The organism is Novosphingobium aeonii, assembly GCF_052279045.1.
Classification (GTDB): domain Bacteria; phylum Pseudomonadota; class Alphaproteobacteria; order Sphingomonadales; family Sphingomonadaceae; genus Novosphingobium.
In genome coordinates, this window is record NZ_CP176833.1 from 2047430 (window position 1) to 2104873 (window position 57444).

Here is a 57444-nt window from a genome sequence, read left to right on the forward strand (position 1 = left end):
CGTGGGCATTACCCGCGTCACCGATCACGACGGCCAGACCCGCATCGTCGGGGACTGCGCCACCCACGAACTGGAACACGCCCGCGCCGTCACCCCGGTGCCGGGCGGGGTCGGGCCGATGACCATCGCCTGCCTGCTCGCCAATACCGTCAAGGCCGCAAGGGACACACTCCATGGATGACATTGCCACGATCGACCGTGTTTCCGCCCGAACCGCCACCACCGAAACGGCAGTGCTCACCACCGTGCGCGTGCGCGATCTGCCGCTGCTGGCGGACGTGGGCATCAATCCCGACGAGGTCGGCCGCCGCCAGCCGCTGGTCATCACCGTCGAACTCGCGCTGGACGCGGGCGCGGTGGACGGCATCGGCGAGACGGTGGACTATCGCCGCATCGCCGCCGCCGCCGAAACGCTGGCCGAAGTGCACATTCCGCTGATCGAGACGTTCGCCCGCCGCCTGGGCGAGCAGTGCCTGGGCTGGGCGCCGGTGCGCGAGGCGCGGGTGAGCATCGACAAGCCCTTCGCCCTCACGCGCGGTCTCGCCGGGGTGGAAGTGACCGTGCGCCGCGCCCCATGAACGCAGGAGAGGAAACCATGCCCGCGATTACCGACGTCAACGCCTATCTGGCGCAGTTCGACGACATTCCCGGCACCCGGGTCTTCACCGCCAGCCGCGCGCGGCGGGGCTATCATCTCAACCAGTTCGCGATGAGCCTGATGAAGCCGGGAAACCGGGAACGCTTCAAGGCAGACGAGCGCGCCTATCTGGACGAATGGCCGATGACCGAGGCCCAGAAACAGGGCGTGCTCGACCGTGACTACAACCGCCTGCTGGACCTTGGCGGCAACGTTTATTTCCTCGCCAAGGTCTTCTCGACCGACGGGCTGAGCTTCGTCCAGGCGGTCAGCACGATGACCGGGATGAGCGTGGAGGATTACCAGGCGATGATGCTGGCGGGCGGCCGTTCGCCGCTCGGCGTCCGCTCGATCAGGGAGAACACATGATGGCCCGCATTACTGCCGGCATCGGTTGCAGCCATATTCCCGTGCTCGGCTTCGCGCACGATCACGGCCGCACCGCCGATGCGATCTTCAAGCCCGCCTTCGACGGCTTCGACTGGACGCGCCGCTGGATGCGCGAGGAGGCCCGGCCCGATGTGGTGATCCTGGTCTACAACGATCATGCCTCCGCCTTCGACATGAAGGTGATCCCGACGTTCGCGATCGGCTGCGGCGAAAGCTACCAGCCGGCCGACGAAGGCTTCGGCCCGCGGCCGGTGCCGGTGGTGGAAGGGCACCCGGACCTGGCCTGGCACATCGCCCAGAGCCTGATCCTCGACGAATTCGACATGACCATCATCAACGAGATGGACGTGGACCACGGCCTCACCGTACCGCTGACGATGATGTTCGGCGCAGTGGACAAGTGGCCCTGCAAGGTCATCCCGCTGGCGGTCAACGTCGTCACTTATCCGCCGCCCTCGGGCAACCGCTGCTGGGCGCTGGGCGAGGCGATCGCGCGCGCCGTGGCGAGCTTCCCGGAGGATCTCGACGTACAGGTCTGGGGCACCGGCGGCATGAGCCATCAGCTTCAGGGGCCGCGCGCGGGGCTCATCAACCGCGAATGGGACAACATGTTCCTCGACGGGCTGGTGGGCGAAAGCCAGCACCTGCGGCATGTTCCCCACATCGAATACTTGCGCGAGACCGGCAGCGAGGGGATCGAGATGGTCATGTGGCTCATCATGCGCGGCGCGCTCGGCCGGGGCACCGGCGTGCTGCACCGGCACTACCACGTTCCGGTCAGCAACACCGCGCTCGGCCATATCGTGCTGGAACCGCGCCGTGCCGATGTCGCCGCCGAAGCACCCGAGGCAGAGGGCGCCCTCACCGGCTGAACCGGCCCGGGGGCCCCGCTAGGCGGCGTGGGCGCCGCCTAGCGGGGCGGCTGCGGGTGGTTCATCCGGTACTCGACTTCCAGCGCGTCCCGGTCGATCCGGGGGCCGGTGAGCGGAACCACGTTGCCCGGCTCCTCCACCTTGCGCGTCGCGATCAGTTGCAGCCGCTCGACGATCCAGCGCAGCGCGCGGTCGTTGCTGTTCGAGAGGTGCCATTGCAGCGCCTCGCGGATCGGCGGAAAGTCGAACGGGATCTCGCGCATGATGAGCGGCATGTTCTGCACCACCTGTTCGGCGAGGCGGCGGTGCATCGTGGCGATGCGGTTGGTGTTCACCACGAGGCCGGGGAGCGACAGGAACGTCGGCGCCACCACCTCGACCCGCCGCTGCTGCTTCTGGCGGCGCACGAACCAGTCGTCGAAAGCGGGGACGCGAGCCTTGCCGAAGCGGGCGGTGACATGGCCCAGCTCGAAATAGGTCTCCTTCGTCATCGCCCCCTGCATCGCCGGATTGCCGTCCCAGCCGACCACGACATAGTCGTCCTCGAACAGGATCAGGCTGGGGTGATCGGCCGAGATCGCGTAATCGATCGTCAGCAGCAGGTCGATGTAGCCGCGTTCCAGCGCCTCGATCGGGAAATCGTTCATCGGCTGGATCTCGAAGCGCATCTGCGGCGCATCGCGTTCCAGTTCCGCCAGCGCCTCGGTCAACAGGACCTGCGTGGAATAGTCCGAGGCCATGATCCGCACCTGCCGGTCGGCGGTGGAGGGATCGAAGGCCGGGGCCACCGAAATGGTGGTGCGGATCTGCTCCAGCACGGCGCGGACCGGTTCGATCAGTTCCTCGGCACGGGTGGTGAGGATCATGTTTCGCCCCTTGACCACCAGCAGGTCGTCGGCGAAATATTCGCGCAGGCGGCCCAGCGCGCTGGACGTCGCCGACTGCGAGAGGCAGAGCCGGTCCGCAGCAAGCGATACGCTCTTCTCGGTCAGCAGCGCGTCGAGCGCGACCAGCAGGTTGAGGTCAAGTCTTCCAAAACGCATCGCCATCTCCCGCACCCTCTTCGCTTGTGGTTATTCCAAAGTCGCGAGGGCACTGGCGACCAGTCTAGCAGGATCGCCATCATGCGCAAAACCCGCATGTTCCGCTGCCGGCGTCGCCAGCCTTGGCTGCGCGGCGAAGGCCGCCTCCAGCGCCGCATCGGGTGCGTAAGTCACGAGATCGGGCGAAACCCCGCACTGGCGCGCCGCTTCTTCGGCAAGCGCGCCCATCGTCAGGCGCAGCGCCGGCAGGGTCACGGCGCGGGTCGGCGGCAGCAGCGCGCTGTCCAGCGTCAGGGCGTGGACGAAATTGTCCGCACAACGCGCGACCGACTGCGCCCAGATCGTGCCCTGGGCCGAGACCGGGCAAACGAAGGCCTCACCCGCCTTCAGCGCATGGAACAGGTTGGACATGAATGCCGATTTCATGCCTGACGGCCCCTTGGGCCGCGCGAGGATGCCGGGCAGGCGCACTGTTACCGCATCGATCAGGCCGCGGTTGGAGAACATGGCCGCCGCATGTTCCATCATCGCCTTGTGCCCGCCATAGATCATCTTCGGCGACAAGGGCGTGGCATCGTCCACATGGGCAGGCAGCGGATCGCCCAGCACCGCGATGGAACTGGCATAGACCACCCGCAACCCCGGCGAGAGCGCCGCCGCTTCCTGCAGCAGGTCGTACATCGCATCGATATTGATCCGGCGGGAGGCGCCCGGGTCCGCCTCGGCCGCGCCGCCCGGCACCGTTGCCAGATGGACGAGCGCGTCGCAGCCCCGCCCCAGCGCTTCGGCGCGGACCCCGGCATCGCCAAGGTCGCCTTCCACCGGCCGGACGCCCGGCGGGATGCCGCCGGCGTGGCTGTCTATTCCGGAGACCTCGTGCCCGGCCTCCAGCAGGCGGCGGGCAAGTTCCCGGCCCACGAACCCGCCTGCCCCGGTGACGACGACTTTCACTGCATTCTCCTTGAGTAACGGCAAGCACAGGCCCCGCGCAGCATCCCGGCCTCAGAACGTTCCCGAAAGGCGCAGGCCATAAGTGCGCGGCGCGGTGTAGCGCGCCACCGCGAAGCCGATGGGCGAGGACTGCGGCGTGGCGACGCGGCGCTTGTTCTCGATGTTCTGGACGAAGGCGCCGATCGAAAGCCCGCCGTCCGACAGGCGCAGCGTCAGGTTGGCGTCGGTCAGCCAGTAACCGCGGATCTTCTCGAAATCGAGATACTCGAATGCGCCGTATTGCGAGGACCGCCACGAAGTGTTGACGCTGCCGACCAGTTCGTAATCGTCGCCCAGCGGCACGACCTGTTCGGCGCCGAGGTTGACCGTCCACTTGGGCGAGAACAGCAGCGGGCGGCCCGAACAGTTGAACGCCAGGATCGGCGTTACCCCGTCGCTCAGGTAATCCCCGGTGGCGGAGGAAGGACAGTTGATGTTGTTGCGCGGCGAGGCGGTGGTAAGCGTCAGCTCCTTGTATTCGGTATCGAGATACTGGACCTTGGCCGAAAGCGTGGTGTTGCGCATCGGCTTGACCATCAGGTCCACGTCGAAGCCCTTGATGTCGGCGCGCCCGGCATTGTCGATGGTGTTGATCAGCACGGAATCCGGCGAGACCGTGAAGTAGTTGATCTGCTGGTCCTTGTACTTCCAGTAGAAGGCTTCGACGTTGAGCTGGACGTGGTCGTTGAGGAAACGGTTCTTCGAACCGATGGTATAGGCGGTGATGAATTCCGGGTTGTAGGTCGGATTGCCTTCGGAAAGCTGGAAGCCGCCCGCGCGGTAGCCTGTTTCGACCGAACCATAGAGCAGCGAATCCTTCGCCAGGTCGAACTCGGCTCCCACCTTCCACGTCCCGCGGCTGAAGTTGCCGGAATCGACCACCGGATAGTAGGTCTTGAGGATCAGGCCCGCGCCGCTGAGCAGCGGATAGACCTGATCGCTCGCCGCATCGGTGCTGCCCGGCGCGATATAGCCGTTCGCGATCAGCCAGTTCACGGTATCGCCGGTAGAGGTGAAATTCGGGAAGTTCGGGATATTGCCCGGCACCGCGCAACCCTGCCCGAAGGAATCGGGCGGCGTCACTGCCGGAATGCCGCCGCAGAAGGCGATGAAATTGTTGATGATCCCGTCGATCGACTTGTGATCGCGCGTATAGCGCAGGCCGCCGATCAGGCGGAAACTGTCGGTCAGGTTGGCGGTAAGCTGGCCGAAGCCCGCCAGGCTCCGGGTCTTGTGCGTGTAGTGCTGGATCGGCAGCACGAATTCCTGGTTGTATTCTCCGGTATTGCGGATCTTCTCGTCGAAGAAGAAGCCGCCGACCACGTAATCGAACATGCCGACCGTGCCCGCCAGCCGCGTTTCGAGGCTGAACTGGCGGTCCTTCTCATTCGTGTAGGCGGTGTTGAATGCGGGACCGTAGAAGAAGCTCTCGGCCTTGGTGTTGCGGTACGCAGGCAGGACGGTGAGCGTTCCGATGCCGGTGTCCAGCGTGACTTCGGCGTTGAGCCCCCAATAGGTCGCGTCGTTCATCTGCTGGCGGTTCATCGCCGTGAGGAACCCGAAGCCCGGAGCGCCGAGCTGGGTCTGCCGGTAGGCATTGGCGGCATCGGTGTTCAGCCCTTCCGAACTGTCGAACCCGGCAGGCGTGAAGGTGAATCCGGTCGCCCCCGGGGTGAACGAGCCGATGTAGCTCGATCCCGCGCCCACGCCGCCCACATGCGTGTAATCGCCGCCAAGACGGATGCTGAACCGGTCCGTCGGTTCGAACAGGAATTGCGCGCGCAGGCCGCTGCGATCGAGATCGTCGCTGCCGTCGCGGTTGTAGCCGTCATGGTACTGATGCGTCGCCGCCACGCGCAGCGCGGCATTTTCACCCAGCGCGAGATTGGCGAAACCCTCGGCGCCGACGGCGTCGTAATTACCCACAGTCAGGGTGAAGCCGCCGGAACTGCGGCCGAGTTCGGGCCGGTTGGGTATGATGTTCACCGCACCGCCGGTGGCATTGCGGCCATAGAGGATGCCCTGCGGCCCCTTCAGCACCTCCACGCGGGCAAGGTCGTAGAATGCCGAACCGAACGCCCCCGCCGCGCGGCCCAGCACAACGCCGTCATAACTGGGCGTGACGGCCGGATCGTTGTAGCTCGAATTGGTGATGTTGCCGACGCCGCGCAGGAATATCGAGGTGTTCGAACCGCCGCCGTTGGTCACCGTAAGCGCAGGCACCGCCTTGTTCAGCGCGTCCGCCTGGGTGATGCCCTGCTGCAGCAATCGATCTCCGCCCACGGCATCGATGGCGATGCCCGCATCCTGGAGCGTTTCGGCGCGGCGCTGGGCGGTGACGATGATGTCGCCAAGGCCGGAACTGTCCTGCGCCGGTGCAGCTTCCTGCGCGAGCGCGGGCATGGCGCCGCCGAAGACGGCGAGCATCATCACGGCCAGACTCGAGGAATGGAAAAGTCGATTGCGCATGGCGCTCCTCCCGATGTGTTTGTTCTTGCCGTCGGGGCTAGCCAAGCGGCCGGCGTTGGTCACACCGATTGTATCGATGGGCAGGCATTCACAGTTCGGATTTGTGTGACGACGCGGCCTCGCTACCTCTCGGGGCATGACACGGGAGAGCATCAGCAGCATCGCCACGGCACTTGTCGTGGGCGGGGGAATCGGCGGTATGGCCACAGCCATCAGCCTTGCGGAACGGGGCGTTCGGGTGGACCTGATCGACCTCGATCCGGAATGGCGGGTCTATGGCGCCGGCATCACGATAACCGGGCCGACCTTGCGCGCCTATCGGCGGCTCGGCCTGCTAGAGCAGATCAAGAAGGCAGGCGCCATCACCAACCGGACGCGGCTGTTCCGCCATGACGGAACCCACCTGCACGATCTCGACGAACCGGTGATCGAGGAAGGCCTGCCCGCAACCGGCGGGATCATGCGCCCCGTGCTCCACCGGATCATGCAGGCACGGGTCCGCGAACTGGAGATTCCCGTCCGTCTGGGCCTGACGGTCAACCATCTGGCAAGCGACGCCAGCGGTGTCGACGTGACGTTTTCCGATGGCACGAACGGCCGCTACGACCTCGTGGCGGGGGCCGACAGTGTCTATTCGACCGTGCGCGAACTCGCCTTCCCGCACATGGGCCCCGCCCAGCCGACCGGGCAGGGCTGCTGGCGCATCTCCATCCGCAAGCCGCCCGGCCTCGACGCCGGCGAATTCTTCCTCGGCCACGACAACCCCTGCGGCATCACCGCCTGCAGCCCGGACAACGTCTACATGTGGATGCTGACCCGGCACGAACCGCGCGAGAGCTTCATGGACGAGGAGGAACTCCACGCCGCGCTCAAGGCCCTGCTTGCAGACTTCGGCGGCAATGCCGGATGGATTCGCGACAACATGACCCGCGAGGACTGGATCAATTACCGCCCCCTCGCCGCGGCCCTGCAACCGCGCCCCTGGAGCCGGGGCCGGATCGTGCTGGTGGGCGATGCCGTTCATGCCACCACGCCGCACCTCGCCTCGGGCGCCGGGATGGCGGTGGAAAGCGGCATCGTCCTGGCCGAGGAACTGGCCAATGCCGACACGGTGGAAGCAGGTCTCGCCGCCTATGAGGAGCGTCGCTTCGACAGGTGCCGCGACGTGATCGAAAGCAGCATCGCCATCGGCAGGCTGCAACTGGAGCACGGGCCGCCCGAAGAACACAAGGCGCTGCTGGAAGGCGCGCTGACCCGGCTCAACGCCCCGTTCTGACGATCTATCGGGAACGCCCTGCACTGCTGCCTCGCGCGTGTCCGGCGGCGGCAGGGCAGCGCGTCGATCCCCCGGCAGCCGCGAATTCCCGCGCTTCGCGGGGCCGCGGAAAGGCACGTCTGCAACAAAGATGCGGCGGCAGCGATCCAAGGTGCTGCAAATCCCGCCATATCTTGATACCCTCTGCCCACGGCCGAACGCCCCCGAGATCAACCGGAAGGAGCAGAGGATGCCTCGCAAGCGCAACATCGCCCCCAGATGGCTCATGCCCCTGCTGCTCGCCGGTTCGATGGTGGCAGCGGGACTTGCGGCAACTCTCGTGTCATCCTTCCAGTAGGTGGGCGGCGAGCCGGCCATACCCCGCCACGCCGCCGGAGCGAGGAGCAGTGCTTGCCGCATCATACGCCCTTGATCGGAACCATCGTCGCCGGGCTGGTGGCGGCTTTCGCAATGGGGGCGCTGGCACACCGGCTGCGGATATCCCCGGTAGCAGGATACCTGTTCGCCGGAGTCCTCGTCGGCCCGTTCACCCCGGGCTTCGTCGCCAATTCCGCCCTCGCCAACGAACTGGCCGAAATCGGCGTCATCCTGCTGATGTTCGGCGTCGGCCTGCATTTTTCCTTGCGCGACCTGATGTCCGTGAAGGCCATCGCCGTTCCCGGCGCGGTGCTCCAGATCGCCGTGGCGACCGCGCTTGGCGCGGGCCTCGCGGTCCATCTCGGGTGGAGCCTTGCCGCGGGCCTGGTATTCGGACTGGCATTGTCGGTGGCGAGCACGGTCGTCCTGCTGCGCGCGTTGCAGGCCGGAAATCTGGTCGATACGGAAAGGGGGCGGATCGCCATCGGCTGGCTGATCGTCGAAGACCTCGCCATGGTGCTGGTGCTCGTCCTGCTGCCGGTGCTCGCCGGCATCCTGAACGGGGCGGCGGCGGATACCGCCAATCTCGCGAAGATCGTCGGCATCACCATCGCCAAGGTGGGCGGCTTCATTGCCCTGATGCTGATCGTCGGCAAGCGGGCGATCCCGGCCGCATTGCACTGGGCGGCCCATACCGGATCGCGCGAACTTTTCCGTCTGGCCGTTCTCGCCATCGCGCTCGGCGTGGCGTTCGGCGCGGCCTATGTCTTCGACGTTTCCTTCGCGCTGGGCGCCTTCTTCGCCGGCATGGTCATGGGCGAGCGGCAGTTGAGCCGCCGCGCGGCGGAAGAAACCCTGCCCCTGCGGGACGCCTTCGCCGTGCTGTTCTTCGTCTCGGTGGGGATGCTGTTCGACCCGGCGGTGCTGATCGAACGCACCGGCGCCCTGGCCGCGACCGTCCTTATCATCGTCATCGGCAAATCGGCCGTGGCGCTCGCGATCGTGCGCGCATTCGGCCACCCGCTCCAGACCGGGTTCGCAGTGGCTGCGGGCCTGGCGCAGATCGGCGAATTCTCCTTCATGCTGGCAGCCCTCGGCGTCCGCCTCGATCTCCTGCCCGAGGAAGGCCGCGACCTGATCCTCGCCGGGGCCATCCTGTCCATCCTGGCCAATCCGCTGATCTTCCGCCTGCTGGCAAGCCGTCACGCCATCGTGAAAGCCGCCGTGCCCACCGGCGCTTCCCCCACCGGCAACGGCGACCAGGCGCGTCGCGGCCATGTTATCCTCGTGGGCTACGGGAGGGTCGGAAAACTGGTTGCCGACGGCATGGGCTCCGGCAACCGGTCACTGGTGATCGTCGAGGAGCAGGACGATCTGGCGAAGGCGGCGCGGGAAACGGGGCTCGATCTGATCACCGGCAACGCGGCAACCGCAGACATACTCGACCAGGCCGGGATAAGGGACGCCAGCAAGCTGATCATCGCCATTCCCGAAGGCTTCGAAGGCGGCGTGATCGCGCAGCGCGCACGCCAGATCAATCCCGAGATCGAGATTCTCGCCCGCGCCCATTCGGATGAGGAAGTCGAGCATCTCAAGCAGGTCGGCGCGGATCACGTCGTCATGGGAGAGCGCGAAATCGCCCGAAGCCTGCTGACGCTGGCCTCGATCCGCAGGCCTCGGCCGGCTTGAACAACCGGGCGCCGGGATATCGGTGCTCAGGGCAACGCTTCCCGCGCCGCCTGGCGAATCTCGCGCGGCGAGGCGGCGAGGCTGCTCCGCGCAAAGCGCGACATGACCGACTGCTCGGCGAAGCCCAGCTTCTCCGATATGCGGCTGAGCGGCAGGTCGGTCTGCTGGAGGTAATAGAGCATGAAGTCCCGGCGGACCTCGTCCTTGATCGATTGGAAGCTGATGCTTTCTTCGTGAAGACGCCGGTGCAGGGTGCGCGGATGAAGGTTGAGATGGCGGGCGACATCGTCGTTCCCGCAGCGACCGGTCCAGAGCAGTTGCATCACCACGCCGCGTACTTGCGCATGGACCGGCGGGCGCTGTTGCCGGAACCGGCGGGAAACATGCTCGGTCACGTCGCGCAGGCCCTGCCGGTCGGCATCGGCGACCGGACTTTCAAGATCGCCCACCGTGAAGACCACGCCGTCCTCGTTCTGGCAGAAACGCACTTCGCAGCCGAAATGCTCGCGGTAGACTTTCGCGGGGGACAAAGCCTGGTGGCGAAAGTGGACGCGGCGCGCGCCAACGCGCTGCCCGGTGATCGCGCGGGCGCCCAGGTGTCCGGCCAATAGCACCTGCTCGATCGCCTGGCTGCGCGCCGGCAAATCCTCGGCCAGCAGTTCGTGGCCCATGAAGACATGCTGCCCACCGGCGGATCGCCCCATCCAAACCCGCGCGGCAAGACTGTGCGCGGCATTGTGCGTGGCGGCATAGGACAGCGCGTCACCGAACCGCAGGACGCTGCGCATGGCTGCACCGAGCGGCCCGAACACATCCACGCCGCCCTGCCGCTGCGCAAGACGCAGGCCGAAATCCGGCCGGTCCAGCACGTCCGCCGCCCGGCCCACGACTTTCAGCCATTGCCCGCACGTTATCGCCCCGGCCCGGTCGCAGGCTTCCTCGTCCAGCCCGACCGCGCACAAGAGGGACTGCGGATCGCCGCCCAGATCGCGCACGACCTGCGGAAAATGGCGCAGCAGCCGCGCCTGGATCACCTGCGTTCCCGCATCCGGCGTGCCATCGACGAAAGGCTCCCGCATCTTCTTCGCCGCTCCCGACCGACTCAGCGCAGGGCCGCACCCCGCCGCTTATGGCTGCAAGAGATGCTCCTGCCTGCAAGGCAGGGTCAACGCGGAGGGCAACGCCTTGGCGATGGCGTCAGCCCCGCCGTATCACGAGCGCGTGGGAATGCGGAACCGCTCCACGTAATCGGCGAATTCCCGCCTCACCCCGGCGGCATCGAGGCCGTAGTCCTCCAGCCGATATTCATGCCGGCCGTGCTTGCCCTTGGGATTGTCGGCGAGGAAAGCGGTCATCGCCGCTTCCGCCCGCGCCGTCAGCGGTTCGCCGAAATGATCGTAAAGCCGCTTCATCTGGCCCACCGGATCGCGCATCTGCGCATCGTACTGGATATCGAAGATCGCGTCCGCGCCGTGTTTCGCGCGGTATGCATCCTGCCGGGCGATCATGAGGTGGAATATCTCCACCATCTGCGCGCCGATGGCATGGGCGTCCACCGTGTCGCTGTACATTCGCCGCACCGCGTGGATGAGGCTGCATGCCGAGCCCACCACTTCCACCGGATCGCGGTGAGTCATGACAAGCTGCGCATCGGGATAGACTTCGGTCAGCTCGTCCAGAAACAGCGGATGCCAGGGATTCTTCAACGTCCAGCGCCCGGGCGCCTCGGCCTGAAGGCATTGCAGCAGACGCTTGTGATAACGGAAGGCCGGGCGATAGTCGGCCTCGTGCAGGAACCACTGCCGATAGCCGGGAACATGGGCCTGCGCCTCGTAGACTTGCGCGCAGAACGAAGGCGCCATGGCGAACTGACACTCGGTCGGGCTGTCGGAATCTTCATGGTGGATCGCGGCGATATGGGGGGCGGCGCCGATCGCGCGCGCCATCTGCGCCTGCATCCGCTCGAAACGCGGGCCGGCGGACAGTTCGTCGCTGCGCGGCGGCGGCACCGGGTCGAACGCTTCCCAGCGCAGGAAACAACGGCGGTCCGGGTCGGCGGCCAGCAGGTTGATGGTCAGTGTCGTGCCGGTGCGGGGCAGGCCGAAGACGAACATCGGCTTTTCGACCGGACGCTCCAGCAGTTCGGGATGACGCGCCAGCCAGTCTTCCACTTTCATCCGGCCCGCCAGCGCCGAGACCAGCGAGCCGATGGAGCGCTGCCGGCCCGCTTCGGTAAGCGCAGCCTCGTTCTGGTAATCCTCCAGCAGGATCGCGAGGCCCGACAGGACCGCCTCGTCGCCAAAGTCGTTAAGGCCCGTCTCCGCGCTTGCCGCCGCAATGATGTCCTCGACCTTCACCCGCTTGTCCCCTCACCTTCCTCTGCCGCGTCGTGCGCGCGGTTCGAAGGCCGGGTCTAGCCGCAGCAGCCGGCACTTTTCTTGACCGATAAGGACATCGCACCAGAACGCGCAGGCGCGATACCCCCGCCTCCCGGAAGAGGCGGGGGCAAGGAAGCGCCGTCAGGAAACCGGCAGCACCACCGGCGCGCCCGGCGCGTCGCGCAGACGCAGGTAGAACTTGCCGTCGCGCGCCGCGGGCACCTGAAGCGCAGAGCCCGTGAAGCCCTGCGCCACGTTCACCGCCGGATCGAGGGCAGGCGAAAGCCCCACCGCATCGATCAGGAACAGGTCGCTGCCCCTGATCGTGCAGTTCGCGTCCCGCTCCGCCCCGCCGCACGATACACCGTCGATATGCGGAAGCCGCGCCAGCGTGACCAGCGGCTGCCAGTCGCCGGCATCGCCGCCGCGCACCAGCCGGAAGCGAAGCGGACCGAACGTGGAAGGCGGCAGCGTTTCGGGGTCGAACGAGGCAACCAGGACTTGCGGCCCTGCAACTTTCAATCCCTTGCCTGCCGAAAGCCGCACCGGCTCGCCGCCGCTCGCGGGCGCCACCTCGATCACGTCGGCAGGGGTCAGCGGCGCTGCATCGCTGCGAACCGAGAACACCATGCGGCCGTTGTCCGGCAGCAGGTCTTCTCCGGGAAGGCCCAGCACCCTGCCCCCCGCCGCTACCGGCCCGGGTTCGATGGTCTTGCTGAGCAGGTTCACGCGCGGCCGCGCCTCGGCCAGCGTAATCGGGACCGAAACGGTGCGCCCGCCGCGCAGCCTGATGCGCGCGGCCGCATCCCCGGGTATCTCGGGCACGGTTTGGGAGGCGCCCTCCGGCAACTTCTGCCCTTTGGACCTCGCCAGCCTGAGGCGGTCTACCGTCCCGTCGCGGGTCAGGCCGTCAGGCTTGAGCGTGAGACCGGCAAGTTCGGCGCTGTCCACCTGGTCGAGCCGCTGGCCGGTCAGCACGCCCCAGTCATCCCCGGCATGGATCACCAGACCGTCGACCCGGCTCGCCTGGACATCGGCCCGCAGCGCGATCGTCGAAGGCTGGGCAGTGCCGCGCACCTTCACTTCCACGCTCATCTCGCCCGGCTTGCGGCCCGCCAGCGGCAGGGTGAGCGCCAGACCGTCCTTGCCCTGCACTTTCCACTCGACCGACTGCGCGCTGCCACCTTGCCGCAAAGTCACCGATTCCACGCAGGACGGCGCGGCGCCCGTCAGTACCAGCGGATTATCCCGTCCGACGACCAGCGTGGGCATCTCGGCGTTCTTGTCGCCGCCCGCCACCTGCCAGCCGCCGCCATCGGGCTTCTGGAGGAGGAAGTCCGGCCCTTCGAAGCGATCGAAGCCCCAGTAGCCGTAGACGTGGGCGCGCAAGGTTCCGGTAAAGGCGGCAGGCAGTTCCCCGCCCGCAAGGACATAGCCGCCTCGGTCCGCCCGTGCTTCGAGGGGGACGTCCACCGTCTGCCCCGAAGGCGCGGTGAGGGTAACTTTCATCTCCCGCGCATAAGCGGTCGAATAGATCAGCGGCGCCCCTTCCACCGGCAGCAGCGTGCCCTGCGCGCCGCCGGCCTGAACCGCGCAGACCGGATCGTTGGCGCTCGTGCGCAGGCGGGGCGGGCTACCGGATTCGATGGCCGGCATGGCGATCACCATGACCGATTTGGGCTTTTCAAACGAAGGCGCGGTGTTCAGCAGCAGGCCTGTACGGTCGCCCTTGCGCACGCTCAGCGTCGGCAGGTAGCTGAACTGCGGATTGGAAAAGGCGCCGAATATCTTCGCGATATCCCGCGCCACCCCGATATAGGCGCTGTAATAGCCATAGCCCGCTTCGCGCGTGGCGCTCAACTGCAGGGCAAGGTCCGTCGGTGCGCCGGTCAGCGTTTCCGCCACCGAACTGGTGTGGACGTCCGCCAACACCAGCGTTTCCCGGTTTTCGAGCAGGCATGACGCCTGAAGCTCGATCACTTTCGAGAGGCATTCCTCGTTCAGCTTCATCGACAGGCTGCGCGCCAGCGTCGGTGCCACGCTGCGCAGGAACTCGGGGTGATAATTGTCCTGCGCCCGGATCGCCGCCATGAAGGCATCGAGGCGGGAATGGTCGAGCGAGGCCTGGTTGAGGTCCTGCGTGGCGCGGACGAATTCGCCCGGCTTGCCGCGCACGGCATCCACCAGCGTCCCTTCCGCGCCGCCTGTATCGGGGACCAGGAACATGACCATCTGGCGCGCATTCTTCGGCACCGTCAGCGCCAGCGCCTTGTTCTTTTCCTTGTCCCTCCAGGTCTCGGCGATCTTGATCCAGTCCTTGGGCGGCGGATTGGTCGCGCCGCGCAGGAAAGCGGACACCATCAGGAATTTCGCGCCCTGATCCTCCGGCAGGTCCGCATGGATCGACAGCATGTCCCCCTCGGCAAGGCTGGGCACTTGCGCAATGGGCAGCGTTTCCTTGCCGCGCGTCACCTGGATACGCAGGCCGGGGCCGTTCAGTTCGAACGGCGCGGGATCGGCGGCGACCGCCGTGGACGAGGCCAGCATCGCGGCCATCGGCAGGGCCAGAGCCCCCGCATTGAGAGCCCATGAAGTGAGACGCGAAGGGCGTGCGCGGTTCTTCCCGGCAATGGGCAATGGCATTTTCCTGTTATCCGGCATCAAATTACGTCGCCCTTCCCCGCCTTTCCCACAACAGCGCCCTCCCGCCAAGCACGCGAAGGCCCATCGCCTCGTCGCAAAAACGAACATAAAGGGAACATTTCGTTTGAAAAGCCCTTCGGCATGGGACAGGCTCCGGCTGCAAGAGCTGCGCTTACGCTTAGCTGAACGCATGAGGAAAAGGTCTGGTTCAATGCCCCCGCTCGATATCGCCGAAAAGCTGACGATCCTCGCGGATGCGGCGAAATACGATGCGTCGTGCTCCTCTTCGGGCGTCAGGAAGCGGGATTCGCGTGGCGGCAAGGGGATCGGCTCCACGCTGGAAGGCGGCGGCATCTGCCATGCCTATGCGCCGGACGGGCGCTGCATCAGCCTGCTCAAGATACTGCTGACCAACAGCTGCATCTTCGATTGCCACTACTGCATCAACCGCAAGTCCTCCAACGTGCGCCGCGCCCGCTTCACCGCGAAGGAAGTGGTGGACCTCACGCTCGACTTCTACCGCCGCAACTATATCGAGGGGCTGTTCCTATCCTCGGGCATCATCCACACGCCCGACTATACGATGGAGCAGATCGTCGAAGTGGCCCGCTCCCTGCGGGAAGACCACGATTTTCGCGGCTACATCCACCTCAAGACCATTCCCGACGCCGACCCCGAACTCGTGGCGCGGGCCGGGCTCCATGCCGATCGGGTATCGATCAACGTGGAACTGCCGACCGCCGGCGGCCTCCAGCGCCTCGCACCCGAAAAGTCGCAGGCGCGGATCGAAGGTGCGATGGGGACCATGCGCTCGGCGATCGAGGAGGGAGCCGACGCCAGTCGGCGGTTCCGCTCCGCCCCCACCTTTGCGCCCGCCGGACAATCGACCCAGATGATCGTCGGCGCCGACGCCGCGACCGACCGCGACATCGTGTCCCGCGCCGCCGCGCTCTACGACCGTTTCGATCTCAGGCGCGTCTATTACTCCGCCTTCAGCCCGATCCCGGACGCCAGCGTCGTCCTGCCGCTCCAGCGCCCGCCGCTGATGCGCGAACACCGGCTCTACCAGTCGGACTGGCTCATGCGGTTCTACCAGTACACGCCGCAGGAAGTCGGCGCGGCGGTCGATCCGGCCACGGGGATGCTCCCGCTGGACATCGATCCCAAGCTGGCCTGGGCGCTACGCTTTCGCGATCGTTTCCCGGTGGACGTCAACCGCGCCCCGCGCGAACTGCTGCTGCGCATCCCCGGCCTCGGGGTGAAGGCGGTGGATGCCATCGTCTCGGCGCGCCGCTGGCGGACCCTGCGACTGGACGACGTGGCGCGCATGACCGTTTCGGTGAAGAAGCTGCGGCCGTTCATCGTCACGGCAGACTGGCGGCCCACCGGGCTGATCGACAGGGCCGACCTTCGCGCGCTCGTCGCTCCGCCCGCCACGCAGCTGGAACTGTTCGCGGCCTGACCATGCGGATGGTACGCCTTGATGCCGAAGATGACTTCGATGGCTGGCGCGCCGCCGCCCGCATGCTCGCGGCAGAGCGCATAGCCGCGAACGAGGTACTCTGGCAGATCGGCGACCGGCCGGTGGACCTGTTCGGGGGAGAGCCGATTGCCGTGGACGCCGCGCAGGCGCCGCCGATGCGGGTTTCCAGGGCGTTCTTCGATCTTGCGCGTGATGCGGCGCTTCACAGCGAGCCCGAGCGTTTCGCGCTGCTCTATGCCCTGTTGCTGCGCCTGCTGGACCAGCCGCACCTGCTGCAGGACCGTGCCGACCGGCCCCTGCGCCGCCTGGAGGGTCTCGCGCAGAACGTGCGGCGCGACATCCACAAGATGCATGCCTTCCTCCGCTTCCGCGAACTGCCGGATGGAGACGGCACGCGGTTCGTCGCCTGGTACGAGCCCGAGCACCACATATTGCGTCGCAATGCCGCCTTTTTCGTGGAACGCTTCACCAACATGCGCTGGTCGATCCTGACCCCGCGGGGTGCGCTCCACTGGGATGGCGCCCTGCTGACCGAGGGACCTCCTGCACAGCGCGGCGACGCACCTGGCGACGATCCGGTGGAAGGGGTCTGGAAGGCCTATTACAGCGCCATCTTCAATCCGGCGCGGGTCATGCCGCGCGCCATGCTCAAGGAAATGCCGCGCAAGTACTGGCGAAACATGCCCGAGACCGCGCTGGTCCCGCAACTGATCGCCGGTGCCCGCAAGCGCGAACTGGCGATGATCGAGCAGGATCGGGCCGGGCCGCCGCGCCAGCTGGATACTCCGACCATACGATCAAGGGGGGCAGGCGGAGATGATGCGCTCGAGCTGCTGCGTCAGGAGGCGACCGCCTGTCGCCGCTGCCCGCTCTGGCAACCGGCGACCCAGACCGTATTCGGCGAAGGACCGCACGATGCCGAGATCATGATCGTGGGCGAACAGCCCGGCGACCGGGAAGATATCGTGGGCCGCCCGTTCATGGGCCCGGCCGGCGAAGTCTTCGACCGGGCCATGGCGGCGGCGGGGATCGACCGTGCCCGCGCCTACGTCACCAATGCGGTAAAGCACTTCAAGTTCGAGCCGCGCGGCAAGCGCCGCCTTCATGCCCGTCCCCATGCGGGCGAAGTCGAGGCCTGCCGCTGGTGGATCGATCAGGAACGCGCCATCGTGCGCCCCAGACTGGTGATCGCGATGGGGGCCACGGCGGCCCGGTCGCTCACCGGCAAGGCGATGACGATCGGACAGGAGCGCGGCCGGGCAGTGCCGCTGGCGGACGGTACGCCTTGCTGGATCACCGTCCACCCCAGCTATCTGCTGCGCCTTCCTCCCGAGGCCGACGCCGATGCCGAATTCGCCCGCTACGTCGCCGATTTGCGTAAAGCCGCCAGCAGCCTCGTCCAGGCAGCCTGACGCCGCGCGGCACCGAAGGTGGTCCGCTGCCACCCTTGGGGAACTGGCCCGGCCGCCAGGCCAGACCCGCGCGCGCACGGACTAGGAGGTATCATAAGCCTTGTGCCTTCGCATATAAGGGCACTCTTCAGAGACAGCGTTCGGATGCAGACGGCCGCAGCGCCCCACACCAACTCCTCCAGACTCATCGAGCCCGCGCTGAATTTCTAAGCATTATCGCGCAATTCCGGCGAACGCCGCCATAAATCTCGCTAGAATCATGGGACCCACTAGCCCTAGGCAGAGAACGGCAGGGCGATTAAACAGTGCCCTTTTCCGTTAGACTCATTCGCGGCAATCACGCACAACGCCTTGCACAAGATGTCGCAGCAAGCGGCGCTTATGAAATGGGAGAGCTGGATTGGAACAGCTTGAAACGGCAGGCGCGGAGTGGCGCCGCCATTGGCCGATGGTCCTTGCGGCCTGCATCGGCTTTTCGTTCATGTCGTTCATGACGGCCGCTGCCGGCGTGTTCATGGACCCGCTCGCGGCGGAATTTCACTGGGGGCGAACCGAACTCTCCGCCGGCATGGCGATCGCCTCGCTGCTGTCCATCCTCTGCTCTCCCTTCATCGGCATTCTGATAGACCGGCACGGCTCGCGCCGCCTTGCGCTGCCCGGCCTTGTGTTGACGAGCCTGGCAATCGCGGCGTTTTCGCAGGTCAACGGCTCCATCCCCCAATGGCTTGCACTGTGGGTGATATGGGGCGTTGTCGCGCTTCTGGTGCAATCCACCCTCTGGTCCGCCGCAATCGCCAGCGTGTTCAGGGTGGGGCGCGGGCTGGCGCTTGGCGTAACGATGTCGGGCACGGCGCTGGCGCAAGTCGTCGCCCCGCCGCTTTCCAACGCGCTAATCGAGGCATTCGGCTGGCGCACCGCCTATATCGCCCTCGGCCTGGGCTGGGGCGGACTGGCGCTGGTCCTCTCGGCCCTGTTCCTTTTCGACGTGCGCGATCAGGCGCGGCGCAGGCAGTCGCAGGGCAAAGGGCCGCCCGAGGCCGCTCCGGACCTGCCCGGCCTCGGCATCGGGCAGGCATGGCGCGACATATCGCTCTGGAAAGTCGCCGTAGCGACGTTCCTCGTCCTGACCGTGACCATTGCCGTCGTCGTCCACCAGTTCCCCATTCTGGTCGAGGCGGGCATGAGCCGCTCGCAGGCAGCCTGGCTCGTCAGCCTTTCCGGGGTTGCGGGCGTGATGGGCAAGCTGGTCTCCGGCACGCTCATCGACCGGTTCCATGCGCGCACCGTGGGCGGCATCACCCTGGCATCGACCGCCGTGGGATGGCCTTTGCTCATGCAGGGCATCGCAACGCCTGTCACCATCGTCATCGGCATCATGATCAGCGGCTATGCGGCAGGCACCAAGATCCAGCTCTGCAGTTACCTGACCGCCCGGTACGCCGGGATGCGGCACTATGGAACGATCTTCGGCTTCATGACCAGCGTGATCGCGCTCGCCTCCGCCATCGGGCCGCTCGCTGCGGGCCTCTCCTACGATCGCTACGGCAGCTACACCCCGTTGCTGCTCGCCGGTGTCGCGATCTCGCTCATCTCCGGGGGGCTGGTCTTCAGCCTGCGGCCCTATCCTGAATGGCGCGCGGCGACGGCAGCGCCCGCCTGAAGCCTGGCCTTACGGCGGCCCGATCAGTCGCCAGCCGCTTCTTCCGCCTTCATCTGAAAGCGCGCGCGAATGCGGCGGGCCCAGACCTTGCGGCTATACTGGCTGGCGATGCCTGCGAGTTCCGCGTCACCCTGCATCAGGGCCCCGAACTCCATCAGCCGGGCATTGCGCCAGCTTTGCACGAAACGGCGATGCTCGGGCGAAACATCGTCGACTGCCGGGCCTTGATAAGTCCTGCGCGAGAAAGCCACGTTGATGTCGAAGACAAGCTTTATATAAGCGCTGTCGGCAAGCTCGAAGACGACATCCTGGGTTTCGCGTTCCAGTTCGCGCACGTCGTCGAAACTTGCATCGTCGCGAAGCGCGTGCGTCCGTTCGACCAGCGACGCGATACCGGCGGCGATCCTGTCGTGAGGAGCGCGGGCCGCCTTGCGCATGGCTTCCACCCATAACGCAGTGGCGATTGCCGTGACATCCTCCGGCGGCACATCCATCATCGACAGGTACATCGAAACGATGGATTCGATCGTCGTCGCGTCGGGCCGGGACGCGAAATAGCCGCCGTTGTTGCCCCGGCGCACGGCCAGAAACCCTTCGCGCTCCACCAGCCGTGCGGCCTGCCGCACGGTGGCGCGGGCGAAGCCCAGCTCGGAAATCAGCGCCTCTTCGCGCCCGATATAGGCTCCCGGCTCACGGGCGAGGACGATCTCCCTGAGCTTGTCGGCGGCAGCGTCGAGCGCCGTTCTGCTTTTGCGCATGTTCATTCCACCATCTCACAACACGAAAGCCATGAGCGCGTCCAGCCTGTTCGTGGCGGCGATGGCAAGGAAGCATAGGCTGCTTGACAGCCTTTGAGTATCCTATTTAAGACTTATCGCAATAAGAGTCGGGGTGCAAAAAGGCATCTGGCAATCATTCAGGACTCATTTTGGAGAGAGGCATGTCACGTCTTCCTTGGGACATGAGCGGCCGCGTCGTCGTCATATCGGGCGGCAACGCCGGCATCGGTCTGGGCTTCGCACGCGGCATCGCGCGAGCGGGCGGCGATCTGGTCATCTGGGGCCGCCGCCAGGACAGGAATGAAGAGGCGGCACGCGAACTCGCCGAGTTCGGGGGGCGCATCTTCACCCAGGAAGTCGACGTTGCCGACGAAGCCCGCGTGGTGGAGGCCTTTGCCGAAGCCACTGCGCAAATGGGCCGGGTGGACGGCGCCATCGCCAATGCGGGCCTGATGAAGAACCAGGGCTGCTTCACCAACATGACAGGCGAGGCCTGGCATGACCTGCTTTCGGTCAACCAGCACGGCGCGTTCTATCTCGCCCGCGAAGCCGCCCGCCACATGCGCACCCGCGCCGAAGCCGGCGACCCGGGCGGTTCGATCCTGTTCTGCGCCAGCCTTTCCGCCGTGACCGGCTCGATCGGAATGCAGCACTACAACGCCTCGAAGGGTGCCATGGCCGCGCTCGCACGCGGAATCGCGGTCGATATGGGCAAGTACGGCATTCGCGCCAACACCGTCTGCCCCGGCTATACCGAAAGCGAGACAGTGAAGGATCAGGGGCCGGACTCACCGCTGGGCAGCCAGGTGCGCGAACGCTGCCCGATCCCGCGCTTCGGCAACCCGTCCGATTTCGAAGGCATCGGCGTCTACTTCATGAGCGACGCATCGCGCTATCACACCGGCGACCTTGTCCGCGTCGACGGGGGCTGGATGGCCAATGCCGGCAAGCTCAACACTTCGGCGGAGCGCAGGGCATGAGCACCGACGTCAAAAAGGATACTGAAACGGTGCGGACCAGTGTCTTCCGCGTAGAGCAGTTCCGCGATCCGCAGATTTCGCCCGAACGCCGCGCAGAACTCGAAGCGGCCGAAGCCGAACCTCTCGACATGACGGTAGAAGGCGTACTGGCAGAAGCCGCCGCGCAGACCGGCCTTTCCGACTTCGGCCCGATGGACTTCACCGAGCGCCTCGGCGCGCTTCTTGGCGAAGTCTCCGCAAACGGGAACCTGTGGCGCTTCGCCAAGGCGCAGTTCCGCGCCGCCTGCGTGAAGCAGGCCGCAAACCGCCTCAAGAACAAGGCCTTCCTCGACAGCCATCCGGGCGTCGAGGACGAGGTGATCGATCGTCCGATCATCATCGTCGGCCTGCCGCGTTCGGGAACGACTCACCTCGAGAACCTGATCGCGGCCGACCGCCGGCTGCGGCACCTTCCGGTCTATCTCGGCTCCGAAGCGGTCCTGGCACCCGGCGAGACGGCCGGCCCCGATGGGCTGGACCCGCGCTGGACCCGTTCGGCCGCGCACTGGGACCGGATGAAGCAGAACGCCATCATGGCCGCCATGCATGAACACTCACCCGACCATGCCTGCGGCGAGAACGAGCTGCAGATGCCGGACTTCACCACATACCAGTGGGAATGGATGGCCGAAGTCCCCGCCTGGCGCGACTACCTGCTGCGCCACGACCAGACGCAGCACTATGCCTATGGCAAGCGGATGCTGAAGGCGATCGCGCATCAGTTCCCGTCCGACCGGCGCTGGATCCTCAAGGGTAACCAGCATAGCGAGCAACTCCCCGCACTCGTCGCGAATTATCCGGATGCCTATGTCGTCCAGATCCACCGCGATCCGCTGGCCTTGCTGCAATCGGTGCTGACGATGCGGGGGCTGTCCGTGCTCGTCCACCAGAAGCACCCGCAAATCCAGGCTCACGTCGCCTACTGGGTGGACCGCATAGAACAGATGCTGCGCGCCTACCTGCGCGACATGGACCGGGTCCCCGAAGGCCGGCGGCTCGACATCCTGTTCGCAGACGTGATCGCGGACGATATCGGCACCGCGCAAAAGGTGCTGGAATTCGCCGGGCTGCCTTCCAGCGCCGAAAGCGTCGGGGACATGCGCGGCTACATGGACAGCCACCCGCGCGGAAAGGACGGCCGGGTGGTCTACGACCTGGCGGGAGACTTCAACCTCGATATCCCGAGCCTGCGCCAGCGCTTCGCGTTCTACACGGACCGCTTCCCGGTAAAACAGGAAGTGAAATGACCCGCAAGCTCAGCCGGTGGGATGCGAATTCGCACAGCGAGCTCGCGTACATCGCGCTGCTGACGATGCCGACTCAGACAGGAAGCCAAGCCATGCAACCCATCATCCGCGATGCGAACCAGCCGCTCAATGCCCAGATCATCAATGACGGCGCGGGCAGACAGGATGCCGTCGATCTCGGCAACGGCATCTTCATGTCGAGGGACGTCTCGAACCTCTACCTGGTGACGACCGCCGAGGGCAGTGTCCTTGTCAACACCGGCATCGTCTACAGCGCCGCCGAGAACAAGCGCCGCTTCGATGCGGCCAGCGACCAGCCGATCCGCAAGATCGTGTTCACCCAGAGCCATGAAGATCACATTGGCGGATGGCCCACCTTCAACGCCCCCGGAATCGAGACGATCGGACAGGCCAACCAGCCTTTCGTGCGCACCCAGTTCCGCGACCTCGGCCCGGCCATGGCTGCCCGTTCGCGGCGCTTGTGGAGCCGCGACCAGAAGCGGGAACTGACAGAACGGCCCGAACCCACGCTGACGACCACGTTCCATGACAGCCACGCCTTCGAACTGGGTGGGCGGCGGTTCGAACTCTACGCGGTCCCCGGCGGCGAAACGGTAGACTCGCTGGTGATCTGGCTGCCGGACGACAGGATCGTCTTCACCGGCAACATGACCGGCCCGATGTTCGGCCATGTTCCCAACCTCTATACCCTGCGCGGCGACCGCTACCGCTATGTCCAGTGGTACATCGACAGCGTCCAGCGCGTGATCGACCTCGGCGCCGAAGTGCTGATAACCGGCCACGGCGAGCCGGTTCGCGGGGCCGACAAGGTGCGCACGAGCCTCAGCAGGATGCGCGATGCGGCCCAGTATCTGCGCGATGCGACCTTCAAGGGCATGAACGCCGGCAAGCCTCTCTGGGAACTGATGGAAACCATCCGGCTGCCCGAGAACCTTGCCATCCCGCAGGGTCACGGCAAGGTTTCGTGGATCGTCCGTTCGATCTGGGAGGAGCATCTCGGCTGGTTCCGCTACGATTCCTCGACCGAACTCTATGCCGTGCCGCCGCAGGCCGTGCTCGGCGATCTCATCGAACTTGCCGGTGGACCCGCGGCCGCGCTCGACCTTGCCGCGCGCTATCTCGGCGGAAACCAGCCGCTCAAGGCTCTCCATGTCGCAGAAGCCGTCACCGCGGCAGCGCCTGAAGATCGCCGGGCACTGGAAATCCAGCTCGCCGCACAGCACGCCATACTCGAGGCCGCCGGACGCGAGAATTTCAGCGAAGTACGCTGGCTCGAAAGCGAAATCCGCCGCCTCGAAGCGGCACTGGCAGGGGGCGAATAATGGTGCACCCTCGCCTTTCGGTCGATGCGATGTGTTCGTTCCAGTGGCCGTTCGCGCGCGAACTGGCACTGTGGAAGGACATGGGCCTGCGTCATGCCGGGCTGCTGATGAACAAGATCGCCGACGATCCCGATCGCGATCTCAAGGCTCTCGGCGATGCCGGTATCCGCGTCAGCACGTTGATCACCGCCGGCTTCCAGCTCGGCGATCCCTCGTCCTGGAGCGCGACGCGGGCCATACACCGCGCGATGATCGACCTCGTGGCGGCTCACCGCGGACACTCGATCTACTTCACGACCGGACGGACGGTCAGTTGCGACTGGGATGAAGATTTCGCGCTTTTTGCCGAAGCGGTCGCGCCGACCGTGGCCCATGCCCGCGAACGCGGCGTCATCGCAGCATTCGAGCCGAGCCTCAGAACCAGCGCCTCGTTCTGCACGACGCTGTCGGATGCCGTGGAGATCGCCGAGGCGACAGGGCTGGGCATCGTTTCCGACTTCAGCAACAACTGGATGGAACGCGGCCTTCGGGGAACCCTGAAACGGGCGATGCCTCATATCGCACTCGTCCAGATCGGCGACATCGCGATTTCCGGCACAGGCGGCCGTTCCCATATCGGCCAGGGCGACCTGCCGCTGGAACGCATGATGGGCGACGTGCTGGACGCGGGCTACGAAGGCGTCTTCGACCTCGAGGTCGTGCCTGCAGACTACACGGCGAATACGAACGAGGACGAATTGCGCGCCGGAATCTCCGCCGCTTCGGACCTGCTCCATGCCATGAACATCTGAAAACCCACGCATCTGAACGAAATGGCCCGAAAGCGGGCAGGGAGAGATTGGAATGTCCGAGACTTTCGCAGGCAAGGCCGCGCTCATCATCGGTGCAGGCCAGAACATCGGTCGCCGCATCGCGCAGGAATGGGCGGCGCGCGGGGCCCGTGTCGCCGTGGCCGACATCAGCCGAGAGGGCGCGGAAGAAACCGCCGAGATCCTCCGGCGGGCAGGCGGCGAGGCGATCGGGCTGCATTGCAACGTGCTGGACGATGCCTCGGTAGAGGCGACCATCGACGCCGCCGAACAGGCGCTCGGGCCGCTCGACATTCACATGAACAATGCCGGCATCCTTTCAGGCGGAAACCCGCAGGACATTCCGATGGCGGAATGGCAGCGGATGTTCGACGTGAACCTCTTCGGCATGGTGCGGGCCAACAATGTGATCGTCCCGCGCATGATCGCGCGCGGGTCCGGCCATATCGTCAACACCGGCAGCTTCGCAGGGCTCTATCCCTTCGCGGCGAGCCGTGTCCATTATGCCGCTTCCAAGGCGGCGGTCGTGTCGATGTCGCAGAATCTCGCGCTCTACCTCAAGCAGTACGGCATCCGGGTAAGCTGCCTCTGTCCAGGCCCCGTCATGACGACTTCTCCCGATGCCATGAAGCACTTCAGCGAGAATTACGTGATGCGCGCGCCGGGCAGCCCTCTTTCGGTCAAGACCCAGCAGGAAACCGCAACGGTCCTATCCGATGCGATGGAAGCCGGCTGCATTCTCATACCGACGCACGAGGAGGCATGGGAAACGCTGGTGGAGGTTGCCGCCGATCCGGATGCCTTCGTCGAAAAGAAACACCGCGAATTCCTCGCAGGCGATCCGGGCCGCCCCGGCATCACGCAGGACGTGATCGATTCGATCAAGGTCTGAACAGGGAAACCGCGAGGAATTCGATGGAATTGCTGGTTCCCCACGCGCGAACCGAGCGCGGAAAGGCCATTGGCCGGGCAGTGACCGCGCGTGAGATTTGCCAGCCGGCAAGTCCGGTCGAAGCGAGTTTACGGGACTTCATCTTTGCGGAAGTCTGGAACCGACCTGGCCTTGACCGGCGTACGCGCTATCTCATCGCGGTAGCCAGCGCGGCGTGCAGCAACGGCCCCAAGGCAGCACATGCCGGCAGCCCGATATCCGCTCACGGTAGGGGCAAGGCGCCGCGTTTGCCGCCTCGGGTGCTTCCGCAAACCCTTGCGGGAGCACCCGGCCAATTCCTTGAGGATGCCATCCCGCGCCGGGCGGAGATGAGCCGCCAGCCATAGAAAATGCCTATGCCGTTCCAAGGTCTGCGTATTTGACCACCGCCCTGCGCACATGTCATTCCCGTGCCAAAGCATGACGAACGGGGAGGTTGGAACATGACGGGCAGGACAGGATATCTCACACTGGCGATGGCGTGCATCCTGGCATCGGCAGCCGCGAATGCGCAGCCTTCCGATTACCCTGCACCATCGCCGGCCAGCGCCCCGCAGGAAGCCGGTGCCATCCCGCTCTACGGCGCCCGCACGCCGGGCTCAGCGGATAGCGAGGTGTGGGCGAAGTACTTCGGCAAGGACTACGCCGTCCGCAACGTCACCCGGCCGACCTTGACTCCGGTTCTACCCGATCCGGCCAAGGCCACCGGCGCGGCCGTGATCGTGGCGCCCGGCGGCGCGTTCATGGCGCTGTCGATGTCGCACGAGGGCTGGGATGTCGCCCAGGCCCTTGCCGATCGCGGCATCGCCGCCTTCGTCCTCAAGTATCGGTTGCTGCCCACTCCGAAGGATGAAAAGGAAGCGGGAAAATACGTCTGGGCCAAGATGATGGAGGGCATGCCCGATCCAAGCCGGCCGCCGGTGCTAGGCAACCCGCAGGCGACCGAGGATGGTCTGGCCGCCCTTGCCATGGTGCGGGAAAATGCCGCGAAGTGGGGCATCGATCGCGCGCGGGTGGGCATGATCGGGTTTTCGGCCGGAGCGATGACTTCGCTCCAGACGGTACTCGCCGCAAAACCCGGAGAGCGTCCCGCATTCTTCGGCTACATCTATGGCCCGCAGGCAAAGATCGACGTTCCGGCCGATGCCTCCCCGATGTTCGATGCCATCGCGCTAGACGATCCCCTGTTCCCCTCGATGGGCTTCCCCATCGCGCAGGCCTGGCAAGCCGCGAAACGCCCGGTCGAAATCCACGGCTACCAGCAGGGCAGCCATGGTTTCGGCCTCGGCAAGCCGAACACGACGACCACGCTCCTCATCGACGAGTTCACCGCGTGGCTCGCGATGCAGGGCTTCCTGACGCGAAAGTCAGCCCCTTAGGCGCGGAGATCACCGCATCCCGTCACCCGCCCCGCACGAGCTGGAAACTGCGCGCCATGTGCTCGGAAAAGCCGTTTTCTGCGGGATGGAACGTCCACAGACGGTTCGTGTCGCGGATTTCGCCGATGCTTTCGGCCACGGTGTCGATCGTCCAGTCGGGCCGGTAAAGGCCCTCGGTCTCGGTGATGAAGGCACGGGCCACCCGCCCCCCCATCGAGACGTACATTTCACCCGTGACCGAGCAGCTCTCGTGCGCGAGCCAGCCGACCACGGGCGCAACGAGGTCCGGTCCCATGGGCGGATATTGCGAGATGTCGAGCCCCTCTGCCATGCGCGTCACGGCTCCGGGAAGGATGATGTTCGATTTCACCCCGCGCGCCGCGCCCTCGATGGCGACGATGTTGTTGAGACCGATCATGCCCGACTTCGAAACCGCGTAATTCACCACGCTGGGCATCGAATAGAGGCCGCCGATCGAGCCCGTCAGCACGATGCGCCCATAGCCGTCCCCGACCATGCGTTCGAACGCCGGGCGCACGACGTGGAAGGCTCCGAGCAGGTGGACATCCACCACCGCGCGGAAATCCTCGTAGCTGATCTCCTCCAGCATCGCGAACCGGTTGTTCCCGGCGTTGTGGATCAGGACGTCGATCCGGCCGAAGGCATCCAGCGCCGCCTCGACGATCGCCTTTCCGCCTTCCGGTGTCGCTACACTGTCGGAGCAGGCAACCGCTTCATATCCGGCATCGCGCAAGGCGCGGGCGGCCTCTTCGGCAGGCCCGGCGTCCGAACCGCTGCCCGACAAGGCACTGCCGTTGTCGTTGATGACGACTCTCGCCCCCAGCGAGCCGAGCAGCTCGGCATAAGCCCGGCCGAGGCCCCGGGCCCCGCCGGTGATGACGACGACCCGTCCATCGAAGCGGCGATCAGTCATGTGTTTCTCCAGGTTGTTTCACCCGCTGGCCATGGCGTGTGCATGCTGCGTGTGTGGGGGGATATGCGATGGGGGCGCGCTCCCGGCGCTTCATGGTCCTGCGCTTCATATCTCCAGGCAGACCTTGCCGACCTGACAGCCCGACCGCATGTGCGCCATTGCCTCGGCAAATTCCGCAAGCGGGAAGACACGGTCGACCACCGGATGGAGGTCATGCGCCTCGATGCAGCGAACCATGTCGATCTGGTCGCGGCGACTGCCGACGGTCACGGCTTGCAGGCAAAGGCGCTTGGCCTGCACGGCCGCGAAGGGCATCGAGTCCGTCTCGAAACCGGCGGTCGCCCCGATGATGGCGATGTGGGCGCCCGTTCTTGCCGCGCGCACGCTTTGCGGCAACGTGTTCGGACCGCCCACTTCGATGACATGTTCCACGCCGAGCCCTCCTGTAAGCTCAAGCGCGGCCTCGGCCCATTGCGGCGTTTCATGGCGGCCGATCACATGATCCGCGCCAAGACGGCGCAGATGCGCCAGTTTAGCAGGCGACGAACTGACGGCGATGACGGTGGCGCCCGCCGCCTTGGCGAACTGGAGGGCGAACAGGGAAACCCCGCCGGTTCCCAGAACGAGCACGCGGGCGCCGGGCTTCACGGCGCCGTCGGCCACCACCGCGCGCCAGGCTGTCACCCCCGCGCAGGGCAGGCAAGCCGCCTCCACGAACGAGAGATTTCGCGGCGCCGGCGTGAAATGCGAGGCAGGCCGCACGACCTCCCCGCAAGCGAAACCGTCGGCCGGGCCTCCCGGCGAATTGTCCAGGTCGGCGCGGTCGATATGGCCATCGCCCCAATTGGGGTGGAACAGGCTGATGACCCTGTCGCCAACCGCATACCGGGTGACGCCTTCTCCCACTTCCACCACTTCACCCGCGCCATCGGAGAGGGGGATCAGGCCGGGCGGCGAGGGAAACAGGCCCGAGAACACCAGCCCGTCACGAAAGTTAAGCGATACGGCACGGATACGAACGCGGATTTCGCCCGGCCCTGCCGAAAGGGATGGCAAATCAAGAAGAGAGAAACTGTCCTGGCCTGCCTGTAGACGCAGCGCTTTCATCGATAATCCGCCCCTTGCGCGTTCGATGCAACGCCGCGTTCGGTCATTCCGGCCGGGCCGAATTCGCCAAGGTCGGTTGCGGGCAAAGGCACAGATTGCGGACCGAACCGACCAGTCATTTTCCAAGCTCTCCCGGCTGCGGTGCAGGGCACTGCTCGCAGTCGTTCCCTGTGCCGGGCAGCACGCTCGCAAACTTGACCGATCGCGACAATCACCTGTTTCCCGCAAGAATTTCGCCCCCGCGATTGTCCGCGCCGAAGCTGTCCAGTTCAGGCTCGAGGTGTCGCCGGTCTGGAAAAAATGGGGCGGCCGGTCAGTTCCAGAGCCGATCACGCCTTCACCCAGCTTGATGCGCGCCAACCCTCTTTCCCCGTGGCTCGCAGGCGCGGGCGACGGCCCCGGCCGAACAGCCTCAGCCAGGTTCGTTCGCCAGCCAGTTTGCCGCAAGCGCGCGCAGTTCGGAGGTCTTGATCTTTGCCGATCCGGTCAAGCCCATCTGCGCTTCGTCGAGGCCGATGATCCGGCGCGGCACCTTGTAGCTTGCCAGCACGGTGCGCAGTTTTTCGCGCAGCACATCCTCGCCTGCTTCGGCGCCGGCATGGAAAACCACGCAGGCGACCACGATCTCGCCCAGCGTCTCATGCGGCACCCCGACCGTCTGGCTCATCTTGATGCCCGGAAGCGCGCGGATCGCCTCGTCGATCTCCAGCGGAGAGACGTTCGCGCCGCCGGTCTTGATGATGTCGTTGAGCCTGCCCTGCCAGTGCAGCCTGCCCTCTTCGTCGAGCCTGCCACCGTCCCCCGTGCGGAAATAGCCTGTCTCGTCCAGTGTCTCGAACAGCGGCGTGCCGAGATAGCCGAGCATCAGCGTCGGTCCCTTCACCGCGATCTCCCCGTTCTGCCCCAGCGCAACTGCATGGCCCGTCAGCGGATCGACGATCTTGAGGAGGTTCCCCGGCAGCGGAATTCCGTGGCTTTCGCCTGCGGTATCGGCCGTCGTCATGGCCGGGAACGCCGCGCTCAGCGTGAACGTCTCGGTATTGCCGTAGCAGTGCCGCGGTTCGATCCAGCTGGTGGTGACAGTCGGATGAGAGGCGAGCGGGCATGCCATGTCCACGAAGGTCACGGAGGACAGGTCCACCGATTGCCAGTTCGGAGCAGCGGTAAGCTGTTCCCACTGATGCGGCCAGGCGAAGGGAAACGTCACCCGCTCCGACTGGAAAAGGTCCAGCGCCTCCACCGGATGGAACGTGCGCTGAAGGATCAGCGAGCCGCCCATCGACAGGGTTCCGCCGATGATCATCGAAAAGTTGCCGGACCAGAAGAACCCGTTGGCAGTCCAGCTGCGCACCCCGTCGCCAAGGCCTTGCTGGCGGCCCATCCGCCACATCTGCAACGATACGCCCTGATGAGCGGAAAGAATGCCCTTCGGCCGCGCGGTAGAGCCGGACGAGAAGAACAGCGCCCCCGGATCGGCCGGGACCACGCTTCGCGAACGCGCCTCCAGCCTGGCCTCGCCGATCGCCTGCCCCAGTTCGAGGAACTCGCGCCAGGAACGAACGGCACCGCGCCTTTCCCCGCCCAGCACAACCAGTTCCCTGAGGAACGGAAACCGGCTGGAACCATAGCCTCCCGGAACGCCCGTCCCGATCTGCGGGTCGAGATCGCAAAGGATTTCGAGGAAATCCTTCTTCAGCACGCCCCGTTCGAACAGCAGGCACGACACCGCCGAATGCGCGATCAGGTATTCGAGTTCGGCGGGTGTCGAAAATGTGCTGAGCGGAGTGGCGACGCCGCCCGCCAGTGCCGCACCGAACACCGCCGAGAGGAACTCCGCGCGGTTGGTCATGAGGATGCCGACACGCTCCCCCTTGCCCAGCCCCGACGCAATGAGCGATCGGGCCACCTCGCAGGAACGATCCCACAAGTCGCAATAGCTCCACCGCTCCCGCGAACCGTCGTCCAGCCGGTGGACCAGCGCTTCGCGGCCTCCATGGCGAGACGTCACGTCCCGAAGGAAGCCGCCAAGCGTCAGGGGGCCAATTCCCGTCTCCTCGCTCAGCGGAATCCCGCGCGCGATGGAGACGGAGCGATCAGCGACAAAGCGGTGCGAAGACGCATCGTGTACAGGCAATGTCCGTCCCTCAGTACGGAAGCTGGACTTCGTTGACCGCGGTGACCACGATCTTGCCGTCCTGGTTGGTCATGCGCACCTCGATGCGAACCACCGGGAAGCCCCATTCCGAGTTCTCGATCTTCTCGATCACCTCGCCCTCGATGTACGTGACATCGCCCTCGAAGGCAGGACCGCGGAACTCGGTCTTGGCGTGGCGCACCATGCCGTCATGCCCCGCCCAGAAGGCCAGATAATCGGTGTTCCAGGCGGCCATCGTCGCGCCGTAGCCATAAGCGCGGTGCATGCCGATCTCGCTGGCGCGGCCATCATCGATATGTCCGCGCGATGGGCCGAGGTAGAGCCCGTCGCGCAGGCGCGGATCGGTCAGCGCGCCTTCCTCGTCGAAGGAAAAGCCGTCTATCCAGCCCATGTCCTGATTGACCCAGCAATCGGGAACACCCTCCACACCCTGCCAGTAGAAACTGCCCCAGATGTTGAAGATGAAGGCGCGATACTCGGTGGTGAAGCTGGCGATGGAGTGCGGACCGATCACGCGGCGGGGCAACTTGTCTCCCACCGACACTTCCTCGAAATGCGGCGACTTGCCTTCGCGGTTCGAGAGGAACCAGTCGCGGCGGATCTTGTCGATCTCGTCCAGTTCGGCTGCCGTCCACTTGTGCGGGGTACCGGCGGTGGAAGCATACATGCCGCGCTTTTCGGCTTCCTTCGCCAGATAGCGGATCACCGTGGGGCAGGATTTCGCAATCAGATCGCCGCGCTGGTTGCGGTGGATCGTATCGCCGCGCTGGAACAGGGTGGGCCCGGCAAACTTGGTATCGGTCAGCTTGTAGCCGGTGAAGATGCGCTCATGGCTGAGATGGTCTCCGGGGCGGACATGGGTGCCGTACCACCACCATTCCTCACCGCCGAAGATCATGTGCTGGCCGTCGATCCGGCCGACGCAGGCCTGGTTGTTGCCGTGGCCATAGTCGAGCGCGACGCAGATCGATTGCGGCGCGATGATATCGCCGAACTTCGTCTGCGCGGCGAACCGCTGGTCCCAGTGGAGCGGGTTCACATAGTCCATCGCCATGACCCAGCGGCGAATGTCGGTCTTGTTGCACGGCTCCCACAGTTCGCCGCCGCCAACCTTGTGCCCAAGGCGCCACTCTACGTCGCTGATGTCCATCCGGACCGGGGTTTCGCTTGCGCTCACGCCATATCTCCCAATTGCCGGCTCGATCTGCTTGCCGGCGAATGCCGTCCAACGGGAGGCTTCGGGATGACAATTGCCGCGATTTCCCATCGCGACTTGACCGATCACGACAATCCATGCCGCGCACGCCCCGAGGTCTGGCGCTCCCGCCTCGCGGCGGTAATCTTGCCGCCAAAGCGTATCAGGGAATGACGCGCGGGAAGGAGTTGGGGATGGGGATCGCGGGAATCGACCATGTTAACATCAGGACCATGGATCCTGAGAGTTCGGCTCAATTCTACGAACGTGCGCTTGGCCTGGTCTACAGGCCCGGGCCGGCCGTCATGGGAAACCGGTCCCACTGGCTCTACGATGACGAAGGCAATGCGGTGATCCACTTCCGGGAGAAAGCCGCAGACACCGCAAGCACCGGCGCGATCGATCACGTTGCCCTTCGTTGCAGCAACCGGCCGGCGATGAAGGCCCGGCTTGATGGTGCCGGCATCCAGTATGCGGAAGCCGATCACATCACGCCCGGCCTTGCCCAGATCTTTCTCATGGACCCGCATGGCGTTGCACTGGAACTGAACTTCGCCGAGCCCCGACACCCGGACTGAGGCGCATGTTCAGGCGACTGCGTACCAAAACCTAAGGCGTCGTTAGACAATAAAGTGTGTTTTCGGGCCATCATCGGAGGCTCGTTACCGGAGCGCGGGCGCCCCGGGGAGGAGCCGGACGCCGCACGAATGCAGGCTGTGATTTTTTCCGTTCCATATGAGCCGGCCGCAACGGTTCCCGATAACGCGGCCCGCAGCATCCGGGAGCCCTGAATGACGCCTGTGCCGCCAAGGGAAAACCTGTTCGCCCGCCATGCCACGGCCATTGCGATCGGCGTGATCACCGCCGCCTTCCTGTTCGCGGCGCTGATGTTCGTAAGCCAGGACGCGACCCTCAGTCGCGCGCGAAACTGGGTGGACCATACTTATACGGTTCGCCGCCATATCTCACTCTTGCGGGATCTTTACGAAAACGCCGAGACCGGGCAGCCCGGCTATCTCCTGACCGGCAATCCCGACTTCCTCCAGACCTACCATGATGCCCTGCGAGACGCCAGGAACGCACCGCTCGATGACGCCCGCACGCCGATACGCCGCTCCATCCGGCAGGAACTCGCCCTGCTGCGCCACCTGACGGCCGACAATCCCTCCCAACAGGCCAATCTCGACGAGCTGGACCTGCGAAGCCAGGCCCTGCTCGACTATCTGGCCTCGACAATAAGGGCGCGCACCCTCCGGAACGGCCAGCAGGCCGGCGCTGCGGAAGTGGCCGAAGCCACGCTGGCGCACGGCAAGTACCTGATGGAGCGGGTACGCGAACAGCTCAGCATCATGACCACTGAGGAAGAGCACCTGCTGAGGCAGCGGCAGGAGGTCGATGCCACCAGCCTTGGTCACAACAAATGGCTGATGGGCATCATCACGCTGATTTCCTACGTCGCCATTGTCCTGGCGGTATGGCTCTATCAGCGCAGCCGCGCCCGGTCGCTGGCACAGCAGCGGCTTTACACGCGCGAGCTCGAACAGCGCGAGGAAGAGCTCAAGATGCAGCAGGAGGAGCTCAAGGCCTCGAACGAGGAGATTGAAGCGTCCAACGAGGAGCTTGAGGAAAAGACAGGGGCGCTGGAAGAGCAGAACGAGCGTATACGGGCACAGGCGCGCGATCTGGAGGAAGCCAAGCGACTGATCGAGGAAAAGGCACGCGAGGTCGAACAATCCTCGAAATACAAGTCCGAGTTCCTCGCCAACATGAGCCATGAGCTGCGCACGCCGCTCAATTCCCTGCTGATCCTCTCACGCGGGCTCGCCGCCAACGAAACCGGCAACCTGACCGCCGAACAGGTTGAAGAGGCGCGGGTCATCCACAATGGCGGCCTGGAACTGCTCAACCTCATCAACGATATCCTCGATTTGTCCAAGGTCGAGGCAGGCAAGATCCATATCATTGCCGAAGACACGCCCATCGATGCCATCGTCAGCCATCTGAGCCAGAGCTTCGAGCCTGTCGCGCGGGACAAGGGCGTGGCCTTCCACATCGCGTGCGACCCCGCCCTGCCCGCACGCCTCCATACCGATGCCCAGCGCGTCGAACAGATCATGAAGAACCTGCTGTCCAACGCGTTCAAGTTCACGCAGCAAGGCTCGGTCACACTGGCCCTGGAACGTGCCGCCAAAGGCGTGGCCCTGCAGCGGGCCGATCTCGATCCGGCCCGGACCATCGGGCTTTCGGTGACGGATACCGGAATCGGCATCGGCGAGAGCAAGCTCAAGGATATCTTCGAGGCCTTCCAGCAGGAAGATGGCTCCACCGATCGCCACTATGGCGGCACGGGGCTGGGCCTGACCATCGCCCGCAAATTCGCACAGGTGCTGGGCGGGGAGATCCACGTGCGGAGCATCAAGGGGCAGGGATCGACCTTCACCCTGTTCCTTCCGCTCGGCGAGGCAGGCACATCCATGGCCACGGCTGACCGGCACTCGAAACCCGCACAACCCGAGACCGTCCTGCCCGAAGGCACGGAACGCGGCCCCGCGAGACGGTTTCTCGACGACGACCGCCAGTCGCTGAAACCGGGAGATCGGGTCCTTCTCATCATCGAGGACGATCCCGAATTCGCCATGACCCTGATGAAGACGGCGCGCAAACGGGGTTACAAGGTGCTTGCCGCCGGAGACGGCAAGAGCGGGCTCATCCTGGCCGCCGACTATCCCGTCAGAGCCATCCTGCTCGACCTGCGGCTGCCCGATATCGATGGCCTGAACGTCCTCGACCAGTTGAAGCACGCGCTGAACACTCGCCATATCCCGGTGCACATCATTTCCGGCGCAGACGACGCCGAGCCGTTCACGCCCATGCGCAAGGGGGCGGTGGGTTTCCTTGCCAAGCCTGTGGCCGAGGAAGAGATCGACACCGCCTTCACCCGGATCGAGGCCATGCTGCGCGCCGAGATCAAGCATGTCCTGCTGATCGAGGACGACCGCGTGACGCAAACAGCCATCCGCCGTCTGCTGGGCCAAAAGAATATCGAGATCACCGTAGCGGAAACCGGTTCCAGCGCGTTCGAACAGATGAAGCTGCAAGCGTTCGACTGCGTGATCCTCGACCTCAGCCTGCCGGACATGACCGGGTTCGAATGGCTGAAACTCGCGGAAGGCGTGATTGGCGAAGATGGGCGGCCGCCGGTTATCGTCCACACCGCGCGCGACCTTACCGAAGAGGAAAACCGCAATCTCGCCCGATATACCGGGAGCATCGTGATAAAGGGCGCCTCTTCATCGGAACGCCTGCTGGATGAGGTCACGCTGTTCCTGCACAGCATCGAGGCAAGCCTCTCGCGCGACCAGCAGGCCCTGATCCGCATGCACCACGATCCCGACCAGTCACTCAAGAACCGCACCGTGCTGCTTGTCGATGACGACATGCGCAACACTTTCGCGCTGTCGAGAGCGCTGAAGAAGCACAGCCTCAACCTGGTCATCGCCGACAATGGGCAAATGGCGCTGGAGAAGCTGAAGGAAAACGATCAGATCGAACTCGTCATCATGGACATCATGATGCCCGTGATGGACGGCTATCAGACCATGCGGGAAATTCGCGGCAATCGCGAGTGGGCGCAATTGCCGATCATCGCGTTGACCGCGCGCGCCATGCCCGAAGAAGTCGATCGCTGCATGGAAGCCGGTGCCAACGACTACATGATGAAGCCCGTGGACATTGACCGGCTCCTGACGCTCTTGCGGGTCTGGCTGTTCCGTCAGGAGAAGGCGGCATGACGCTGGCCGCCGCCCCCTTCGGATCACCCGCAGACGCCGCGCCGGAACCCGGTAGCGCGGCAAACGCATCCGCGCCCGTCCCGCGCGAGGATATCGAATCCATCGAGATTTCCCTGCTGCTCGAAGCCATCCGCCGCCGCTGGAGCTATGACTTCACGCATTATTCCCACGCCTCGCTTCGCCGCCGGCTCGATCAGGCGCGGCGTTCCGCCGGGCTTGCGAACTTCAGCGAGCTTCTCGCCCGCGTCCTGCATGACGATGGCTTCTTCGACCGGTTGCTGCGCTACATGTCAGTCACGGTCACGGAGATGTTTCGGGATCCGCCATGCTACCGGGCCATGCGCGAGCGTCTGATCCCGGTGTTCAAGACCTTTCCCTTCATCAAGATCTGGTGCGCGGGCTGCGCCACCGGCGAGGAGGTCTACTCGCTCGCCATCTTGCTGCACGAGGAAGGCTATCTCGAACGCACCCGCCTTTACGCCACGGACTTCAACAAGAACTCCCTCGATATCGCGGAAAAGGGTATCTACCCAGAACGTGTCATGGCCGGCTATGCCGCCAATTACCAACAATCGGGCGGACGCGCCGATTTCTCGGACTACTACAGTTCGAGCTACGATTTTGTGCGAATGAAGGGCTTCCTCCGCGACCGGATCACCTTCTCATACCATAACCTGGTGACTGACGGCATCTTCGGCGAGATGAACCTGATCACCTGCCGCAACGTACTGATATATTTCGACAAGACGCTTCAGGAACAGGTTCTGCGGCTGTTTACGAAATCGCTGCGCCACGGAGCCTACTTGTGCCTCGGTTCCAAGGAGAGCCTCAACTTCTCGGAGGTCAAACCTCTCTATGAGGCCCTGGACGGGCGCCAGAAGATCTACAAGAAACGCGGGCTGGTCACGCATGGCTGAACCACGTTACGAAGCTGTGGTCATGGGCGCGTCCGCCGGGGGGCTTCAGGCGCTGAAACTGCTGCTGTCGGCACTGCCGGAGCAGTTCGACCTGCGCATCGCGGTGGTCCAGCATATCGACGCCAGTTCGAAAGGCTATCTCGCCGATATCCTGGCAAGGGACTGCAGGCTTGCCATTATCGAGGCGGAAGACAAATCGGATTTCCGGCGCGGCACCGTGCATCTGGCTCCCGCCGGCTATCATTTGCTGATCGAATCCGATCGCAGCCTGAGCCTCTCCGTCGACGAGAAGGTCAATTACTGCCGTCCGGCGATCGATCCCCTTTTCGAAACGGCGGCCGATGCCTTCGGAGCGGGCCTGATCGGCGTATTGCTCACGGGCGCCAACAAGGACGGCGCGCGCGGTTTGCAATATATCCGCTCCAAGGGCGGGCACACCATCGTTCAGGACCCGGCGACAGCCGCCTCCCCCTTCATGCCGCGCGCCGCGCTGGATGCGGGGCCTGTGGACGACATTACCCCTTTGTCCGACATCGCCGCGCTGCTCGGCAGGCTTGTCGGCCAGCGGACGAACAGCCCCTCATAACAATAAAGACCAAGACGACGGGAGCCCGACATGACAACCGCGATCCTCAAGAGCGCACCGCAGCAGACCGGGCCGGTTGCCATTGCGGAGGCCCGCCCGAAGATCCTGCTGGTTGACGACCGCTGGGAGAACCTACTGGCCACAGAGAAGGTGCTGAAACCCCTTGAAGCGGAAATCTTCAAGGCGACATCGGGCAACGAGGCGCTTTCGCTGGTTCTGCGGCATGATTTTGCGATTGTCCTGCTCGACGTGCAGATGCCCGAGATGGACGGGTTCGAAACCGCCATGCTGATGCAGGAGCACGAAAGCATGGCGGGTGTGCCGATCATTTTCGTGACGGCGATCTCCAAGGAGGACAAGTACGCCTCGAAAGCCGCCGAGATCGGCGCGGTCGATTATATTTTCAAGCCGATCAATCCCGATATCCTGAAGAGCAAGGTCAAGGTCTACCTCGACCTTTATGTGCAACGCGAACAGATCATGCATCTGAACGCGGTCCTGTCCCAGTCTAACGAGGAACTGGAACGCTTCGCCTATATCTGCTCGCACGACATGCAGGAACCGGTGCGCATGATGAACGCCTTTGCCGGGTTGCTGGCCGACAGTTCGGAACATACCCTTGATGAAGGCGGCAAGCGGTATCTGAACTTCATTCTCGACAATGCGCGCCGCATGCAGAAGATGATAAGCGATATCCTGACGTTTTCACGCGTCGGCCGCGAGGACATTCTTCTGGAGACCGTGGATTTCGAAGCGATCGTGGATGAAATCCTGTCAGAGTTCGAAGACACCATCCAGCAGAGCGGCGCCAGCGTAACATATGGATCCCTGCCGAGAGTGGAAACCAGTTCCACGCTCGCCCGGGTTCTGCTCCAGAACCTTATCGGCAATGCCCTCAAGTTCCAGAATGGAAGCCACCCGCCGGAAATCGCCATCGCCGCCGCCAGGCAGGGCAATCTCTGGCGTTTCTCGGTCAGGGACAATGGCATCGGCATCGATGAGAACTTCCGCACGCGCATCTTCACCATCTTCCAGCGCCTGCATCGCAAGGAGGATTATCCCGGCACCGGCATCGGGCTGTCCACGTGCCGCAAGTTCATCCAGCTTTGCGGCGGCGATATCGATTTCAGCTCGGTGCCGGGCCAGGGCAGTACCTTTTACTTCACGCTCCCATGCAAGGAGGTCCGCAATCATGAAGCCGTTTAAGATCCTGATCGTGGAAGACAATGAGGGTGACGTGGAAATGACGCAGCGCGCACTGTCGACCGCGCAGCCCCCCTGCTCGCTCACCATCGCCCATGATGGCCTGCAAGCGCTAGACCTGCTTCGTCACGAGCCGGGCACGCCGGCCCCGCCGATCCCGCAGTTGATCCTGCTGGATATCAACATGCCCCGGATGGACGGCAAGGAACTGCTCGCCGCAGTCAAGGCGGACGATCGGCTGCGCCATATTCCCGTGGTGATGTTCACTTCTTCGGAATCCCCCACGGACATCCGCGAATGCTATGAACGCCACGCGAGCTGTTACGTGGTCAAGCCCTTCAACGGCCGCAAATATGCCGAGGCCCTGCACGACGTGGTGACGTTCTGGAGCACGACCAGCCGTCTGCCGAACTAGGTCGCAAGTTTCGTCCATTTCGTATCGGATGCGTCGTTCGAGATGACGGTCTCTACGAAGGCCATTGTCCGCAAGCCGGCCTCGATCGAAGGGAACGCGTCTGGCCCGTCGGGCTCGTCGGCCCCGTCCGAAATCCGGTTGGCGAAGGCGCGATAGAGGTTGGCGAAGGCTTCGATATAGCCTTCCGGATGTCCTGCGGGGGTGCGCAGCCGGTGCAGGGTTGAAGCCGCCAGTCCCGGACCGGCGGCGCGGACGGTTTCGGCCGGGCGGTCCAGCCAGCGCAAGGTCAGTGTATTGGGTTCCATCTGGTTCCATTCCAGACCGCCGAGTTCCCCATGGATGCGCAGGCTCAGCCCGTTCTCGTCGCCGGCGGCCACCTGGGTCGCCCTGAGTATGCCGCGCGCCCCGCCGTCCAGCCGCAACAGCACGCTGACGTCGTCGTCCAGCCGCCTTCCGGGAACGTGGGTGGCAAGATCGGCGCAGAGTTCCTGCACCCGCAGCCCCGAAACATGTTCAGCCAGATGGAATGCGTGCGTGCCGATATCGCCGAGGCACCCGCCAAGCCCGGCCCGTGCGGGATCGGTCCGCCATTCCGCCTGCTTGTTGCCCTCCCGGTCGACCGGACGGCTGAGCCAGCCTTGCGAGTATTCGACCTGCACCAGCCGGATCTTGCCGAAATCGCCGCGCGCCACGCGGGCACGCGCCTCTTCGACCAGGGGATAGCCGCTGTACGTGAAGGCGAGGCCAAACTGGCGACCCGATCGCGCCGCCGCCTGCGCGATCAGACGCGCCTCGTCCAGATTGAGCGCCATCGGCTTTTCACAGAAGACATGGAAGCCCGCATCGAGCGCGGCGATCGCCATGGGGGCGTGCAGATGGTTGGGCGTAACGACCGCCACCGCATCCACGCGCACGCCGACAGGCAGCGCCGCTTCCGCCAGAAGCATTGCTTCGAGCGAGGCATATGTACGGTCCGGCGCGATCGCCAGCATTTCGCCGGAGCGGCGGTTGCGATCCGCATCGCTGCTGAACGCACCGGCCACAAGCCGCCAGTCTCCGTCGAGTGCGGCGGCGGCCCGGTGGATGGCGCCGATGAAAGCACCTTCGCCGCCTCCGACCATCGCGAGACGCAGGGGTCTTGTCGTCATCTCCTCTCCTCCTTTTCCGTGCTTGTAGCAGGGCCATGATTTCAGGCCTTGATCTGGTATGATTTACCGGTAAACGTATGGCAATAAGAATAAGATGGAGAGTCGAGGATGCGCATGACAGCAAACCTCAGCCTGGCAGCTATCGCCATGGCGGCGGCAATTCCGGCCACGCCGGGCATGGCGCAGTCGGTGCCTGCCGCGTTCAACACATGCCGTGCCTGCCACAGCGTGGACAAAGGCGGCAAGAACGGCGTCGGCCCCAATCTGAACGGCGTTGCGGGCAGACCTGCGGCATCGGTGGCCGGGTTCAACTACTCGCCCGCACTCAAGGGTTCGAAGCTGCGTTGGGACGATCAAAGCCTCGATGCCTTCCTGACAGCACCGACCAAGAAAGTGCCCGGCACGCGCATGCCGATCGCCACTCCCGATCCGGCCAAGCGGGCCGCGATCATCGCTTATCTCAAAACCCTGAAATGATCGGAAAATCTGAAGTGGCAAGGCAAAAGCCCATGCGGGGTCCGGCGGTTTTCCTGGCGCAGTTCATGGGCGATGCCCCTTTCGACACTTTGGACAATGCGGCGCGGTGGATGGCCGAGGCCGGTTACAAGGGCATTCAGGTGCCCAGCAACGATCCCCGCTGCATGGATCTCGTCCTGGCTGCGGAAAGCCAGGATTATTGCGACGAACTGACCGGGCGCTGCCGGGAGACAGGGGTCGAGATCACGGAACTGTCCACCCATCTGCAGGGCCAGCTGGTGGCCGTTCACCCCGCTTACGATGCGGCGTTCGACAATTTCGCTCCGGCCGAATTGCGCGGCCGGCCGGCCGAGCGGCAGGCCTGGGCTGTGGATCAACTGAAGCTGGCGGCCAAGGCCAGCCGCCGTCTGGGGCTGACTTCGCATGCGACCTTTTCCGGGGCGCTGGCCTGGCCCTTCGTCTATCCCTGGCCCCAGCGCCCTGCCGGACTGGTGGAGGAAGCCTTCGCGGAACTGGGCCGACGCTGGCGGCCGATCCTGGATGCCTTCGACGCGGAAGGTGTCGATCTCTGCTACGAACTGCATCCCGGCGAAGACCTGCACGACGGCCTGACCTTCGAGCGGTTCCTGGACGCGGTCGGCGATCATCCTCGCGCCAATATTCTCTACGACCCGAGCCATTTCGTGCTTCAGGCGATGGACTACCTCCAGTTCATCGACATCTATCATGACCGCATCAAGATGTTCCATGTGAAGGATGCGGAGTTCAATCCCACCGGACGGGCGGGCGTGTACGGGGGCTATGCCGACTGGGTCGATCGCCCCGGCCGCTTCCGTTCGCTGGGCGACGGCCAGGTCGACTTTACCGGCATTTTCTCGCGCCTGACCCAGTATGGATACGAAGGCTGGGCCGTGCTGGAATGGGAATGCTGCCTCAAGCATCCCGAAGACGGCGCGCGCGAAGGCGCGCCTTTCATCGAGGCGCACATGATCCGCAGGCCGGAACGGGCATTCGACGATTTCGCAGGAGGCGGAGACCCCGCCAACAATCGCCGCTGGTTGGGCCTGACCTGACGGAGCGGCAAGCACGAACCCGATAACAGAAATCAGACGGGGACAGGGAAGAGGAGCGGGCATGACGGGCATAAACCGGCAAAGGCTATTCTGGCTGAGCGTTCTGGCGCTCTTCACCGCGTCGATGAGCGCATCCCTGCGCGCCGCGGTGGCGAGCAGCCTGAAAGGGGAGTGGATCGATCCCATCGCGCCGATCGCGGCGGGAGAAATGATCGGTGCGGCGCTCGGCTCCGCTTTCCTCGGCTTTTCCATCACCGTGTTCGTCGTCAGCGCCGTGCTGGACAGGGTGGGCATCCGCCGCGTCCTGATCGGCTGCGGGGTGGCCTTCCTGATCGGCACCTCGCTGATCGTAAGCGCGGGCCTGTTCGCCACCGGCATGGCCATCTATCATCTGGTCTGGCTGGGCATGTTGCTGAGCGGCATCGGCTGGGGCTTTGCCGAAGCCTCGATCAATCCGCTGACGGCGCGGCTCTATCCCGAAGACACGACCCATCGCCTGAACGTACTGCACGCGTGGTATCCGGGCGGATTGATCGTCGGCGGACTTGCAGGCGTGTTCCTGGCGCCGCTGATGCCCTGGCAGGCGATCATGGCGCTGGTCTATCTGCCTGCCATCGGCGTGATCCTGATTGGCGCGACGACCCGGTTTCCCGATCCTCCTGCGGCAACCGGCGACCGGGCGATGAAGGACATGATGCTGGAAGTCGTCCGCCGTCCCAGCTTCTTCGTCTGGTTCGGAGCCATGTTCCTCACCGCCTCCTCCGAACTGGCGCCCGGCCAGTGGATCGACGTTGCGCTCAGCAACCGGGTGGGGATGCGGGGCATCCTGCTGCTCGTCTACGTCAGCGCGCTGATGTTCGTGTTCCGCCATTTCGCCGGGCGGATCGCGGGCCGCCTGTCCAATCCCGGCCTGCTCTGGATGTCGAGCCTCCTTGCCGCGATCGGCCTGTTCCTGCTTTCGCAGGCCCAGTCACCGGTTTCCGCGATCATGGCTTCGACGGTCTGGGGCCTGGGCGTTTGCGCCATGTGGCCGACGATGCTGGCGTCCGTCGCCGAACGCTATCCGCGCGGCGACTCCTGGGCGCTGGGTCTGGTCGGATCGGCCGGCGCGCTGGCCAGCTTCTTCGTGCTGCCGCGCCTTGGCGAAATGTTCGATCAGGCGAAAGTCGAGATTGCGGGCGGGCCGGAAGCCTTCACACGGTTGAGCGGCGCCGCGCTGCGCGCCGTGGAAGATGCCGCAGCGTCCCAGTCGTTCGCCCGGCTGACTTTCGTGCCGCTGGCGCTGCTGCTGGTATTCGGCGCCATCTGGCTGGCCGAACGGCGCGCCGGGCGCCGAACGGATCGCATCGCGGAGGGCGTGGCATGACGATGACGAGGCGCACGGCGATCGCCTCCGGACTGGTCGCGGCGGCAGTTCCGGCGATTTCGGCAGCCGCAGGCACAGGCGGATCGAACGCCGCCCGTTTCTCGCTCGGCTACGCCCCGCATGAAGGCAGCTTCGCCAGCCGGGGCGGCCTGCTGGAACAGATCGCCTTCGCAGCCGACCAGGGTTTCCGCGCCTGGGAGGACAACGAGGCGCGCAAGCGGCCGGTCGAACAACAGGAAGCCATGGCCCGCGCGCTTTCGCAGCGCGGGATGACCATGGGCGTCTTCGTCGCCAGCATGCCGAAGTGGGCCGATTTCCGGCCGGTACTGGGCAGCAACGACGATGCCGACCGGGACGCCTTCCTGGCCGATATCCGAACCTCCGTAGAGGTCGCAAAGCGGCTGGGTGCCCGGCACATGACGGTCGTTACCGGCTTCATGGACCGCAAGGTGCCGGAAGCCATCCAGACCGGGCGGATCATCGATTGCATGCGCCGCGCCGGAGACATAGTCGCGCCGCACGGGCTGACGCTGGTGATGGAGCCGCTCAATACGCGCACCAACCATCCCGGCGTCTTCATGCAGTCCATCGCCCAAGGCTATGCCGTCGCGCGCGGTGCCGACAGTCCGGGCGTCAAGATCCTGGCCGATATCTATCACGAGCAGATCCAGTCCGGGAACCTGATCCCGACGCTGGACGCCTGCTGGGCCGAGATCGGCTATATCCAGTTCGGCGACAATCCCGGCCGCAAGGAACCCGGAACCGGCGAAATCAACTTCGCCAACATCGTGCGCTGGCTGCGCGCCCATAGCTATACCGGCGTGATCGGCATGGAGCATGGCAACTCCGTAGCCGGGCGAGAGGGCGAAGACCGACTGATCGCCGCCTATCGGGCCATCGACAGACCATAAACAGGGAGCGAGAGGATGAAGTACATCCCGATCGGCGTGCTCATGGCGGGAACCATCCTGGCCGGTACGCTCGTTCACGCAGAGGACAAGCCGGGCTTCAGGGACACGCCGATCCTGCCGGGAGGCAACTGGCATGTCCACGATCCCGATCGGCCGGCTCCGCCCGCAGTCGTGCCCGCTGCCGCTTTGGGCGGCGCGCCGTCTGATGCCGTCGTCCTGTTCTCGGGCACTTCGCTCGATGCCTGGCGCGGCGAACGCGGTCCCTGGACTGTGGAGAAGGGCGTGATGACGGTCCCGCCCCGCGCCCAGAGCGGGGGCGAGAACAATCTCGTCACCCGGCAGGAATTCGGCGACGTGCAATTGCATCTCGAATTCCGCTCCCCCAACCCGCCGCAGAAGAGTTCCCAGAACCGCGGCAACAGCGGAATCTGGTTCATGCAGCGCTACGAGGTCCAGATTCTCGACAGCTTTCAAAACCCGACATACGCCGATGGCGCCGTGGGCGCGGTCTATGCGTGGAAGCCGCCGCTGGTTAACCCGTCCCGCCCGCCGGGAGAATGGCAAAGCTACGACATCGTGTTCGAGCGCCCGCGCTTCGATGCGAACGGCGGCCTGCAGCGCCCGGCCTATGTCACGGTGCTGCTGAACGGCGTTCTGGTGCAGAATCATCAGGCCATGCTGGGCACCACGGCATGGCGCAAGGTCGCGCAGTATGAAGCGCATGGCGACAAGGCCCCGATCCAGTTGCAGGATCACGATTCCCCCGTTTCCTTCCGCAACATCTGGGTACGCCCCCTGCCGGAAGAGGCCATCGCACAGGACCTGAAAGGGGCAGCACGATAATGGATCGCAGAAACGCGCTTGCCGGCATGGTCGCCATGTTCGGAGCCCAGCTGTTCGCCCCGCTCGCCCGCGCGGCAGGAATCGCATCGGCAGCCAGCATTCCGGCGATCGATCAGGGCGCTCCCAGCATCCAGGTCTTCACGCCCGAACAACGTGCGCTGATGACCGCGCTGAGCGAACGGATCATCCCGGCGACCGACACCCCCGGCGCCATCGCCGCAGGCGTTCCCCTTTATATCGAGAAGCTGCTGGCCGACTGGGCCTTCGCCGAAGATCGCGACCCGATCCTTTCCGGCCTGGCGGAAATCGATGCACGCAGCCGGCAGGATTACGGGCTGCCCGCGGTGCAGGCCACGCCGGAGCAACAGGACGCGCTGCTGACGCTGGCCATGAACGACCAGCTTCCCGACGGCGTCCTGTTCTTCAAGCCGTTCCGACAGATGGTGGTCGTAGGCTATTACACCTCTGAAATCGGTATCACGCAGGAGCGCGAGTATCTGCCTGTTCCGGGCGAATACAACGGCGCTTTCCCCTATTCACAGGTCAACAAGGTCTATTCCGCATGATCATGGACCGTCGTTCCGTGATGCTGGGTGCCGGCGGCCTCGCCGCGCTCGCAAGCCAGCCCTTCCTCGCCGGCCTCGCTCGCGCCGCGCAGCTGCGCAGCATCGGGCTGCAACTCTACACCGTGCGCGAACTCTTCGCCGCCGATCCGGTCGCCACGCTCGAAACGGTCGCGAAGATCGGCTATCGCGAAGTCGAATATGGCGGCGGCGGTTACGATACCATGGACCACGCGCTGCTTCGCAGGACCATGGACAGGCTCGGCCTGAAGAGCCCTTCGATCCATGTCGGCTATGACGCGCTGATGGACAATTTCGACGCCAGCCTGACCATGGCCAGAACGCTGGGCGCCGACACGATCGTCTTGCCCTACATGGTCGACAAGCACCGCAACGGCCCCGCCTGGGACGCCGCAACCGCCAATATCAACCGCATCGGCGAAAAACTGAAAGCGGCGGGTCTGGGCTTCGCCTATCACAACCACGACTTCGAATTCACCGTCAAACCGGACGGCATCAGCCTGTTCGACCGGCTGGTAAAGGCCTGCAATCCCGCGCACGTCAAGATCGAGCTCGATCTCTACTGGGCCATCTATGCGGGGCAGGATCCGCAGGCGCTGATCCGCAGCCTTGCCGGACGTGTCTATGCCTATCATGTGAAGGATATGCGCGCGGACCGGAGCATGACATCCGTCGGCGCCGGAACGATCGACTTCGCCAGCATCTTCAAGCTGAACGGGCTTGCCGGAGCACGGCATTTCTATGTCGAGAACGATCAGTCCCCCGCGCCTTACCTGCCCGACATCACCCAGAGCTTCCGAACGCTCAGCGCCCTGCGCTTCTGACCATCGACGGCGGAAAGGATCACCATGGCTTCAACGGACAGCTTCGATGCAATCGTCATCGGCTCGGGCATCAGCGGCGGCTGGGCCGCAAAGGAACTGACCGAAAAGGGACTGCGGGTGCTGATGCTCGATCGCGGCCACATGGTCGAGCACGGCGAAGGCTACGCTTACGACGGCAAGCCTGCCTATGAGGTGCCCGCTCGCAACATCATGCCGGACGGGCTGAGGGAGAGCGATTATTTCATCGCCCAGCATGGCTATGTCGCCCCCAGCAACCAGGCCTTCTACAACAATGACCGGCTGAACCCCTACGATTACGAGGAGGGCAGCAAGTTCTACTGGATTCGTCCGGCGGCAGTCGGCGGCAAGTCGCTGATATGGGGCCGTTGGAGCTTCCGATGGAGCGCAGCCGATTTCGAGGCGAACAAGCGCGACGGCATCGGCGGCGAATGGCCCATCGGCTATGACGATCTCGCGCCCTGGTACACCTATGTCGAAAAGTACATCGGCGTATCGGGATCGCGCGAAAATCTCGACTATCTGCCGGACAGCGAATTCCAGCCGCCGATGCCGATGAACATCGCCGAGAAATGGATGAAACAGCGGCTGGAAACCGCATTCCCCGGCCGCAAGATGATCAACGCCCGCCTGTCCAACATGACCGAGGACAAGCCCGAGCAGAACCGCTCCAAATGCCAGTTGCGCAACCAGTGCAGCAACGGCTGCTCCTTCGGCGCCTATTTCTCGACACAGGCGGTCACCCTGCCTGCCGCACGCGCGACCGGCCGGTTGACGCTGCTCTCGGATGCGGTTGTCACCAACCTGGAATACGATCCGGCCAGCAGGAAAGTCACCGGCGTCCGTTTCGTAGATGCCAAGACCGGGCTGGCGGAAGTGGTGCGCGCCAGGATCGTCTTCCTGAACGCCTCGACGCTCGGTTCGGTGCAGATTCTCATGAATTCGCGTGCCCAGGGCAGCGAACGCAGCCATTTCGACACCAGCGGCACGTTGGGCCGCTATGTGATGGACCATATCTTCCGTGTCGGCGTGAAGGGTGACATTCCCGGCATGGAGGAGTTCATCGAATATGGCCGCCGCCCCGGCGCCATCTATGTCCCGCGCTTTCGCAACAACGGCCGGGACGAAGACCTCGGGTTCCGGCGCGGCTACGGCTATCAGGGCGGCGCCTATCGCGAACCGTCCAAGCCGGTCGGCTTCGGCGCGTCGATGAAAGAAGGGATGCGCCGTTACAGCGGGTGGAAGTTCCAGATGGGGGCTTTTGGCGAATGCCTGCCCTACGAGGACAATCGGGTTACCTTGAACCCGAACAAGGTGGACCGCTTCGGCATTCCGCTGATGCAGTTCAACGTGACATTCCGCGACAACGAACTGCGCATGATGGCCGACGCGCGCGAGCAGGGCGAAAAGATGCTGCGGGCCGCCGGACTGAAGAACGTCGAGAGCAAGGTCAAGGAACACGTTCCGGGCGATGCCATTCACGAGATGGGCGGTGCGCGCATGGGCAACGACCCGCGAACCTCGGTGCTCAACAAGTGGAGCCAGGCGCATGACGCCTCGAACCTCTTCGTCACGGACGGTGCGCAGATGGCGTCGATTTCCTGCGTCAACCCATCCCTGACGTTCATGGCCCTGACCGCACGGGCGGTGGATCATGCCGTGAAAGGGCTCAAGGCCGGCACGATCTGACAGGCACGCCCAGTTGCCGTTTTCCGGCGCTATCACGGCGCTCGAAACACGCTATCAGGAGGGATGGGAACGAAGACCTGATGGCAAGACGAAACGAGAATGGTGTAACGATCCGCGCCGTCGCGCAGCGCGCGGGCGTATCCGCGATGACGGTATCCAATGTCCTCAACGGCGCCGGCCGGGCCAGTGCGGCCACCGTGGAGACAGTTCGGGCGGCGATTGCGGAGTTGGGTTATGTCCCCAATCTGGCCGCCCGGCGACTGGCCAAGGCGCGGGCCACCACGGTCGGCCTGCTTTACAGCAACCGGCGCACGCCCTTCCTGGATGCGGTGCTGGTAGGCGCCTTGCGCGCGACCAATGCCCATGGCCTCCAGTTGATCCTGCGCGACGGCGACGGCGTTCGCCGCGACGAGGCCGAACGCCTGGCACAGGATCTCGTCCGCTCCGGCGCCGACGCGCTGTTGCTCATCCCGCCGTTTGCCGAACAATTGAGCGGATCGGAAATCCTCCCGGCTCTGGGCGTCCCCCTCGCCGCCATCGCGACCGGCACCGCGATGCAAGACGTCACCACCGTCAGGATCGACAACCGGGCGGCGATGTTCTCCATCACGCAGCAGGTCATCGCGCATGGCCACCGCCGCATTGCCTATGTCGCCGGTCCCGATCACTACAGCGTGGTGGCGGCCCGCCTCGACGGATTCCGGGCGGCTCTGCAGCAGGCCGGCCTTCCCGACGAGGCCGACCTGATCGTGCGGCATGGGGAGTTCGACTATGAAGCGGGCAAAGCGGCGGGGCAGAGGCTTCTCTCCGGCAAGGACCGCCCGACCGCGATCATTTGCAGCAGCGACGACCTCGCCGCCGGCGTGATCGCGCAGGCCCATCATCTCGGGCTGCAATTGCCTGCGGATCTGACGGTCACCGGTTTCGACGACACCATTCTGGCATCGCGGATCTGGCCGCCGCTGACGGTCGTGCGCCAGCCGGTCGAGGACATGGCCTTTCGCGCCGCCCAATGCCTGATCGCCGCGCTTGGAAAGGCGGAAACCGGCGTGAGCGACGAGGTTTTCGATCACGAGATCATGCAGCGCCAATCCATCGCATGTTCGCCCGCGCAATGATCTCCATCGCACCGCACATTCACAGTTCACCACTTGCAGGGGAAGCTGCACCATGGAAGCAAGCAGACGGGAATTGGCGGCGATGATCGCATTGGGTAGCGCAGGCATTGCCGTTTCGTCGGCAAAAGCGGAAACGCCGTCTGCGAAGCCCGCCCTGGTCCACCACGTGTTCTTCTGGCTGAAACGCCCCGGATCGCAAGCGGACCGCGAACAGCTCATTGCGGGCCTTCGCACGTTGCGGGGCATTCCCGTTATCCGTGGACTGGAAATCGGAATTCCCGCCGAAACGGAAAACCGCGACGTCGTGGACTCCAGCTACGACGTGTCGGAACTGATGTTCTTCGATAGCGTGCAGGATCAGAAGACCTACCAGGATCACCCGATCCACCGGGACTTCGTGAAATCCTGCGAACACCTTTGGGCCAGGGTCGTCGTCTACGATATGGCTATCGTTCCAGGATAGCCATATCGCAGCATGGGTGCGTTCCGCACACCTATCGCCGGAAGCGCTCCGGTTGCGTCAGATCGTTCCCGCCTTGAGGAACTCGGCAGCATGATGCGCCGCCCGCGCCGACAGCGCCATGTAAGTAAGCGAAGGGTTCTGACAGCCGCTTGAAGCCATCGCCGATCCATCAGTGATGAACAGGTTCGGGACATCGTGCGCCTGATTGTACTTGTTCAGAACGGACCGCCGCGGGTCCTTGCCCATGCAGGCCGTGCCCATCTCGTGAATTCCAAGCCCGGGCACTCCCGGTTCGGAAGCCGCGCTCACCACCATGCCGCCGGCCGCCTCGATCATCGCCTTGCCATCAGTGATGATCTGCTCCGCCATCTTGTGCTCGTTCTCGCCAAGCGCGCAGGAAACGTGGACTGTCGGGATGCCCCATTGATCGACCTTGTTGGCGTTGAGGGTGACCCGGTTTTCGGGGTTGGGCAGCATTTCTCCGAAGCCTGAAATAAAGACCATCCATGGCCCCAGTTTCCGGGCCTTTGCCTTCAGATCCGCGCCGATCGCGCCCGCCGTAGCCCTGCTTCCCCCGGTCCTCATGGCGCCGCCCTGATAGCCATAGCCGCGCAGGAACGGCGCATCTTCGCTGACATTGCGATAGCGCGGGATGTAAAGCCCGGTAGGCCGCCTGCCAAAGTAATAGCTGTCCGGGCCCTTGGGCAGGATTCCCGCAACGGAGAGCGCGTAGAGATGGTCCATCAGGTTACGGCCCACCATGTCGGACGAATTCGCCAGACCGTTGGGCATCGCTTCGGATTTCGAATTGAGCAGGATCTGGGCCGTGCCGATCGTGGAGGCACAACCGAAGATCACCTTGGCTTCGTAAGTCCTGCCCGCCTTGGAATGCGCATCGATTACCCGCACCCCGGTCGCCTTGCCGGTCTTCGGGTCGTAGACGATCGAGTGGACGATCGCATCGGTCACTATGGTCAGGTTTCCGGTCTGCTCGGCTGCGGGCAGCGAGGAGCTGAGACTGGAATGATAGGCCCCGTAGCTGCAACCGCGTTCACAGAACGAGCGGACCTGGCAGCTCGACCGGCCCAGCGCCTCGTGATGAGGCTGCGCCTTTGAGAGGTTCGCCACCCGCCCGGGGATCACCTTGCGTCCGGGAAACTTGCCCTCGATCGCCTGCTTGAACATCACCTCGGCATCATTGAGATCGAACGGCGGCAGGAACTCTCCATCGGGAAGCTGCGCAAGGCCTTCGCGCGATCCCGCCACGCCGATGAACTTCTCGATATGATCGTACCAGGGGGCGAGATCATCGTATCGTATCGGCCAGTCCGAACCGTGGCCATCCCGCGCATTCGCCTCGAAATCCATCGGCGAGAGCCGGTAGGACTGACGGCCCCACATGATCGACCGTCCGCCCAGATGATAACCGCGGATCCAGCTGAACGGCTTGTCCTCAGGCGTGGTGTAAGGGTGCTCGCTGTCCTTGACCCAATATTGCTGGGTTGCCGAAGTCATGGCGTAGCATTGGCTCTGGACCGGATAATCACGGGCCAGTTCCTCCTCCGGGACCATGCCTGCATTGGGCAAGTCCCACGGCTGCATCCAGTCCGTGTAGGATTCCCCGCCGTGCTCCAGCTTGCGGCCGCGTTCCAGAACGAGGGTCTTGAGGCCGCGTTCGCACAGTTCCTTGGCGGCGATGCCGCCGCTCATTCCCGATCCGATAACGATTGCGTCGAACATGATGCTCACCTTTTCAGAACAGGCCGCCGCCGGCGGGGCGGGTATCGGGCGTAACGGGGATCGAGGGTTTCCACTCACCCGGCGTATGGACGTAGGACAGTTCCAGCGTCAGCGCGGGTTCCGAGAGGTAGTACAGCAGTATGATGAGGTCCCTGAGCTTGCCGTACCCCGGATTGACGTAGGCCGGGCCGCCCATCATGGCCGCTACGCCGGAGAGCTTCCTGGTCGGGTCGATCCTGAGCGCTTCGGCTTCATGCGCTTTCAGCAGATCGAGGCGCTGCGCAGGTGTCAGCGCGGAGAATGGCCTGGCGTGCGATGTCTTCGCCAATTCATCCACTTCCTTCAGGGCACGGATCAGGTCCTGCCGCCGTTCAGGCGCCGCCCAATTGGTCAGCAGGCCGTCGAAAAGAGCGGGAACTTTCACATCGACCGCGCCGGGCGTATCCGTGCGCGGGATTATCGTGTCGGCAACCGCCGACAGCACCATGAAACTGTCCGGATCGAGAGCAGGCTTGCCCGCTTCCGCTTGCTCGGCAAGCGCCGGCCAGGAGAACCCGGTCACGGTACTGGCGCCGGCAAGTGCCAGCAACTTCTCGATCAGGCTGCGCCGATCGAGCGTCATCGGATCTGTCATGGTGTTCTCCTGAAGGAGCGGGACGGAATGGTACGGGATGAAGGCGTCACGCGGCCTGCTCCCAGCAATTCTGGATGAAGCTATAGCCATCGCGGCAAACCTGCTCGGGAGATGCGAAGAAATCGCGCCAGACCCGTGTGGCCGCTGCGAGTTCGGGGACGCCCCGCCCGAATGCCTCGATCGTCAGCCACTGATCGTATCCGGCGCCGCGCAGGGCCGCGATCGTCTCGCGGATCGGCGCGTGGCCCTGTCCGGGAGTGCCGCGGTCGTTCTCCGATATATGGACGTGCGTGAGATGGCCCGAGGCATGAAGGGCAACCAGCGCGGCAACAGGATCCGTTTCCTCGATATTCGCATGAAACGTGTCGAACAGGATGCCCATCCGCCCCTCGCCCACGCGCTCGCAGTAGGCAATCGCCTGCTCGCAGGTGTTGAGCAAGTGCGCCTCGAAGCGGTTGAGCGGTTCTAGCGCCGGGGTAATTCCCGCTTGCACCATCACCGGCAAGACGCGCCGGTGGACCTCGGCGCAGCGTTCGAGTTCGATCTCGCTCGGGCGTTCCCCCGTGAACAGGCCAAGCGGCTGGAACCAGGGGCCCGCCAATACGGTGCCGCCAAGCGCGTGCGTACAATCGATAACCCGAAGCAGATGGTCCTCCGCCGCCTTCCGGTGCGAGCGTTCGGCCGAAATCGGATTGTGCGAAGCATCCGGCATGATCGCCACGGCCGTGCGTTCAAGACCGAGATCATCAAGCGTTTGCGCGACCCCGCGATAATGCCCGGCATCCGACACATCGAAGACAGGCACTTCAACACCGTCGAAACCGATCTCGCCGATCGTTTCCAGGACCGGGGTGTGCTCGCTGGTAACGTGACCGGTCCAGAGCAGAAGATTGATACCGACTTTCATCGCGGCAAGGCCTTTCGCTTGCGCGGGGAAACCCACCCGGCGCCGCGGTACCCCACAGCGCCGACGATCTTGCCCTCACCCATGCGCTTCACCGGCCCGCATTCCGATCGGGCGAGCAGCCTTCGCCCTCAAGCCTGAGCGCCCAGCGAACAGCGCCGGCGAGCAACCGGCTGTACTCCGGCTCGCGGAATGCCGCCGCGGTGTGACCGCCTGCCGTGTAGAGAACCCGGCCCTTGCCGACGCAGCGCCACCACGCGATCGGATGATCCTTGCCCATGGCGAGTTTCTGGCCGAACATTCCCTTCTGGACGTAGGTATTCTCATCAAGCGTCGCGAGAATGTGAATTCCCGGCCGACGGGGCGACTTGTCGAAAGAGTACCATTCGTCCGTGCGCTCCAGCGTCTCGCCAAGCTGGCGCGTCGCGGGGTGCGAACGGTCCTCGATCCGCATCGTCGCCTTCTGGAACTGGGGATCCATGGGATGCCCGATGAAGCGGGTGCCGATGATATCGTTGACGTACCAGTCCCAGGCCTTGTGTGAATCGTCCCCTGCCGCGTGAATGCCGACCCAGCCGCCTCCATTTTCGATGAACGACTTGAACGCCGCCCGCTGTTCGGTCGTGAAAACGTCCCCGCTCGTATTGTTGAAGATCACCGCATCGAAGCGCGAAAGGATTGCCGGCGAAAAGGTGGCGCCGTTCTCGGTCTGGAAATAGCCCCAGCCATTGTCCTTGGCGAGCTTCCGGAACATCGCGTTTGCGGCCGGGATGGCTTCCTCATGGCGGAATCCGTTGGTCTTGGAGAAGACGAGTATGGCCGGATGCGCGATCTCTGCCGGGAGAGGAGGGGGCGTCGTTTCATAGATCTTCACCCCGCCCAGAAACACGCGCTGGACGGTATCCCAGTTCCGATACGCTCCGATGGCGAGCACGGCGAGGAAAGCGAGAAATATCCAAAGCAGGACCTTGAGGATTTTACGCAGCATGACCTGTTGTTCTCTCCCGAACACGATAAGTTTTTTATATTCAACGACAGACTAGATCTTTGAAATGGCTTCCAGCAAGATGTTCATCCTGACCCCCGAGGCTTTTTCTCCAGGCCCCGCCAAGAGGTGGTCGAAGTTCAAGTTTGTCCAGGTCAGGCCGGGAACCGTCAACGCAGGCAAATCCGAAATCGACGCAAGCAGCCCCGGGGTTCATCGCGACGGACAGATCGCAGCCAAACTTGCTTGCGTAGGATGCGATATTGCCGTGGCAGGCCTGCCAGCACTGGCGAAACACGCCGGCCCTCCTCCGGCGAGAGGGCCTGAGCCGCTATCAAACGGAAAATCACACCCGTAGCCGGCACGACAACGGCCCGCCGGATCGCGCACCCGGCCGCTGCGGCCCGCTGCGATGCGTTCATGCCATACTCTCCCATACACGCCTTTGTGACGTGCAAGCCCTTCGTGCCGACATGCTTCGGCATCTTTGAATATTTTGTATCGCAGGAGAGACCTCCCGCCTGCATGCCATAATGTACCAAGCGTATTTTACTGAAAGCCGATTTTGGATCGCCAGGACGATATATCCTGTGGGCGGTTAGGCCCTTCTCCGGCATGTCCAGCCTCACCGCATCGTAGCGGCGCATCTTCAGACGTCCAGAGAACCGCCGGTTCCGGCACCTGCAAGCAGCGCGGTGCCGCGCCCTTCGGCGGATCGGATCGCACCGGATCGGCGGCGGAATCGTCCGCACGAAGTCTCAGGATATCGGCGCCACCACTTCGCGGGGGAACCCTGCCGCAAGATGATCGATCAGCGCGCGCACGGCTGGAGGCAATCCCCGCCGTGTCGTGAAGACCAGATGCACGATTCCCTGAAGCCCGCGCCAGGCAGGCAGCACATGGACAAGCTTGCCGGCGAGTAGTGCTTCACGGCAGACATGGTCGGGCAGGATCGCGATGCCGAGTCCGTCAATGGCCGCGTTGCGCACCGCGGCCATGTCGGTGCAGCCCATTCGGGGCTCGACCCGGATGACATGTTTGCTGCCGTCCTCGGTCTCCAGATGCCATTCGAGATCGTCTGCTGCATCATCGGTCGCCAATGTCGGAAGTTTCGCCAGTTGGGCCACTTCCGTAACCTGGCTTGCCAATTGAGGACAGGCAACGAGGATACGGGTCGATCGCCCGAGCGACCGCATGGTGAGGGCAGCATCGCTGGTCAGTGCCGCGCGCACCCGCAGGGCCACGTCGATCCGCTCTTCGATCAGGTCCACTGCGCGGTCCGTTGCCACGAGCTGCAACCGCACCCTGGGATAGCGGGCGAGGAAAGAGGATATCAGCCCCGATATCGGCTCGACCATGCCGGTGGGGCAACTGAAGCGGATCCGGCCATGAGGTTCCGCCTGCGCCTGCAAGACCAGTGCCTCGGCCTGCTCCGCCTCAGCCAATATGGCCCGGCAACGCTCATAGAAAGCGAGGCCCGTATCCGTCACGCGGAAACGCCGGCTCGATCGCTCGATCAGGCGGAGGCCGAGGCGTTCCTCCAGCCCGGCGATGCGGCGGCTCAGCTTGGACTTGGGCTCCCGCAGTGCGCGCCCCGCCGCCGCAAAGCCGCCATGGGCCACCACCTCGGCAAAATAGGCATAGTCATTCAAATCGATCCGCATCAGCGTTCCTCCAGCGGAACGCTAAGTGCCATATATGCTGACTACACGCATCATCGTTCTGAAGGCATCTCGTAAGGGCAACGGCGCTTCGCCGAAACCCGAAGGAGAAAGACGATGACGGACAAGTTCAACAACAAGGTGGTGGTCGTAACCGGCGGCACGAGCGGCATCGGGCTGGCGACGGCAAAGGCTTTCGCGGAAGCGGGCGCCTCGGTCTTTATCACCGGACGGCGGCAGGAGACGCTCGATGCTGCCGTAACGGCGATCGGTGGCCGCGTCACGGGCGTGCAGGGCGACATGGCCAAGCTCGCTGACATCGACCGGCTCTATGATGCCGTCCAGCAGAAGCATGCGCAGATCGACGTCGTGTTCGCCAATGCGGGCGGCGGCGAGATGCTTGCCCTGGGTTCGATCACCGAGGAGCATTATCAGAGCACTTTCGACACCAATGTGAAGGGCGTCCTGTTCACGGTCCAGAAGGCGTTGCCGCTCTTGAAGGACGGGGCCTCGATCATCCTGACAAGTTCGACCACCAGCATATCGGGCACGCCTGCCTTCAGCGTCTATTCCGCGACCAAGGCGGCGGTACGCAACTTCGCCCGCAACTGGATTCTCGACCTCAAGGATAGGCACATCCGCGTAAACGCCATCAGCCCCGGCGTCACGGACACCGCCGGCCTCGATCATCTTTTCGGCGGCGGCGAGCAGGCGCAGGGGACAAAGGACTATCTCGCCAGCCTCATCCCGGCAGGCCGCGTCGGCCAGCCCGAGGAGATCGCCAAGGCCGTGCTGTTCCTCGCCTCGGAAGACGCCAGCTTCGTCAACGGCGTGGAACTCTTTGTCGATGGCGGTCAGGTGCAGATCTGATCGTCGATCTCAAACGCCGGATGGACTGTCGCCGCGCGCGGCAGATCATCCGGCCGGAGAGACGAGGAAACCATACGGGCCGCAATCTGGAAGGAAGAATGGGGGGCTGAATCGCCAGATTGGAGTTGGCGGCAGTAACGGCGAAACGCCTTAGCGCTGGTGTAACCAAGACAGTCCTCTGCCGCGGGCCTCTTCCCGTATCATCGCGATGAACCGGCGCAGGGCCTCAGGTTGCTGGCGCCGGCCTGGATAATAGATGTGAAACGCCTCGCCCGGCGATGACCAGTGCGGGAGAACTTCCCGCAACTGTCCGGCCTCGACCAGTCCGGCCACCCGTTCGCGCAAGCAATAGGCGATGCCGCCGTGATTGCGCGCGACGTCTATCGCCAGTGCGCTTTCATCGACGACCACGGACCAGGCGAGGTTGAGCGTGCGGGCCGTCTTTCCGGTGCCGAGTTCCCAATGGTACATGGCCCCTGTTCCGGTTCGCATGCCGATGCAGCGGTGATTGTGCAGGTCATCAGGGCTTTCCGGTTCCCCGGCCGCTTCGAGATAGTCGGGTGAGGCGACCATGATCCATAGCAGCGGGGATCCGAGCGGCATGGCGATCATGTCCTCGGGAACGCGGTCGCCAAACCGGATCCCGGCGTCGAATCCTTCGCCGACGATATCGACCATGGCGTCCTGCACCACGATTTGAAGGTCCACATCGGGATGCTCTGCGTTGTATCGTGCGACGACCGGCCCGAGCAGTAGCCTTGCCGCATCGCTCAAGGCATTGATCCGCAGACGTCCGGCCGGGCTCGCACGATAGCGATTGAGCGCTTCGACGCCTGCGCCGATCGCTGCGAAGCCGGTTTCCAGCTGAACAAGAAGTTCCTCACCCGCCTGTGTCAGCGTCACGCTGCGCGCATTGCGATTGATGAGGCGCACGCCAAGTCGCGTTTCCAGGCCACGCAAAGCGTGGCTGAGCGCCGAGGCGGACACGTCCATCTCAAGCGCGGCCTTGCGGAAGCCACCATGGCGC

At 64.5% G+C, this 57444-nt stretch carries 50 protein-coding genes (2 of these 50 only partly in view); 32 read left to right on the plus strand and 18 right to left on the minus strand.

Annotated elements, in window-relative coordinates; genetic code table 11:
- The 4 genes in view from ACLIMP_RS24350 to ACLIMP_RS24365 are tightly spaced (at most 17 nt apart) and all read left to right on the plus strand, a layout consistent with a single transcriptional unit that may run on beyond the window.
- Window positions 1-181, plus strand: partial view of a bifunctional 5,10-methylenetetrahydrofolate dehydrogenase/5,10-methenyltetrahydrofolate cyclohydrolase gene (locus ACLIMP_RS24350; protein ID WP_443478526.1) — the end only. Its footprint begins 680 nt before the window's first position; the window shows 181 of its 861 coding nt (coding positions 681-861); its start codon lies beyond the left edge, outside the window; the stop codon is at window positions 179-181.
- Entirely contained in the window at window positions 174-578 is a 405-nt protein-coding gene (locus tag ACLIMP_RS24355) for a dihydroneopterin aldolase (RefSeq protein ID WP_082370364.1), read from the plus strand. Before ACLIMP_RS24350 ends, ACLIMP_RS24355 begins: the two co-directional genes overlap by 8 nt.
- 17 nt (window positions 579-595) lie before the next feature.
- Window positions 596-1006 (plus strand): protocatechuate 4,5-dioxygenase subunit alpha, encoded by a 411-nt coding sequence (gene ligA / locus ACLIMP_RS24360; RefSeq protein ID WP_054438141.1) that lies wholly within the window; start codon window positions 596-598, stop codon window positions 1004-1006.
- The gene (locus tag ACLIMP_RS24365) at window positions 1006-1899 is read left to right on the plus strand and encodes a class III extradiol dioxygenase subunit beta (RefSeq protein WP_185999250.1); all 894 of its coding nucleotides are present in this window, start codon (window positions 1006-1008) and stop codon (window positions 1897-1899) included. Before ligA ends, ACLIMP_RS24365 begins: the two co-directional genes overlap by 1 nt.
- 38 nt (window positions 1900-1937) lie before the next feature.
- Here ACLIMP_RS24365 and ACLIMP_RS24370 read toward each other — a convergent pair whose 3' ends face one another.
- The 3 genes from ACLIMP_RS24370 to ACLIMP_RS24380 are packed head-to-tail and all read right to left on the minus strand — an operon-like array spanning window position 1938 to window position 6401.
- Window positions 1938-2942, minus strand: a complete 1005-nt coding sequence (locus ACLIMP_RS24370; RefSeq protein WP_054438143.1) for a LysR family transcriptional regulator — start codon at window positions 2940-2942, stop codon at window positions 1938-1940.
- Between the two features lie 30 nt (window positions 2943-2972).
- Window positions 2973-3893, minus strand: coding sequence for an NAD-dependent epimerase/dehydratase family protein (locus ACLIMP_RS24375; protein ID WP_054438042.1), 921 nt, complete (start codon window positions 3891-3893; stop codon window positions 2973-2975).
- Window positions 3894-3944: 51 nt separating this feature from the next.
- Window positions 3945-6401, minus strand: a complete 2457-nt coding sequence (locus tag ACLIMP_RS24380) for a TonB-dependent receptor (RefSeq protein WP_443478527.1) — start codon at window positions 6399-6401, stop codon at window positions 3945-3947.
- Between the two features lie 136 nt (window positions 6402-6537).
- Between ACLIMP_RS24380 and ACLIMP_RS24385 the strand changes: the two genes are divergently transcribed.
- Window positions 6538-7677 (plus strand): FAD-dependent monooxygenase, encoded by a 1140-nt coding sequence (locus tag ACLIMP_RS24385; protein ID WP_324699182.1) that lies wholly within the window; start codon window positions 6538-6540, stop codon window positions 7675-7677.
- Window positions 7678-8067: 390 nt separating this feature from the next.
- On the plus strand, window positions 8068-9723 hold the full coding sequence (locus tag ACLIMP_RS24390; protein ID WP_054438048.1) for a cation:proton antiporter domain-containing protein: 1656 nt from the start codon (window positions 8068-8070) through the stop codon (window positions 9721-9723).
- Window positions 9724-9749: 26 nt separating this feature from the next.
- On the opposite strand, the gene ACLIMP_RS24395 is transcribed toward ACLIMP_RS24390, so the two are convergent.
- The 3 genes from ACLIMP_RS24395 to ACLIMP_RS24405 form a co-directional block, all read right to left on the minus strand.
- On the minus strand, window positions 9750-10802 hold the full coding sequence (locus ACLIMP_RS24395) for an AraC family transcriptional regulator ligand-binding domain-containing protein (RefSeq protein ID WP_054438050.1): 1053 nt from the start codon (window positions 10800-10802) through the stop codon (window positions 9750-9752).
- 132 nt (window positions 10803-10934) lie between these two features.
- Window positions 10935-12080, minus strand: a complete 1146-nt coding sequence (locus tag ACLIMP_RS24400) for a sulfotransferase family protein (RefSeq protein WP_185999246.1) — start codon at window positions 12078-12080, stop codon at window positions 10935-10937.
- A 162-nt stretch (window positions 12081-12242) separates the two neighbouring features.
- A complete protein-coding gene (locus ACLIMP_RS24405) occupies window positions 12243-14657 on the minus strand; it encodes a hypothetical protein (protein ID WP_443478923.1) in 2415 nt (804 codons plus the stop codon).
- Between the two features lie 298 nt (window positions 14658-14955).
- Here ACLIMP_RS24405 and ACLIMP_RS24410 point away from each other — a divergent pair, with 298 nt between their 5' ends.
- From ACLIMP_RS24410 to ACLIMP_RS24420, 3 genes are all read left to right on the plus strand, one after another.
- Window positions 14956-16206: a putative DNA modification/repair radical SAM protein gene (locus ACLIMP_RS24410; RefSeq protein WP_054438057.1), complete on the plus strand. Its 1251-nt coding sequence runs from the start codon at window positions 14956-14958 to the stop codon at window positions 16204-16206.
- A gap of 2 nt (window positions 16207-16208) precedes the next feature.
- Window positions 16209-17639, plus strand: coding sequence for a UdgX family uracil-DNA binding protein (locus ACLIMP_RS24415; protein WP_443478528.1), 1431 nt, complete (start codon window positions 16209-16211; stop codon window positions 17637-17639).
- A gap of 400 nt (window positions 17640-18039) precedes the next feature.
- Window positions 18040-19299, plus strand: coding sequence for an MFS transporter (locus tag ACLIMP_RS24420; RefSeq protein WP_443478529.1), 1260 nt, complete (start codon window positions 18040-18042; stop codon window positions 19297-19299).
- A 23-nt stretch (window positions 19300-19322) separates the two neighbouring features.
- Here the strand turns inward: ACLIMP_RS24420 and ACLIMP_RS24425 are convergent, their stop codons facing one another.
- Window positions 19323-20057 carry a FadR/GntR family transcriptional regulator gene (locus ACLIMP_RS24425; protein WP_443478530.1) on the minus strand — a complete coding sequence of 245 codons (735 nt, stop codon included), beginning with the start codon at window positions 20055-20057 and terminating at the stop codon, window positions 19323-19325.
- Window positions 20058-20239: 182 nt separating this feature from the next.
- Between ACLIMP_RS24425 and ACLIMP_RS24430 the strand changes: the two genes are divergently transcribed.
- The 6 genes from ACLIMP_RS24430 (at window position 20240) to ACLIMP_RS24455 (ending at window position 26806) form a co-directional block, all read left to right on the plus strand.
- Complete coding sequence (locus ACLIMP_RS24430) at window positions 20240-21058, plus strand: SDR family NAD(P)-dependent oxidoreductase (protein WP_132469754.1); 819 nt, start codon at window positions 20240-20242, stop codon at window positions 21056-21058.
- Window positions 21055-22344, plus strand: a complete 1290-nt coding sequence (locus ACLIMP_RS24435) for a sulfotransferase family protein (RefSeq protein ID WP_207906141.1) — start codon at window positions 21055-21057, stop codon at window positions 22342-22344. The genes ACLIMP_RS24430 and ACLIMP_RS24435 overlap by 4 nt, the downstream gene beginning before the upstream one ends.
- Before the next feature lie 92 nt (window positions 22345-22436).
- Window positions 22437-23687, plus strand: a complete 1251-nt coding sequence (locus tag ACLIMP_RS24440) for an MBL fold metallo-hydrolase (RefSeq protein WP_443478531.1) — start codon at window positions 22437-22439, stop codon at window positions 23685-23687.
- Window positions 23687-24478: a sugar phosphate isomerase/epimerase family protein gene (locus tag ACLIMP_RS24445; protein WP_443478532.1), complete on the plus strand. Its 792-nt coding sequence runs from the start codon at window positions 23687-23689 to the stop codon at window positions 24476-24478. Before ACLIMP_RS24440 ends, ACLIMP_RS24445 begins: the two co-directional genes overlap by 1 nt.
- Before the next feature lie 52 nt (window positions 24479-24530).
- On the plus strand, window positions 24531-25388 hold the full coding sequence (locus ACLIMP_RS24450; protein ID WP_443478533.1) for an SDR family NAD(P)-dependent oxidoreductase: 858 nt from the start codon (window positions 24531-24533) through the stop codon (window positions 25386-25388).
- A gap of 482 nt (window positions 25389-25870) precedes the next feature.
- Complete coding sequence (locus ACLIMP_RS24455; protein WP_231635904.1) at window positions 25871-26806, plus strand: alpha/beta hydrolase fold domain-containing protein; 936 nt, start codon at window positions 25871-25873, stop codon at window positions 26804-26806.
- 22 nt (window positions 26807-26828) lie between these two features.
- Here ACLIMP_RS24455 and ACLIMP_RS24460 read toward each other — a convergent pair whose 3' ends face one another.
- From ACLIMP_RS24460 to ACLIMP_RS24475, 4 genes are all read right to left on the minus strand, one after another.
- Window positions 26829-27740 (minus strand): SDR family NAD(P)-dependent oxidoreductase, encoded by a 912-nt coding sequence (locus tag ACLIMP_RS24460; protein WP_185999243.1) that lies wholly within the window; start codon window positions 27738-27740, stop codon window positions 26829-26831.
- Window positions 27741-27845: 105 nt separating this feature from the next.
- Window positions 27846-28847: a zinc-dependent alcohol dehydrogenase family protein gene (locus tag ACLIMP_RS24465; protein ID WP_443478534.1), complete on the minus strand. Its 1002-nt coding sequence runs from the start codon at window positions 28845-28847 to the stop codon at window positions 27846-27848.
- A gap of 412 nt (window positions 28848-29259) precedes the next feature.
- The gene (locus tag ACLIMP_RS24470; RefSeq protein ID WP_185999242.1) at window positions 29260-30981 is read right to left on the minus strand and encodes a class I adenylate-forming enzyme family protein; all 1722 of its coding nucleotides are present in this window, start codon (window positions 30979-30981) and stop codon (window positions 29260-29262) included.
- 10 nt (window positions 30982-30991) lie between these two features.
- Window positions 30992-32179 carry a MaoC family dehydratase gene (locus tag ACLIMP_RS24475; RefSeq protein WP_292636503.1) on the minus strand — a complete coding sequence of 396 codons (1188 nt, stop codon included), beginning with the start codon at window positions 32177-32179 and terminating at the stop codon, window positions 30992-30994.
- Between the two features lie 116 nt (window positions 32180-32295).
- On the opposite strand from ACLIMP_RS24475, the gene ACLIMP_RS24480 reads away from it, so the two are divergent.
- The 6 genes from ACLIMP_RS24480 (at window position 32296) to ACLIMP_RS24505 (ending at window position 39109) form a co-directional block, all read left to right on the plus strand.
- Window positions 32296-32775, plus strand: a complete 480-nt coding sequence (locus ACLIMP_RS24480; protein ID WP_221937262.1) for a VOC family protein — start codon at window positions 32296-32298, stop codon at window positions 32773-32775.
- Window positions 32776-32988: 213 nt separating this feature from the next.
- Entirely contained in the window at window positions 32989-35988 is a 3000-nt protein-coding gene (locus tag ACLIMP_RS24485; protein ID WP_443478535.1) for a response regulator, read from the plus strand.
- Window positions 35985-36905: a CheR family methyltransferase gene (locus ACLIMP_RS24490; RefSeq protein ID WP_292636502.1), complete on the plus strand. Its 921-nt coding sequence runs from the start codon at window positions 35985-35987 to the stop codon at window positions 36903-36905. Before ACLIMP_RS24485 ends, ACLIMP_RS24490 begins: the two co-directional genes overlap by 4 nt.
- A complete protein-coding gene (locus ACLIMP_RS24495; protein ID WP_185999238.1) occupies window positions 36898-37491 on the plus strand; it encodes a chemotaxis protein CheB in 594 nt (197 codons plus the stop codon). The genes ACLIMP_RS24490 and ACLIMP_RS24495 overlap by 8 nt, the downstream gene beginning before the upstream one ends.
- A gap of 30 nt (window positions 37492-37521) precedes the next feature.
- Window positions 37522-38697, plus strand: coding sequence for a sensor histidine kinase (locus ACLIMP_RS24500; protein WP_185999237.1), 1176 nt, complete (start codon window positions 37522-37524; stop codon window positions 38695-38697).
- A complete protein-coding gene (locus tag ACLIMP_RS24505; protein WP_132469751.1) occupies window positions 38684-39109 on the plus strand; it encodes a response regulator in 426 nt (141 codons plus the stop codon). The genes ACLIMP_RS24500 and ACLIMP_RS24505 overlap by 14 nt, the downstream gene beginning before the upstream one ends.
- Here the strand turns inward: ACLIMP_RS24505 and ACLIMP_RS24510 are convergent.
- Window positions 39106-40257: a Gfo/Idh/MocA family protein gene (locus ACLIMP_RS24510; protein ID WP_185999236.1), complete on the minus strand. Its 1152-nt coding sequence runs from the start codon at window positions 40255-40257 to the stop codon at window positions 39106-39108. The genes ACLIMP_RS24505 and ACLIMP_RS24510 overlap by 4 nt on opposite strands.
- A gap of 108 nt (window positions 40258-40365) precedes the next feature.
- On the opposite strand from ACLIMP_RS24510, the gene ACLIMP_RS24515 reads away from it, so the two are divergent.
- The 10 genes from ACLIMP_RS24515 (at window position 40366) to ACLIMP_RS24560 (ending at window position 49623) form a co-directional block, all read left to right on the plus strand.
- The gene (locus tag ACLIMP_RS24515; RefSeq protein ID WP_443478536.1) at window positions 40366-40734 is read left to right on the plus strand and encodes a c-type cytochrome; all 369 of its coding nucleotides are present in this window, start codon (window positions 40366-40368) and stop codon (window positions 40732-40734) included.
- Window positions 40735-40766: 32 nt separating this feature from the next.
- On the plus strand, window positions 40767-41807 hold the full coding sequence (locus tag ACLIMP_RS24520) for a sugar phosphate isomerase/epimerase family protein (RefSeq protein ID WP_443478537.1): 1041 nt from the start codon (window positions 40767-40769) through the stop codon (window positions 41805-41807).
- A 61-nt stretch (window positions 41808-41868) separates the two neighbouring features.
- Window positions 41869-43173: an MFS transporter gene (locus tag ACLIMP_RS24525; protein WP_054438086.1), complete on the plus strand. Its 1305-nt coding sequence runs from the start codon at window positions 41869-41871 to the stop codon at window positions 43171-43173.
- Window positions 43170-44084: a hydroxypyruvate isomerase family protein gene (locus ACLIMP_RS24530; protein ID WP_185999234.1), complete on the plus strand. Its 915-nt coding sequence runs from the start codon at window positions 43170-43172 to the stop codon at window positions 44082-44084. The genes ACLIMP_RS24525 and ACLIMP_RS24530 overlap by 4 nt, the downstream gene beginning before the upstream one ends.
- 15 nt (window positions 44085-44099) lie before the next feature.
- Complete coding sequence (locus ACLIMP_RS24535; protein WP_054438090.1) at window positions 44100-44927, plus strand: 3-keto-disaccharide hydrolase; 828 nt, start codon at window positions 44100-44102, stop codon at window positions 44925-44927.
- Window positions 44924-45493: a gluconate 2-dehydrogenase subunit 3 family protein gene (locus ACLIMP_RS24540; protein ID WP_054438093.1), complete on the plus strand. Its 570-nt coding sequence runs from the start codon at window positions 44924-44926 to the stop codon at window positions 45491-45493. Before ACLIMP_RS24535 ends, ACLIMP_RS24540 begins: the two co-directional genes overlap by 4 nt.
- 2 nt (window positions 45494-45495) lie before the next feature.
- Entirely contained in the window at window positions 45496-46335 is an 840-nt protein-coding gene (locus tag ACLIMP_RS24545) for a sugar phosphate isomerase/epimerase family protein (RefSeq protein WP_443478538.1), read from the plus strand.
- Window positions 46336-46359: 24 nt separating this feature from the next.
- Window positions 46360-48042: a GMC family oxidoreductase gene (locus tag ACLIMP_RS24550; protein ID WP_443478539.1), complete on the plus strand. Its 1683-nt coding sequence runs from the start codon at window positions 46360-46362 to the stop codon at window positions 48040-48042.
- 80 nt (window positions 48043-48122) lie between these two features.
- Window positions 48123-49160, plus strand: a complete 1038-nt coding sequence (locus ACLIMP_RS24555) for a LacI family DNA-binding transcriptional regulator (RefSeq protein ID WP_185999232.1) — start codon at window positions 48123-48125, stop codon at window positions 49158-49160.
- 52 nt (window positions 49161-49212) lie between these two features.
- A complete protein-coding gene (locus tag ACLIMP_RS24560) occupies window positions 49213-49623 on the plus strand; it encodes a Dabb family protein (protein WP_292636501.1) in 411 nt (136 codons plus the stop codon).
- Window positions 49624-49680: 57 nt separating this feature from the next.
- On the opposite strand, the gene ACLIMP_RS24565 is transcribed toward ACLIMP_RS24560, so the two are convergent.
- The 5 genes from ACLIMP_RS24565 to ACLIMP_RS24585 all read right to left on the minus strand — a co-directional run bounded on the left by ACLIMP_RS24565 (window position 49681) and on the right by ACLIMP_RS24585 (window position 55550).
- Complete coding sequence (locus tag ACLIMP_RS24565; RefSeq protein ID WP_185999231.1) at window positions 49681-51363, minus strand: GMC oxidoreductase; 1683 nt, start codon at window positions 51361-51363, stop codon at window positions 49681-49683.
- 13 nt (window positions 51364-51376) lie between these two features.
- On the minus strand, window positions 51377-51997 hold the full coding sequence (locus ACLIMP_RS24570; protein WP_185999230.1) for a gluconate 2-dehydrogenase subunit 3 family protein: 621 nt from the start codon (window positions 51995-51997) through the stop codon (window positions 51377-51379).
- Window positions 51998-52043: 46 nt separating this feature from the next.
- Window positions 52044-52904, minus strand: coding sequence for a sugar phosphate isomerase/epimerase family protein (locus ACLIMP_RS24575; RefSeq protein ID WP_185999229.1), 861 nt, complete (start codon window positions 52902-52904; stop codon window positions 52044-52046).
- An 88-nt stretch (window positions 52905-52992) separates the two neighbouring features.
- Window positions 52993-53889: a ThuA domain-containing protein gene (locus ACLIMP_RS24580; protein ID WP_185999228.1), complete on the minus strand. Its 897-nt coding sequence runs from the start codon at window positions 53887-53889 to the stop codon at window positions 52993-52995.
- Window positions 53890-54644: 755 nt separating this feature from the next.
- Window positions 54645-55550: a LysR family transcriptional regulator gene (locus tag ACLIMP_RS24585; RefSeq protein WP_185999227.1), complete on the minus strand. Its 906-nt coding sequence runs from the start codon at window positions 55548-55550 to the stop codon at window positions 54645-54647.
- Between the two features lie 114 nt (window positions 55551-55664).
- On the opposite strand from ACLIMP_RS24585, the gene ACLIMP_RS24590 reads away from it, so the two are divergent.
- Complete coding sequence (locus ACLIMP_RS24590) at window positions 55665-56417, plus strand: SDR family NAD(P)-dependent oxidoreductase (RefSeq protein WP_185999226.1); 753 nt, start codon at window positions 55665-55667, stop codon at window positions 56415-56417.
- A gap of 150 nt (window positions 56418-56567) precedes the next feature.
- On the opposite strand, the gene ACLIMP_RS24595 is transcribed toward ACLIMP_RS24590, so the two are convergent.
- On the minus strand, window positions 56568-57444 hold the 3' portion of the coding sequence (locus ACLIMP_RS24595; RefSeq protein WP_221937260.1) for a LysR family transcriptional regulator. It continues 47 nt past the right edge of the window; the window shows 877 of its 924 coding nt (coding positions 48-924); the start codon falls outside the window, past its right edge; the stop codon is at window positions 56568-56570.

Excerpts from the sequence above, each read along its gene's own strand:
- ACLIMP_RS24450 (WP_443478533.1), top strand. The coding sequence starts at position 24,531 with ATGTCCGAGACTTTCGCAGGCAAGGCCGCGCTCATCATCGGTGCAGGC.
- ACLIMP_RS24525 (WP_054438086.1), top strand. The coding sequence starts at position 41,869 with ATGACGGGCATAAACCGGCAAAGGCTATTCTGGCTGAGCGTTCTGGCG.
- ACLIMP_RS24445 (WP_443478532.1), top strand. The coding sequence starts at position 23,687 with ATGGTGCACCCTCGCCTTTCGGTCGATGCGATGTGTTCGTTCCAGTGG.
- ACLIMP_RS24570 (WP_185999230.1), bottom strand. The coding sequence starts at position 51,997 with ATGACAGATCCGATGACGCTCGATCGGCGCAGCCTGATCGAGAAGTTG.
- ACLIMP_RS24555 (WP_185999232.1), top strand. The coding sequence starts at position 48,123 with ATGGCAAGACGAAACGAGAATGGTGTAACGATCCGCGCCGTCGCGCAG.
- ACLIMP_RS24380 (WP_443478527.1), bottom strand. The coding sequence starts at position 6,401 with ATGCGCAATCGACTTTTCCATTCCTCGAGTCTGGCCGTGATGATGCTC.
- ACLIMP_RS24460 (WP_185999243.1), bottom strand. The coding sequence starts at position 27,740 with ATGACTGATCGCCGCTTCGATGGACGGGTCGTCGTCATCACCGGCGGG.
- ACLIMP_RS24370 (WP_054438143.1), bottom strand. The coding sequence starts at position 2,942 with ATGCGTTTTGGAAGACTTGACCTCAACCTGCTGGTCGCGCTCGACGCG.
- ACLIMP_RS24365 (WP_185999250.1), top strand. The coding sequence starts at position 1,006 with ATGGCCCGCATTACTGCCGGCATCGGTTGCAGCCATATTCCCGTGCTC.
- ACLIMP_RS24580 (WP_185999228.1), bottom strand. The coding sequence starts at position 53,889 with ATGCTGCGTAAAATCCTCAAGGTCCTGCTTTGGATATTTCTCGCTTTC.
- ACLIMP_RS24500 (WP_185999237.1), top strand. The coding sequence starts at position 37,522 with ATGACAACCGCGATCCTCAAGAGCGCACCGCAGCAGACCGGGCCGGTT.
- ACLIMP_RS24425 (WP_443478530.1), bottom strand. The coding sequence starts at position 20,057 with ATGCGCAAAAGCAGAACGGCGCTCGACGCTGCCGCCGACAAGCTCAGG.
- ACLIMP_RS24410 (WP_054438057.1), top strand. The coding sequence starts at position 14,956 with ATGCCCCCGCTCGATATCGCCGAAAAGCTGACGATCCTCGCGGATGCG.
- ACLIMP_RS24575 (WP_185999229.1), bottom strand. The coding sequence starts at position 52,904 with ATGAAAGTCGGTATCAATCTTCTGCTCTGGACCGGTCACGTTACCAGC.
- ACLIMP_RS24545 (WP_443478538.1), top strand. The coding sequence starts at position 45,496 with ATGGACCGTCGTTCCGTGATGCTGGGTGCCGGCGGCCTCGCCGCGCTC.
- ACLIMP_RS24505 (WP_132469751.1), top strand. The coding sequence starts at position 38,684 with ATGAAGCCGTTTAAGATCCTGATCGTGGAAGACAATGAGGGTGACGTG.
- ACLIMP_RS24565 (WP_185999231.1), bottom strand. The coding sequence starts at position 51,363 with ATGTTCGACGCAATCGTTATCGGATCGGGAATGAGCGGCGGCATCGCC.
- ACLIMP_RS24590 (WP_185999226.1), top strand. The coding sequence starts at position 55,665 with ATGACGGACAAGTTCAACAACAAGGTGGTGGTCGTAACCGGCGGCACG.
- ACLIMP_RS24465 (WP_443478534.1), bottom strand. The coding sequence starts at position 28,847 with ATGAAAGCGCTGCGTCTACAGGCAGGCCAGGACAGTTTCTCTCTTCTT.
- ACLIMP_RS24415 (WP_443478528.1), top strand. The coding sequence starts at position 16,209 with ATGCGGATGGTACGCCTTGATGCCGAAGATGACTTCGATGGCTGGCGC.
- ACLIMP_RS24490 (WP_292636502.1), top strand. The coding sequence starts at position 35,985 with ATGACGCTGGCCGCCGCCCCCTTCGGATCACCCGCAGACGCCGCGCCG.
- ACLIMP_RS24385 (WP_324699182.1), top strand. The coding sequence starts at position 6,538 with ATGACACGGGAGAGCATCAGCAGCATCGCCACGGCACTTGTCGTGGGC.
- ACLIMP_RS24550 (WP_443478539.1), top strand. The coding sequence starts at position 46,360 with ATGGCTTCAACGGACAGCTTCGATGCAATCGTCATCGGCTCGGGCATC.
- ACLIMP_RS24535 (WP_054438090.1), top strand. The coding sequence starts at position 44,100 with ATGAAGTACATCCCGATCGGCGTGCTCATGGCGGGAACCATCCTGGCC.
- ACLIMP_RS24430 (WP_132469754.1), top strand. The coding sequence starts at position 20,240 with ATGTCACGTCTTCCTTGGGACATGAGCGGCCGCGTCGTCGTCATATCG.
- ACLIMP_RS24520 (WP_443478537.1), top strand. The coding sequence starts at position 40,767 with ATGCGGGGTCCGGCGGTTTTCCTGGCGCAGTTCATGGGCGATGCCCCT.
- ACLIMP_RS24530 (WP_185999234.1), top strand. The coding sequence starts at position 43,170 with ATGACGATGACGAGGCGCACGGCGATCGCCTCCGGACTGGTCGCGGCG.
- ACLIMP_RS24485 (WP_443478535.1), top strand. The coding sequence starts at position 32,989 with ATGACGCCTGTGCCGCCAAGGGAAAACCTGTTCGCCCGCCATGCCACG.
- ACLIMP_RS24440 (WP_443478531.1), top strand. The coding sequence starts at position 22,437 with ATGCAACCCATCATCCGCGATGCGAACCAGCCGCTCAATGCCCAGATC.
- ACLIMP_RS24585 (WP_185999227.1), bottom strand. The coding sequence starts at position 55,550 with ATGCGGATCGATTTGAATGACTATGCCTATTTTGCCGAGGTGGTGGCC.
- ligA (WP_054438141.1), top strand. The coding sequence starts at position 596 with ATGCCCGCGATTACCGACGTCAACGCCTATCTGGCGCAGTTCGACGAC.
- ACLIMP_RS24455 (WP_231635904.1), top strand. The coding sequence starts at position 25,871 with ATGACGGGCAGGACAGGATATCTCACACTGGCGATGGCGTGCATCCTG.
- ACLIMP_RS24405 (WP_443478923.1), bottom strand. The coding sequence starts at position 14,657 with ATGGCCGCGATGCTGGCCTCGTCCACGGCGGTCGCCGCCGATCCCGCG.
- ACLIMP_RS24515 (WP_443478536.1), top strand. The coding sequence starts at position 40,366 with ATGCGCATGACAGCAAACCTCAGCCTGGCAGCTATCGCCATGGCGGCG.
- ACLIMP_RS24560 (WP_292636501.1), top strand. The coding sequence starts at position 49,213 with ATGGAAGCAAGCAGACGGGAATTGGCGGCGATGATCGCATTGGGTAGC.
- ACLIMP_RS24495 (WP_185999238.1), top strand. The coding sequence starts at position 36,898 with ATGGCTGAACCACGTTACGAAGCTGTGGTCATGGGCGCGTCCGCCGGG.
- ACLIMP_RS24480 (WP_221937262.1), top strand. The coding sequence starts at position 32,296 with ATGCCGCGCACGCCCCGAGGTCTGGCGCTCCCGCCTCGCGGCGGTAAT.
- ACLIMP_RS24510 (WP_185999236.1), bottom strand. The coding sequence starts at position 40,257 with ATGACGACAAGACCCCTGCGTCTCGCGATGGTCGGAGGCGGCGAAGGT.
- ACLIMP_RS24435 (WP_207906141.1), top strand. The coding sequence starts at position 21,055 with ATGAGCACCGACGTCAAAAAGGATACTGAAACGGTGCGGACCAGTGTC.
- ACLIMP_RS24395 (WP_054438050.1), bottom strand. The coding sequence starts at position 10,802 with ATGCGGGAGCCTTTCGTCGATGGCACGCCGGATGCGGGAACGCAGGTG.
- ACLIMP_RS24355 (WP_082370364.1), top strand. The coding sequence starts at position 174 with ATGGATGACATTGCCACGATCGACCGTGTTTCCGCCCGAACCGCCACC.